The following is a 57,671-nucleotide window of genomic DNA, read 5'->3' on the forward strand; positions in this document are numbered from 1 at the left end:
AGGGCCGAAAAATGAATCATTCTTGCTTTGGGGTTTAATTTGCGCAGGAACAGGCAGATTTCCAGGAGTTCTTCACGGTTGTTTATAAGTTCAACTTTATTGATGCCCAGGATATCGGCCTCGCCTATCTGATTTTTCATGAAATTATGCAGCTCTCCTGTCTCCTTACTCAGGCGGGCAGCGTCCACAAGATTCACTATCGGGGCAAAAGTTATTCCCGGGATTCCCATATTTTCAATATTTCTTTTTATTTGTCCAGGGGGAGTTATTCCTGCGGGTTCTATTATAATAGTGTCCGGATTGTAAGATTCAATGATATTTCTCAAGGTGTATTCCATGCTGGTTTTCAGGGGACAGTAGACACAGTCACTTGTAATTTCCCTGGTTTCAACTTCCCCTTCCGAGATCGTATCTCCATCGATCCCTATTTCTCCGATCTCGTTAACGATAACTGCCACTTTCTGTCCCTGTTTTCCCAAATGTTCAACAAGTTTTCTTATCAGTGTGGTTTTCCCGCTTCCCGAGAATCCTCCGATTAACATACATTTCATGCCTTTACACCTTCCATAAGTTAAGCAAGAGTCCGAATAACTCTCTGGGTAGTGATAATGTCTCTATAGGGTGGCGAAAGTGGGGAGACATTGCCACAAGTGTTTAAGAACGTTTTTTCGGGGTTATCTCCAGAGAGTGTTATTCTTTTTGACTCTATAATTAAAGATTCTCTCAATTGTATATAGCTTAACCGACACTGTTTTTTATTGAGGTCCAATATTTTCTCCTTTTAAAAATAAGCTTTTCCTCAAATTTCATACTTGCCTGAATTTTCCAACACATTGTATTTTCGATATTCCAGGGGGATAACAAAATTCCGCAGGCTAGAAAAAAAGAAGTCATCAAATATTGAAGGGTATTGAAAATTTGAAGGCTTGACTTGCATATTTAATATATACAATCCAGAGTCTTGAGTATCTAGATTCCTGAGTATCCAGATTCCTGAGTATCCAGATTCCTGAGTATCCAGAATCCTGAGTATCCAGAATCCTGAATATCCAGAGTTTTGAAGAACTTGACCCTGCTTACAGTTCAATGGCATTTATAATATTCTATGATCAAGGTTTTTCGTTGTTTTGTGTAGATATCCTCATAATGTCTTTATAAAAACCAATGCGGTCTCGAATTGAAAGGTATTTTCTCCACAGGGAATGACAAAGAGCCCAAATCAATAAAAGAGCTCTCTTTTCAATATACTTTAAATATGATCTCCACAATATACATTATATATTATCAGAAATTAAATATAATCCTCACAATATTTATTTAGTTCTGGTTGAAAATTATTCCACGTTTTTAAGACGAGAGAGTTCTATCAATTGATACACGGATATATGTCTCTGAGCAGGACCCGAATAAGCAAGAATAAAATCTTAATTGCTTTTAATATTGATTAACGTGATATGTATCGTTGATATGAAACGCTTTTTATTTCATCATCTCTTGACTAAAGGCTGAAACTATGCTGCCTCCATGATCGTGGTGGTTTTTAGGGCAAATTCTGGCGAATTTGTTCCGGTTTAGACAATATATGAGTAATTGGAAGCTGATAAACATGAGTTCACTTATAGACCTGATTTTTTTCTCTGAAAAAAGAAAAAATCTTCTTGTTCAGTTAGCTAATGGGCCGATGGATATTAACGAGATAAAAGAAGTTCTTAATGTAAACTCCTGTGCTCTAATGCCTCAAATTAAAAAACTGAAAGATATGGATATGATAGTGCAGAAGGGAAGTATCTACCAACTTTCGGATATAGGAACAGTAATTGTTGAGAGAATGCTCCCTCTTAAGGCTGTTCTTGACGTTTTTGACGGAAACAAGGACTACTGGTCAAAGCATGACAGGTCTCCTATTCCCGAACACCTGATTAAGAAAATTGATATGCTGAAAAAATGTAACCTGGACGAGCCTGATCTTGACCACCTTTTCGAGTTTCCAGGGTATTTGCGTGACAAGCTAAATGATTCAAAAACTATAAAATCCTTTTACTCTTATTTCTGTCCTGATTGCCCGTCGATCCATGCTGCCTGTGCGGAAAATGGGGCCGAAGTACACCTTATGCTCGATGAAAAAGTGTATAACAGATTCAAAAATGACTTTACAGAAGAATTTAATGTATTGCTTGAAAATAAAGTATCGCTTTATATATACTCCGGCAAAATAAGGCCCTCTTCCTTCATGGTTACTGATAATTTCTTTATGCTGAAACTCTTCGGAAAAGAAGGAGAATTCGATCACCGGAAGATCACGAGTTTTACTCCAGGTGCCCTGGAGTGGGGTAATGAACTGGCCCAGTATTATATAGACCGTTCCACGAAGATCAATTAAAAAATTAAGGCTAATTCAAAGATCAGTTAAAACTGGAGATCAATTAAAACCGGAGATCAATTAAACCGGAGATCAATTAAAAAATGTGAGGAAAAATTCTTTACTCACGAATTTCTTCTTCCTTATCACCATGCTTATGTTTTTCATGGTTTTCATGTTCATGATGTTCATGTTCATGGTTTTCATGTTCATGGTTTTCATGTTCATGGTGCTCATGTTCATGGTTTTCATGTTCGTGGTTATGTTCATGCTCGATTTTGTTTACTTTTATTTGTTTTCTCTCAAAGACCTCATGTACCGAATTTTTTACAGCAGCTTTAACAGCTTCCTTGTCAACGTTTGAGACCGCGGAAAGTATCTTGAGGGTAGGGGTGGCTCCTTCCTTTGATTTGATCACATCTTCCTGGGGCTCTTCATAATATACTGTAACGCTCTGTTTCACGGTTTCTGACCCATTGTCCAGGAAAAGCTTAATGTGCCCTATAAATTCGGGATTTAGTTGCAGCACCTTCGCTTTTATCGTGTTCATCAGTTCGGTTGTTAATTCCCTGGCAGCCTCAGTACTTAGACTTCCGTTTTCAACTGCAAATTCTGCAGAATAACTGCCTACTTTTGAGGCTTCAATTGAACTTTCGGTCTCCTCCGGTGCGGAAGGTTCAGCTTTAGAAGGTTTTTCTTCTTCTGTTATCTCAGCTCCAGGCGCTTCTCTGGATAGTTCTTCAAGATCCGGAAGCACTAACCGCATAAAATTCTCAAAGCTCTCGCCCGTGTCTTTTCCCGAAAGCAGGACTATTTTGGATTTCGGGTTCAGTTGCTGGACCGAGGCTTCAAGTATTGGAATCCGAATAGGTTCTATCAGGTCTATCTTATTTATCCCGAGAATTTCCGCATCAATAATCTGCCTCATGGCAAATTCTTTTACTTCTTTCATCAGGTGCTTGAAACGGCTGCCGTCAATCAGGGTCACAAGAGGAGCGATTTTTACCTGCTCGCCAAGGTTCATGAGTTCGATTTCTTTCTTTATTATATTCGGGAAAGCTATACCTGTGGGTTCGATCATGAGGATGTCAGGCTTGTATTCATTTGCAAGATAAGTAACTGTTACCCTTAACCCTACTTTCAGAGAACAGCAGATGCACCCACTCGTGATTTCCTTCGTATCGAACCCGAACTTTTTTATCACATCCCCGTCAATTCCGACTTCCCCTATCTCGTTCACTATAATGGCAACTTTTTTTCCTTTCTCTGCAAGGTATTTGCCCATATTGATAATAGTGGTGGTTTTCCCGCTTCCCAGAAATCCCCCCACTACAATGACCTGCACGTTTTTTCCTCCCTTCGTACCTTCTTGCCTATTGCTCATCGCCTATTGATTATTTTTCCTTTATTTGTTTTTAATCTCAATAAGCTTACCCGTTTTACTTTCCTGTGACTGTTAGATTTTCCCATTTAAATCTATCATCAGGGCAGGCGTGCAGACAGCGCTGGCAATTTGCGCCATCACAGAGGTCAGTCCTTATTTTTACGGTTCCGTTTTCTTCCATTCTCAGGGCTCCGTTAGGGCAGACCTTTACGCACTTATGGCAGCCTTCACATCCCTCGATTACCATAGTAAGGTAAGTCCCGACTTTTTCCAGTACTTCAAGCCCTTCTTCTCCAAGTTCAGGAATATCCCTTTCAACCTGGCGGTCAATTTTGAGAATAGAAGAAGGTTCACCAATGATGGGCAGTTTTTTCTTTTTCAGGAATTTCTGAAGCATCTTAAAGGCCATGCCCTCGTTCCAGTAAGCAAGCTCCAGCATATAAGCTTCCTTAAAAGCATCGGAGGTTGCAAACATTACATGGGTGCCCACTATTTCCTTTGCAATTGTCTGCAGTTCCCAGAGCCTGTCTTCAGAAAGCAGGATTTCCCTGGCAACGGTTAGGGAGGTATTTCCTATCTGGGAAACATAATTCGCATTGTAAGGGATCATTCCCACCTTATGGGCTTTTGCAGCGTCCATATAAGTACCCGCAGCGCCTGACATGTGAGCGGTCTGAAGTTCTTCCATGTCTATGCCTGCAGATGCACAGAGTGTAATATGTCCTGCCCTGATTGCACCTATTGCTCTTCCTGCTTCAATAAGGTCCTTATTCGTGAATTTTATTCCGTCTTGAAGGTGGAGAACGCCATCTGGAGTTTGAATCTTTGGCAGCACAATTAATTTGTTTCTCATGCCTGCTTCTATAAGGGCAATAACTCCGGTACCAGTGATGCCTTTTGCAGTAAGTTCTCCCTTTTCTATGATTTCTCCTGTTTTTGGATTTACAAGGTCACCCCTGGTGGCTGTCATATCCCTGTCAAGTACGTAACACCGCAGATTTTCTCCTTCAAATTCCACATCAGAAATTGTATGAGGGGAAGCAATAGATCCGTATTCTATCTCCTGTCCCTCAAGAGCTGGGCCTGCAGCGGCTGAACCGGTATATATAACACCGTTTGCTTTAAGAGCCATTTCGGCATTTGTGCCGTAGTCCGTCGCAATAGCGATCTCATTACTCTCAATCATGCCAGCCTTTACAATAAGAGCAAGAGCATCGGCTCCAACTTCGTGTTTAATTGCCGGGGGCACAAATAGTTTGCAATTTGCAGCTTCTTCAAATCCCTCTATTTCAGCCAGGGGTATTATGCGAGCATCCCTGTTTTGCTCTTCTATGTGGTATTTTTGCTTTTTACGCTCTCCTGCGTATGCCAGGTCTTCGATTGGAATACCCTGAAAGATGGAAAGCTGAATTGGATTTCCGCAAATCGAAAATTTTTCCATTTCTGCCAGGTCCACTCCAAGTTCAGCAAGAATATTTTTTACCGCGGTTGCCGAGAGCCCGTGGGCCTTGTCAAGCCCGTAATGGATTGCAAAATCAAGATGGTCCATTACGTTTGCTCCGGGCAGGGGATTTCTCAGTGTTATAACGGTTTTCTTAATTTCACCGGTCTCCAGGTCAATTTTCTGGGCCCTAAAACCGCTGGTTCCGAGGTCAATTGCAACTCCTATTCTCATATCTTAACCTCCTCCAAAAAAAGTTTAAGATTTATTAGCCAGTACGTTTTAGACATATTCTGAGTTTAATATATTTAGATATGTATTATGTTGAATTAGATCTAAAGCTATTTAACTGAATTGTTTATTCTAAACGACTCTCTTCAGTTCACAACCTGTCAGAGTCTGGCTCTAGAGTTTTCACTCCACCTGCTAAAACTAAAAAAATATGAAGTAGGACATAATTCCAGGTATTTTAAAATTCTTAGAGCTATGGAATGTGTCCTTAAAAAAATAAATAAATTTTTGTGCCTTTTCAGGCGTAGTACTCGTCTCTTGCTGCAACCATTGCTTTGATGTTTTCGAGAGGGGTCATGGGTGCAATCCCACAGCCAGGTGCGAGTACATCGATGCCGCCTTCCAGAGCTGCTTTTGCTTCAGCTTTTATCTTGTCAATAGGCCCGGGCAGCAGGGTAAAAGGACTGGAAACGTTTCCTACTAATCTTGCTCTGTCTCCAATGGCTTTCTTTCCTTCCGCTGCATTACCGATCTTTTCTTCTACGCTGAGGCCTTCAAAACCGCAGTCTGCCATGTCACTGAGGATCGCGTTAACCTTACCACAGATGTGGAGTACGGTCACTGAGTTAACGCTGGCGGAGAACTTCTGTAACCTTGCCTGGAGGAACTGTCTGAAACTGTCAGGGCTCATGAGGTCAGGGGAAGCAACAGGGTCTGCAATGGCGATAACATCTGCACCGGCTTCAACCATTGCATTTGCGTAAGCGATTGCAGCTTCTGTGGCGATATCAAGGGCCTGTTCAAAGAGGTCAGTCTTTTTAATGGACCATTTCATGAAGGATTTTACACTTACCAGGTCAGAAGCGACTGTAATAGGGCCTTCCATACCTCCAATAATTGGAACATCAGGACCTACTTTCTCCCTGACAATCTTAATGGCTTCGAGTACGGCTGGGATTCTACCCTTCTGCAGAAGGTCTGCGGGGACGGCTGCGCCATCGAGGCTTTTGGGGTAGGGGTGTTCTATGACAGAAGGCTGTCTGTTCTTGGTACCCATATTGATTTGACAGCCCATTGCTTCAACAAGCACGGTAAGACAGTAGGGAAGCCTTACAGCTTCAAGTCCGCTAAGTTCATAGTTGGCGATTGCTAGCTTTGCCATAAGCTCGGGATTGGTGTGAGCTTCAGGCCAGGCAGCTCCAACTTCATCCATAAGTTCTACAATCCCGGTCTGGGTTACGGAGCAGACAGGTACTTTGTCAACGGGCTTGCCTTCAAGGGCAGCTAAGAGTCTCGTTTTAAGTGTAAATTCGCTCATAGTCATACCTTTTTAAGTTATCTCAATTTATTTTTATTAGGATTTTATTGCCTATTTGACAATATTATTGTTTAGACCTTTTATATCCAAAAGGTTTCACGCCCCGGAATAAAAAATCCAGAGTTTTGAAACACAGTTAAAATCTCAGGTTTTGCCTGGGAACTCAAAAATAAATTCGAATCTCCCTTTCCACCTCACCCGAGTGGAGATGAAAACAAGGGTACTAAAAATAATTCTCAGGCTCCTTTGATTACATTAGAGTACGGGCATTTTTTTAGTTGACAACTTATAAAAGCTATTTGTCAAGAATATTTTTTTACCATATTTCTAATAAATAGGGTCATAAATTTCGACCTCGTTGTTCAGCTTTCTACGGTATCTGAGTTCTCCATTTTACGGTATCTGGGTTCTCTATTTTACGGTATCTAGGTTCTCTATTTTACGGTATCTAGGTTCTCTATTTTACGGTATCTAGGTTCTCTATTTTACGGTATCTGGGTTCTCTATTTTTCACTTTACTTTGTTAATGGATCAAGCCTGATCTGATAACGAATCAGATGTAATTTTTCCCTGCCTTATTTTCTCTTTTACTTTGCTGCCTCTCTTACTTTGGATTTCGAGATGTTTTCGGAATCTATGTTAAGCTTCTTATTCTTGTATCACATTAAATCACAATGGGGATTCGATGGGGAAGAATCTGACTGGCGATAACAGCAAGATTTGTTCGCCCCAGGGGAACGAGCACAGTATTCCACTTTCGGTTTTTCTTCAAAAACTAGGGGTTGACGAAAACGGACTCCGCGATCAGGAGGCTGCCAGTCGGCTCAAAGAATGCGGAGCGAATATTCTTGAGGAAACAGGAAAAGAGAGCATAATTAAAAAGTATCTCAGGCAGTTTCGGAATTTATTCTCGATCCTGTTAACTGTGGGATTTATTCTGTCTTTCATTGGAGAATACCTTGATCCAGGGAAGGGAAACCTGTATATAGGAATTGCTCTTGCAGGCGTTGTAGTCATCAATGGGACCTTTACATTCATACAGGAGTACCAGGCTGAAAAAACAATGGAAAGCTTTCGTCAGCTTCTTCCGCCTCATGCCAGGACCCTGAGGGAAGGAAAGGTAAAGGATATTCTGGCATCGGAGCTTGTGGTAGGAGACGTCATCCTTCTTGAGGAAGGAGATAAGGTTCCTGCCGATGGGCGTTTGATTGAAATTAATACTCTGAAAGTGGATAACTCGGCTATTACTGGCGAATCCGAGCCTCAGCTTCGGTCCCTTGAATGCACTCATCCAAATATGCTGGAGTGCAGAAACATGGTTTTCTCAGGGACTCTGATACAGAGCGGGAATGGAAAAGCTGTTATCTTTGCCACTGGACAAAATACTCAGATCGGAAGCCTTGCAACACTCACACAACAGACTTCGGGCGTGGATACCCCCATTCGAAGAGAAATAAATTACTTCATAAAAGTCATATCCACAATTGCGATTTCCCTTGGAATAGTCTTCTTTATACTTGCTTTTCTTCTTCAGGATGTTTTTCTTGCAAGCCTTATCTTTGCGATTGGAATTATTGTCGCCAATGTGCCCGAAGGACTTTTGCCTACAGTCACTCTTGCCCTTAGCCTTGCGTCCAAGCGAATGGCTTCGCGGAATGCCCTTATAAAACAGCTTGAGTCCGTAGAAACTCTGGGCTCGACAACGGTTATCTGTACGGATAAGACCGGTACCCTGACTCAGAATAAGATGGCAGTAAACTCTATTATGATCGGTTTTGAATGTCTCGTTCTCGAAAACCCTGCCAGCACTAAAAAAACAATCACAGAACAGGACATCAGCGAAAGTACAAACAAAGTTGATGTGGAAAAATTTGCGGATTTAGGGGCAGAAGAATTCTGTGCCCTAAAAAAACCTGTATGGGACCCTGAAAAATTGCCCTCTGTTTTCATAAGAGTTTCAGGGCTATGTAATAATGCAAAACTTCGCGAGTCTGCCCCGGGATATACCGGTGACCCAACCGAAGGCGCACTTCTCGTTTTTGCAAATGGCCTGGAGGATATCGGAAAGCTTAAACATGATTATCCGAGGCTGGAAGAATTTCCTTTTGATTCGCTGACCAAAAGAATGGAAGTTATCTGCCGCACTCCGGAAGGAAAACTTGAAGTCTATCTCAAGGGCGCCCCGGAAGTAGTTGTGAAAATGTGCAGTTCATCCCTGGATTCAGGAGGGACCCGGAAGCTGGATGAAACTGAACAACAGGAGCTTCTTAACCGGCACCTGAACCTTGCAAAAAAAGGAGAAAGAATTATAGCCCTTGCGTACAGGCCGATAGAAGAACTAACGGAATATACAGGGGACTTCATCTTCCTGGGATTTGTAGGAATTGTAGATCCTCCACGTCCTGAAGCCAGAGAAGCTATAGCAAAGTGCCATACAGCCGGGATCAAGGTTGTCATGATCACAGGTGATCACCCTGTCACTGCAGAATCAATAGCAAAAGACGTGGGACTTGCAAACTCCGGAAACCTGGAGATTATTACCGGAAATGAACTGGCAACGCTATCACGCGCAGACCTTGCTTCAAGATTAAAAAATCCGAGCATTGTCTTTGCCCGCACTTCTCCTGTACAAAAACTGAAAATTGTAAAGCTCTTTCAGGCCGAAGGGGAGATAGTGACCATGACAGGAGACGGGGTAAATGATGCTCCTGCAATCAAGAATGCGGATATGGGCGTTGCTATGGGCAGCGGTACGGATGTGGCGCGCGAAGCTGCGGATATGGTACTCCTTGATGACAATTTCGCTACGATTGTGAATGCTGTAGAAGAAGGCAGGACGGTTTTTGATAATATTAAAAAATTCATCGTATACATCCTTGCCAGCAATATTCCTGAGATCCTGCCTTTCATAGCCTTCGTCCTCTTTGCCCTGCCCCTTCCCATGCCTGTACAGCTTATCCTGGCAATCGACCTGGGCACGGATATGCTGCCTGCGATTGCCCTGGGAAAAGAAAAAGGGGAAGGAGATATTATGAAAAGACCTCCCAGAGCGAAAGAAGAAAAGCTTTTGACTCCTCCTCTGCTTTTTACAGCTTACGCAATAAAGGGTCCTGTAGAAGCTATTGCAGGCTTTTTCTGTTATTTTGCCGTACTTTTTGAGGGGGGCTGGAGTTTTGGAGAGCAGCTTGCAAATAACAATCCCCTTTATATGCAGTCAATAACCGCTTTCTTTTCAGCAGTGATTATATGCCAGATTGCTAATGTTTTTGCTTCCCGAACACGTTATCAATCAGTCTTCTCAATGGGTTTATTCAGCAACCGTACTGTCCTGGTAGGAATTGCAAGTGAACTCTTGATTCTGGCATTTATTATCTGGAATCCGTCGGCAAATCTTATTTTCAATACTTCTCCTCTTGACCTCAGATATTTGCTAATTGCTGTTCCTTTTGCGATATTATTGCTCGGAATCGATGAATTAAGAAAATATTTGTTGAGAAAGAATGTAATCTGGGTGACCAGATACCTTAAGTGGTAAATCAAAGTTACAAAAAGCGGGATTTGCAATGAAAATTGCAATGCTGGTCAAGGTAGCAAACATAAGTGAGTCCCGGTTTTTTCTTCATTTTTCAGATTACTTAATATATCATTCTTAATATATATTATCGAGTATATAATGTATGAGCTCCGTAATCAGTATCATTTTGCTAGTATTAAAGCGCCAAAATTAGTATTATTTTGTTAATGATTACTGTTTAAGCCTTTTTTTCCGTAAAAAACTCTAATATCTGCTTATAATTGATATCGTGAATTTTGTTGACCTTTAATTTTTGATTTTAGAAAGATATTTTGTTATGAATGAATGTAGAAAACTTTTATATAGATTCCAATTTAATTTCATCTGTCAATTATTTTATTACATTATAAAGTTCTCTGCAGACCCACCCCGTATCTCACCTCCGGTTTAGTTAACCCGAAGCCCCCTCACCGAGCTTAAAATATGAACGTTAGTAGAAAGATCCTTGCTATTATCTATATCATCTTTGCTCTTCTCATTTCAGTTGTTATTTTTGCGTCTCAGAGCATTCTCGGTTCCACTTTTTCCGACTTGCAGGAAAAAGAGGCAGCTGACAACGTAGAAAATATAAAGAATATGATTAATCTTCAGGTCCTACAGCTTGAAAAGATTAATTCTGCTCTCTCTTCAAGAGATGATGTCAGGAATTTAATACTTAATCAGGACCCTCAAAATCTCAGCGGTGGGACTTCACTCGGTGACATCTTTTCCGTCAGTGGATGTGATTTTATTTTTCTGGTAAATAATTCAGGGTATATTGTATATTCTGAAATTTCGGGTCCTGAACTCTCTACTCTTAATGCTTCTACTCTTAATGCTTCTACTCTTGATGCTTCTACTCTTGATGCTTCTTCTCTTAATGCTTCTTCTCTTAGTGCTTCTACTCTTAGTGCTTCTACTCTTAATGCTTCTACTCTTGATGCTTCCGCTCTTCTCAAAGTCCGTCAAAGAATTAATGATGGCAGTTTACTCTGTACGGGGGCTGAAACTTCTTTAAAAGGTATACTACTGTTTGAAAATGGTCTTGCAGTAATCTCCGGCCAGCCTGTGCTCACTTCGCCAGAAAATAAAGAAATCTCAGGGACAATCATTCTTGGAAAATATCTTGATTCGAGCTTTATCGAATCCGTTCAGGAAAGTACAGGAAGTAAATTTACAATTTCCAGTTTCAACAATGCGTCTTCGGATCTTATGCAGGCTTTTTTTGCAAACCCTGGTCCGAACTTCACATACGCGGTAACTGGAGAAAACGTTACCTGTTATTCTGTGCTTGAGGATTTTTCTGGAAGCCCAGCTATTGTAATCCAGGCTGGCGCAGACAGCAGTATCTATGCCAGGGGTCAGAAGGCTCTCAGATACATAGTGTTTTTCCTTCTGTTCGCAGGCCTCATGATTGGGGCAAGTTGCAAGATTCTTCTTGATAGGGAGGTGGTATCCCGAATAGTTGCAATTGATAATTTCGTGGAGAAAGTAAGACTGAATGAAAATTTCTCCGAGCGATTTTCTACGTATGGGAATGATGAGCTTTCAAGGCTGTCCGAGGGAATAAACCAGACCCTTGACCGCCTGAGAACGACTTCTGATGAATTTAAAGCCCAGGAACACGAAAAAAAGCTAATTCTTGATTCTCTCAGTGAACTGGTAGTCTTTATGGACTCCGACTTGAAGATAATCTGGCTAAATAAAGCAGCTCTTGATCACATGGGCATGAAAATGGGTGACGTTATCGGGCGTCGTTATCAAGATATGTATATTTTATATAAAGAAAACCCGAGTAAGTCACCGGTACTGAAAGTACTGGAGTCCGGGAACGAAGAATTCGGGGAAGTAGTTACGCAGGATGGAAAAGTCTGGACAGTCACTGCGATTCCCATAAAAAACGAAGATGGCAGGATTACCGGAGTCCTGAAAACAGGGCTTGATATTACTGCACACAGGCGTTCGGAAGAAAAACTAATTCAAGCAAAACTGGAAGCTGAAGAAGCAAACAATTTCAAGAGCGAATTTCTTGCAAATGTAAGCCATGAGTTGCGGACACCTTTGAATTCCATTATAGGTTTTTCAGATATTCTTATTGACAAAGTTTTTGGAGAACTTAACGAAAAGCAGTTCCGATACGTAAACAATATCTCAACCAGTGGGAAACATTTGCTGGTACTTATAAATGATATCCTCGATCTCTCAAAAGTAGAAGCCGGGAAAATGGAACTTCACTACAGTGAATTTTCGATTGATTGCGTTTTTGAAGAAGTTAAAGCCGTTCTCTCCCCTCTTATACAGGTAAAATCTCTTGAAGCAACTTTTAATGTAGAATCCGACTGTACAACGCTTGAAGCCGACAGAGGCCGCATAATTCAGATTCTTTACAACCTCGTAAGTAATGCAATAAAATTTACCCCGAATGGTGGGAAAGTCTCAGTATATTGCAAAGAAAGTGGAAACCGGGCGCTTATTTCAGTCATAGATACCGGTATAGGCATTTCTGCTGAAGACCAGGTAAAGCTTTTCAAGCCCTTTACCCAGCTCGATGCATCAACAACAAGGCAGTATTGCGGCACAGGACTTGGGCTTGCTCTTGTGAAGAAAATCGTGAACTTGCACCAGGGAGATATCTGGGTTGAGAGCGATCCTGGGAAAGGTAGTAACTTTACCTTTTCACTTCCTCTCAGGAAACCGCTGGAGCTCAGAAAAGCTGGGATTGAAGATGTAATCATAGAATTCGAAATGAATAAAGCAGAAGCCCTTTCAGTAAAAGAAAACGTTGAGGATTTGCAGGAAGAAGTAGAGCTGCCCGAAATCTGTTTCTCTGAAAAGGGAGATGGTAAGCAGGAACTTATTCTGGTAGTTGATGATGACAAAAGTTCCAGTGAACTTCTCTCCATTATCCTTAAGGACGCAGGATATAGTGTGGCTCTCCTTTATAATGGAAAAAGAGTTTTAAAGGTTGCAAAGATCCTGAAACCCGATATTATCACCCTGGATGTTTTCCTGCCAGATACTAATGGCTGGCTTGTCCTGAGGCAGCTAAAGAATGACCCCTGTACGGCTTCTATACCTGTACTTATTATCTCCATGACCAATAATAATGAGCTTGGAATTACCCTTGGAGCAACCTACTCTTTTGCAAAGCCGGTAAAAAGAGTTGAACTGGTAAATTCTCTCCAGGAAATTACCGGAAAGTTCCGGTTTGAATATCCTAAAGTTCTTATAGTAGATGACGATGAAAATACTGTAGAACTGTTGAGTTCGATGATTGAGCCTGAGGGCTTTGAGGCTATAAAAGCTTACAGCGGGAGAGAAGGTCTTCAGAAGCTTTTCTCAGAGCAGCGTCCCGATATTCTGATTCTTGACCTCATGATGCCGGAGATTAGCGGATTTGATGTTATATCCAGCATGAGGGCCGATGTACGCACGAAAGATATACCTCTTATTGTATGCACTTCTGGCGAGCTTACTGAGAAGAATCTCGAAGAACTGAACAGTGAGCTAAAAGGACATCTTATTTCTATTCTGAAGAAAGGCACTTTTGGAAGAAAAGAGTTAATTAATATCATAAAACAATTAGCTATGCTGAAGAGGCGTAATGATGAAAAAAATCCTGATTGTCGAAGATAATCCCATGAACATGGAACTGATCCTGGACCTTCTGGAATTCTACGGACATAACATAACTAAAGCCGAGGATGGAGTAAAGGCCCTTGAACGCCTTGCTGAAACAAAATTCGATATTATCCTGCTGGATATGCAACTTCCGAAGATGGACGGACTTGAGGTTCTCGACCGAATTAAGAAAAATCCTGCGACTGCAGACATCCCTGTGATAGCTGTTACTGCCCATGCTATGAAAGGCAGTGAAGAACATTTCATAGAAATGGGCTGCGTGGACTATGTCTCCAAACCTATAGATATTCACAAATTCAGGGCTCTGATAGATAAGTATCTGGGAGAGAACTAATCTTAACTTCAGAAGGGCAGTACTTCAGAAGAGCAGTTATAGTTTCTCCAGTTGTGTGGACCTGTCCTTATAGTATAAAAAGAGTTCTTCGCACCATTTCAGTGCACTCTCGTCAAAACTCATCAGGCGTTGATGGTCAAACTTTCCCTTCTTGTCGAAAAGCACAAGCGAGCAGAAACGCTCTGTTACTACGTCTTTCAGGGTTACGCTTTTTTCACAGATGTAAATCTCAACATTTTTTGATTCCAGAAGAAATTTCAGATCCGTATAATAATCTTTTTTCATCCTATCAAAAACGGGTTCTGTCAGAATAAGATCTATTTCAGCCTCTTTTCTTACAAGTTCCAGGTACATTTCAACGTGAAGAGGGTTGAAATATGAGAGAAACATCTTGACGTGTTTTGATTCCAGAAGGTTGCTTCTGAAATCTTCAGGAATTTCAAAAAGCCGGTTAAGGTCGGGTTCAAGCATGAAATAGTTCCCTAATTCATCAATCCTGTTAAGGAGAGCCTCGGGAATTGCGGTAAAGTCATGGTTTGTCCAGTAATCGTAATTTTCTTCAAAAACCCTTACGGTATTTAGCAAAGGTTCCATCTTTTCAACTACTATCTCTCCTATCTCCGAGAGTTTGTAGGTGTTTCTATCGTCCTGTATTATCAGGCGTCCTTCTTTTAGTTTTTTGATCTGGGGCATTATCGATGTCGAGTTGACGTTGAGGGCTGTTTTTATTTCGTCTCCGGTCTTTGGCCCTTCTTCTAGCAGGAGTAATACATCTTTCCTTTTTTCTGAAAGAAACGCCAGATCAATAAGTGATGTTTTCATTTTGTTCCATCTCCCCGGGAAAGTTTTATATTTAGAAGAGATATTTCCCCTTTATTTCTTTTCAGAAAGCAGTCTGAGTTAGTAAAAAATTCTTTCTTCCTCCAGAAGAACTTTGAAGGAACTTCTTGCAACATTATTGCGCTACTTTTCAATTGATCCTTTATATTTTTTTCCAAAAAACCTTATTTTTTTCCCGTAGCCAATACATAACCCACATATTTTGAGGTTAATTTCTTTCGGAATAAAATTTTTTTACTTTTTTCCAGTCTTTTGAACCTGTATCTGATCTTTTTGCTTAAGAAGTAGTACTTAGCCATTTTCGAGATCGTGTCTATAAGGTACTTTATAAAGCTCCAGGTGCCTCCCATCGCTTCTGCCATGTATTTTGTTTCCTGAAGGTACCGGATAGGTTTGCACATTCTTACATTAACATCTTTCAGACCTGCTCTTTCAAGTTCTTCTTTCCATTCTTCAGGCGACAGCAGGGAAAATGGAAGCCCTGTTATTTCTCTAATTATTTTTTCGGCTTGAGCGATTTCTTTGGCGGCTTTGGCAGGAATTTCCTTTTCTCTATACATTTCGTTAATCCCCACATAAGCCCCAAACCTCAGAACCCTTGCGAATTCTTTGAAAGCTGTTTCCCTATCTAAAAACTGGGACACAAACTCTGTTATCACGGCATCGAAAGCCCCTGCTTCAAAGGGCAGGGCGTGAGCATCCCCTACTATGAATTTTGCTTTGTCCGAAACTCCCTGGTTTTTTGCCCTTTCTTTTGCTTCCTCAATCGAAAGTTTTGAAATATCAATTCCTACTACCTCACAGCCGATTTCTCTGGCAAGGTAACAGGCAGAAAAACTGCTTCCACATCCAACCATCAGGACTTTTTTTGTAGAGTCAATCCTGCATAATTCAGCAAGTTTTCTGGTAGAGGTAAGGCCGCCTAAATGATAATAAGGTACTCCCAGATAACTCATGAAGTCATAATATCCCAGAGCTTCGGCTTGTTTAACTGAAAGTTTTTGTTCTCTGTGTGGAATGTTTCTCTCTGCCTGCATATCAAATCTGCCAGTTTCTCAAATAATTTAGCATTCCAAATGATCAGTTCTCATTTTCCTTATTTTTTACCAGGGCAAAGATCCCGCGCAGGATTTCTTTCGGAGAGGGAGGGTTTCCAGGAATTTTTATATCCACAGGCAGGATTTTATCGACTCCGCCAAGTACGGCATAAGAGCCCTTATAAATCCCTCCGTCACAGGCATCATCTCCGACTGCGACCACGAATTTAGGAAAGGGCATGGCTTCATAGGTTTTTAGAACGGCTTCGGCCATATTCAGAGTGACTGCGCCTGTAACCAGCAGGACATCAGCATGCCTTGGGGAAGCCACAAAAGATATACCGAATCTCTCAACATCATAATGCGGGGTTCCGAGGTTTGAAACCTCAATTTCTGTTGAATTGTCGCTGCCTGAATCCAGTTCGCGGATTGCAAGGCTGTGCCCGAAAACCCTGTTAACTTTAGTTCTCAGTTTGGAGCCTAGAGTTTCAAGTTCACTATCGGAAAACTCAAATTTTTCCGTTACTTTCGGACGGAAGACGTATGTAAGTGGGTTTACCATCCATTTCACCTCAGAGATCAGTTCCAGCATAGGAAAGGTTAAAGCTCTTATTTATCAGAGGAAAGTCAGGAACGATATTCCCGAGCACTGCATGTTCTATGGCCTGCCAGTTGCAGAAGGAGGCTGTTCTCACCTTATAGCGGTCGATTAGCCCGCTTCTGACATAAACCCAGTGAAGGTTCTGTCCCCGTGCAGCTTCAACCATTGAAAGGGCATATCCATCTGGAATATTTGAAATTGAAAATTCGGTTGTCTCGGCAATGATTGCACCTTCCGGGATTGACGCTATAAGCTTTTTTATCAGGGAAGCTGAATTAAGAACTTCGGCAGCTTTAACCTCAAACCGAGAAAGGACATCGCCTGCCATTTTAATTGTTCTTCCCGGAGGCATATCTTTGTATATGCCGTAGGGATGGTCAAGTCTGACATCATATGTAGCTCCGGCCGCCCGAGCAATAGGGCCTGTAAGATTAAGCGGAGCGATCAATTTCTTCTTTAAAACTCCGGTTGTTGAGAATCTGTCAATAAGTGATGAGGACGTATAAACAGCGGTAATCGCGGATTCAAATTGTGGTACAAATGTTTTCAAATAAAGGTCGAGTTTTAAAAGAGCCTCGCCTGAAATCTCCTTTTTTACTCCTCCTATATCTATAGTGCCTCTCATAAATCGGGAACCTGTGAGAAACTCGTTTTGCCTGAAAATATTTTCACGGAGGATAAGAAAAGGCGTTGTCATTCTCGGGAATCCTATATCGGTAATCATGCCCGAGAGATCTCCCATATGCGAGTAAATGCGCTCGAGTTCCAGGAAAATAGCCCTTAAGTAGTTCGCTCTTTCCGGAATTTCAATTCCCGCAATTTTTTCTACAGCCGTACAGAAGGCAACGGCATTGGCAACGGTTTCATCCCCACTTATCGCCTCCGCAATAGGAATACAGGCAGAGGGTCTTTTTCCCTCGGCAAGCTTTTCGATTCCCCGGTGTTTATAAAAGAGCCGGATTTCTAGATTGAAGATTGGTTCTCCGATGACACTGAACCTGAAATGTCCAGGCTCAATAATTCCTGCATGTACAGGCCCGACAGGGATCTGGTAAACGCCGTCTCCCTCTAGCTGTTTAAAAGGATATGCTTCCTCCGGGCTTTCAACAGTCTGGATTTTCCTGTTTTTAAAGGATTTAAGGAGAGGATGAAAGCCTTCAGGATAGGCCTCATGTAAAAAGAGTCTTCTTTTGTCAAAAGCATCTGTAAATTCTATACCAAATCCGTCCCGAATTTCCCGTTCATACCAGCATGCCGAAGGAAAAACCGTGGCAATAGATGTAGTTTCCTTTCTGACATGCCGCATAAACGCAAATACATCAGTAGAACTGTTCATTCTGAAGATATAAAAGAGAGTAAAACCAGGTTTTCCTTCAAAATCCTGAACGCAGAACAGACTTATCAGGATAAAACCCTTCTCGGAAAGCGCAGGTACGGTTTTTAAAAACTCCTCTTCTGCCAGGGGGATATAGAATTCATTATTTTTTCCCTTTTCGATCTGCGGCTCTTTACCTGCAATGTCAATCATTAAATCTGTAGCGTGCCGGGTCGCCAGAACCGAAGGAGTCTCCAAAACTGCAGAATTACCTGAAATCTGGTAATTCCCTCTTAATTTCGGGCCTGCCGGCATCAGGGAACTTACTGTGTCTTTGTTTGAACTCATTTTCTTTTTGCCTCCCATTCACAGGTATCCAAGTTCGTACACGATTATGTTCAACAGTTTTTCCAGAGGTTCCGGAAAGACAACTCCAAGGGCCAGAATCATAAAAAGAATGGACAATATTGGAAATTTCATGCCTCCTCGGACTGTATAGGGGATAATCGGAGTTTCCGTGCCTTCGGTTCCAGCATCTTTCGAGCTCTGGGTAAAGGCTTCGATTAAAAATCTTGCAAATGCAGCCGACGCTATGACCAGGAGGAGGAGAACTGCAAAGACAAGCGGTTTCGAAAATCCGAAAGCTTCCAGCAGGATAAAAAATTTGGCCGAAAAAATCGGGAAAGGAGGCATGCCTATGATTGCAAAGCTACCAATAACAAAGCCCCAGCCTGCAACGGGCTGAAGTGAAAAAACATCTTTTATGTCCTTAATCAGGTTACTTTCGTATTGCCTGTGTAGAATGCCTGCCGAAAAAAAGAGTGAGGCTTTGGTCAGTGAGTGGGCAAGGATGTAAAAAAGTGTCCAGAAGAGAGCAAGAGGCGTTCCAATCCCTATTCCAAGGAGGAGAATGCCCATGTGTTCCACACTTGAAAATGCAATCAGCATCTTCAGGTTTTTCTGCAAAAGCATATTCAGGACCGCAACTGTGATGGTAAGCAGGCCAAAACCCAGAAGGAACTGAGATATCATAGTCTCGGCCTGAGTCTGCCTGACAATTGCGTACATCCGCAGAATTCCGTACATGCCTATATTCAACAGGACTCCGGATAAGATGGCGCTTACTGCTGAAGGGGCTTTTGAGTGGGCATCTGGAAGCCAGGTATGGAAGGGGAAAATCCCAGATTTTGCTGCAAACCCGATAAAAAGAAACACAAAACTTGCAGTCAACATTTTAGGTGACAGGAGGGCTGCATTTTTAGCCAGTATTGTCCAGTTCAGAGTCCCGCTGCCCAGTACTTCCCCGGAAAGTGTGTATAAAAAGATCAGTCCTATGAACGAAAAGAGCATGGCTCCCGAGGCTATGAAGATGTATTTGATGGCTGCGTCGATGTTTTCTTTGGCAGACAGGATTGCTACGAGTGCGGCTGAAAAAACTGTTGTCAGCTCGGCAAAGATCCAGAACAGAGCAAGGTTGTCCGAAAAGAAAGCCAGGGTCACTGTCGTAAGCAGGAGGCTGAAAACCATATAGAAGATTTTCAGGTTATTCCTGTGCAGTTCCTGGGCCTGCATCAGGCTCTCCACGTAACCATTTGCATAGACCGAAGCCAGGAAGAACAGCAAGGCCGCAATCAGAACTTCATAGAGACTGAGATGGTCCACATAAAAGTATTCACTTCCGGTTTCCAAAATCGGGAATGGGGCAGTGAGCAACACATAAACCCCGATTGCAAGAGACACAAGGGTGTGTAGAATGAAGAAGGCATTCATTGCCCTGTGAGACTTTGAAAGCGTGATAAGGGCAAGAGCTATGGCTCCCACAGCCAGATAACTGAGTATTATCATTAATCTTCCCTCACTGACCAGATTCTAAGTGTCTGGAGGCGCTGGTGATATTCTTCAATTGTAGAATCTATACCAATTGCCAGGATAGTTGTTAACAGTACAAGGATCATCAGGTCTATTACGATCAGGATTTCTATAATAAAAGGGAGATCCGCAACAAAAATCCCGAAAAGAAGAACTCCGTTTTCCATTGTCAGATAACCGATGGCTTTTGTAATCACCTTCCTCCGGCTGAATATCACAAGCATACCCATGAGAGTCAGCGATAAGCCTATAACAGCCCCCATGAAAAACAACTTTCCCAGAATAAATTCACTGAAAAAGCCCGAGAGAAATACATAGGCAAGCAGGATCAGGCCCATGCTAACAATGAGGGACGCTGTTGGTTCCAGGTAATTAAACTTCAGGTCTCTGCTAATCTTGATTTTTTCCCCGATATGGTTTATAAAAAGGGGAATTAGCAGTACCTTGCTTACAAGTGTAAGAACTGCTATCGCAAGCAGTGTTTGGCTGCCCTCGATCAGGTAGAGGAATAAAGCGATCAGGACCAGTAGTAAGGACTGGGCAGCGTATACGTTCAGCAGAGAGGCAATGTTCCTTGTGGAAAGGGTAAAAGCTGCAGTGATCAATACAAAGACAAAGAAAATCCTGATTATGTCTTCTAGAAATGCTGGATCTGCCAGTAAAGGATATATCATGCAAATACCTCCAGCAGGATGGTAAGTGCGGAAAAGAAAAGCGCCATCATATAGAAGCTGGGCAACCTGAAAAGCCGCATTTTTGCAATGGAAGACTCAAAAAGGCCTATTAATCCTGCAAGCAAGCTGGCTTTTACAAGGAAATAGAGGCATGAGACTGAAAGGCTTGAAAAGGTAAGCTCGGTTGCAAGCCCCCAGGGAGCCAGGATATTTATCAGGACTGCCATCAGGATCGTCTGTTTAACGGCATGGGTAAGCTCTATTAAAGCCAGGTTTTTCCCGGACTGTTCCAGAATCATGGCTTCGTTCATCATGGTAAGTTCAAGATGCGTTGCAGGGTTGTCCACAGGGATCCTTCCTGTCTCCACTATGATTATAATAAAAAGGGAAATCGAAATAAGGGTAAGGGTCGGGCTTTCCGGAATCGTTGACCCGGCAGTTATTGCAAACATCTCATGAAGATTTACGGTTCTTAAGACATATGCAAGTGCAGCAAAGGCTATGACCATCGTAGGTTCAATGACTGCCGAGAGGCTCATTAAGCGGGAGCTTCCCATGCCCCCGAAAGTGCTTCCAGCATCAAGCCCGCAGAGTGCCGTAAAAAAACGTTCTATTGCGAGCAGGTAGAGGAAAACTATTATGTTTCCGATTCCTGCAGGGGTATCAGGGATAAAGACTATGGGGACAAAGAGTGAGGCCAGAAGGAGAACTGCCAGGTTGAGGTAGGGAGTAATTCTCATGATTCCGGAAGAGTTGGGTGAGTACACAACCTCTTTTTGCATAAGCTTGCGTAAATCTAAATAGTTCTGCAGGAGACCTGGACCTTTTCTTCCCTGAGCGGATGCCTTGACTTTTTTAATCAGGCTCATAAAAAGTGGGGAAACCAGCAGGATAAAGCCCGTATTTAGCAGGGCGAATAAAAGGAATGAAGCATTCATGCGAAATACCTCGTAAATGTCATCAGTGTTAGTACCGCAATGAAAACGTAGAGTACATAGGTGTCCAGCTTCCCATTCTGCATTCTGGAAACCTGGGAAGAGATAAGGCTGACTGCATAGGCTACGGGAATATACAGGCGCTCTTCAAAGAATTTAATCAGGTGGATTCTCGCAGTTCCATTCTTAAAAATACTTCCTTTAGTATCTGAATATGTTCTTGTACTGGATATTTCAGTCCTGTAAATTTTTTTGAAAATGACTACAAGAGGCTCTGAAAAGCCTGTAGAGGTGTATTCCATTGTCGGGTGCTGGGCCAGGATTCCGCATCCCCAGGTTTCTTTGCTTATCCTTGTTTTTGAAGGGCCGGAATTGCGGACCATAATCCATACAAGCCCGCATGCTCCGACAAGAATCAACCCGATAAGCAGCATGTCCGGGATCCCAAGGTCAAAGCCGAGCAGAGCCAGAATCCTGGATGAAAACAGCCCTGAAAGGATACAGAAAGCTGCAGGCACAGCTTCTCCGAACAGCATGGGTTTCGGGACTTCGGTGGCTCCCTGTGCACATTTTGTCCTCGGAAGGGCAAGGAAGGTAATTCCGAAAAGCTTTACAAAAAGAGCTGCTGCAAGCGCACTGGTGAGGGCAAATACCGAGAGGGTAATAATTAAAAGCACCTTTATTAGAGGGTCTGGAAGCTCAGAGGAATAAAAGTAAGCTTGAAAAAGCATCATCTCACTTACAAAGCCGCTTGTTGGAGGAAGGCCAGCAATTGAGACCGAACCTATCAGAAAAAGAGCGGCGGTTTGAGGCATTCGTTTTACAAGGCCTCCGAAGGCTTCGATGTTCCGTGTGCCAGTAGCATGGACCACTGAGCCTGCACCGAGAAATAGCAAACTTTTGAAAAGGGCGTGGTTGAAAGCGTGGAAGCAGGCTCCTGCAAGGCTTAAGAGTGCAAGGCTTTCAACTCCTTCCAGTTTAAATATCAGATACAGGCCAATTCCTGTGAAAATGATACCGATATTTTCTATGCTGCTGTAAGCAAGCAGCCTTTTTATATCGCTTTCTTTAACAGCGTAAATAACTCCCAGTACGGCTGAGAGAGTCCCTGCTATAAGGATCAATGTACCCCACCAGAGTTCTGGGGTGGAGACCGAGAGCAAAAACCGCAGGAAACCGTAGATTGCAACCTTCAGCATAACTCCTGACATCAGAGCCGAAATGCTAGACGGGGCTGCAGGATGAGCATAGGGCAGCCATTTGTGGAAAGGAACAAGCCCTGCTTTGATTCCGAAACCTGTAAAGAGGCAGAGGAAAGGCAAAGTCAGGTCGCTTGCCGGGTAATCCAGTGGTCCGAACTCGGCAGAGCCTGTCAGCCTGAACAGACTTATAAAACCCATAAAAAGAAAAGCTGTACTCAGACTTGTCATTATAAAGTAGAAAAGCCCTGCTTTTTTGTTTTCTTCCGAGGTATAATCGTGGAGTACCAGCATTAAGGAAGACAGAGACATTATTTCCCAGAAAACCAGGAAACCTATCATATTTCCTGCAAGTACGACCATCAACATGGCAAGGATAAAGAGGTTTGTGAGGGATGCCTGAAGATCTTTTCTTGCTTCACTTTTAGCGTGCTCCACATATTCAACGGAATAGATTGAAACCCCTGACGTAACGGCTGCAATCAGCAGAATAAAACCTGCCGAAAGCTTGTCTGCGGTCAGGGTGAAATCCAGCCCTGGAAGAAATCCGATGGCTGGAAAAGCAGGCTCTTTTCCGGTGTACAGGATGATGCCTGCAAAAGCCAGAAGCAAGATCGAAGAAAGAAATGATAGGCCAAAAGAAGCTTTTCTTGCGTTTTTACTGCGGCACAGGAGAGGCAAGACAACTCCAGCTATAAGGGCTATAATAGCGCTGTAAATAAAAGCTTCTAGCAAACTCTTTCACTCCTTAAGCTGGCTAACCAAGTGTTCAGCCTTTTCAGCCTGTGTTTACTTAAGGCAAGATTACTTAAAGCAAGATTTTTGGAACTGTCTCCCCTATTATAAATTATGAAAACAATATCGTGGTTCGTATTTACACTCCACCCAAAATTTCGATTTCAAAAATTTTATCTCGAATATTTTTCGCCTAAATCTTCCTAACATTACACAGATTTACATTATAAACTTTTTTGTAAACGGTGCTACTTTTTCATTTTTGACACTTGCTTTCTAAAAATAGGGTGTATAGAGCTTCTCAACATTTAATAAAAAAGATTTTTTTCCTGCTTTAAGAGGAAAAATCTTCATTTTTCACACCACCTCTTACTATATATATTAAAAATGTTCATGCTCTTTAAGTGGCCATTGCCTTAGAATGGCATTGATCAGAGAGAAAAAAAGCCATTAAAAGAGAAAAGCTATTAAAAGAGAAAATTTTGTATTAAAAGAGAATAGTTTGTATTAAAAGAGAAAATTTTGTATCAAAAGATCGGATTTCATATTAATAAAAAAATTTTGTATTAAAAGAGAAAAGCTATTAAAAGAGAAAAGTTTGTATTAAAAAATATGTTTTTAACTTTTTTATTCTTTCAAAACCCGATATACCAGATGTACACATTGCTTTTCCACGATTTCATTTCTTAAAAGTTCAAGCCGAATACCGCTTTTTCCCAGTGTCCTGAAAAGATTTGTTCCATTCTTCCCTACAATTTCGGGAGTGAGAATAAGGCTGATTTCGTCGACAAGTCCATGTTCGAGTAATATACTGTTCAGAACTCCCCCGCTATCTGAAACTACAAGTTCAAAACCATATCTTTCATTTGCAATTTCCAGTGCCTGTCTTATGTTTACACGGTCTGAGCCTGTCCGGATGAAATCATAATTTCTTTCTTTGAGGTAATTGATGTAAGCTTCAGGAGTCTTTTGCGAGACCAGAACGATTGCGTCTTTGCTGAACTCGGAACGCCTGAACACATGCATTAACCCTTCAAGGATTCCCTTTGAGTCCGCAATCAGCCAGTATGCCCTGGGGTCGTCAGGATGAATTTCAGGTTTCTTGAAATCCGCTTCCTCTTCAGGTGGAATTTTTTCGCAGAAGAACTGGGTTCCGGTTTTCGCAGTGTTCGAGCCTACTATCATGGCATCGGGCAGATAACTGCTCAGGATTTTGTAGTGAACTCCAATATTTGCTTCGAAGCCCGTAGTAGAGCCGTCTAGACTTATACTGTTGTGAATAATTACTTTTGGTATCATACTATCCCCTGAATTTTCCTTACTTATCCGATTGAACTCCCATTAACCCTTTTAATACTGAAAAATTACTTTTAAAAGTCAAATCAGCTTTTAATTCCTTTAAAGTTTCTATAATATATCGAAGAAGTTATCTGTATTGGAATGTATTTAATTTTAATGCATACTATAGAATTTGAAAGCGTATCAAAGTCTTTTTCAGAAAAGACTATTCTCGAGGATATATCGTTTTCAGTGAATCAGGGCGAGATCTTCGGGCTTCTCGGGCCAAACGGGGCGGGAAAAACCACGCTTATAAGGCTTCTTCTTGATATTCTCAGGCCAGACTCCGGGGAAATACGTGTCTTTGGGGATTTTCTGAGCCCGGATGCAAAAAACAGAATAGGATACCTTCCCGAAGAACGGGGATTGTATAAGAAAACAAGACTTCTTGATATGCTGGTTTATCTTGCACAGCTTAAAGGCGTACCAGAAAAACAGGCCCATTTAAAAGCTGAATCCCTTCTCAAATCCCTGGAATTAGATCAACATAAAAACAAAAAAGTTGAAGAACTTTCCAAGGGAATGCAGCAGAAAATCCAGTTCCTTTCCGCAATTATCCATGAACCTGAACTCTTAATCCTTGATGAACCCTTTTCCGGGCTTGACCCTGTAAATACGAAGACAGTTATGGACAGAATCCTGGGACTCAGGGCAGCAGGAAAAACAATAATCCTCTCCACACATATGATGGAACAGGCCCAGGCACTTTGTGACAGGATCCTTATGCTTAATAAAGGCAGGAGAGTACTTTACGGCTCTGTAGATGATATCCGGAGAGAGCATGGAAAAAACTCTCTGATTGTAGAATTTGCAGAAAAAGGAGATTTGAACGCAATTCGGGAAATTTCTGGCATAAAGAAAGTAATAGAACATGGAAAATCGGTTGAAATTTTCCCTGAAGAAGAAATAAGCGTCCAGGTCCTTCTTGAGGAGCTTGTCCAGAAAGCAAACCTCATACGTTTTGAAAAAAAGCTTCCTTCTCTTAATGAGATCTTTATTCAAACTCTGGAGAGTGCTTCCAATGAATAGTTTTTCCAAAAAAACCTTTATTGTTGCAAGGCATGAGTTCCTGAAAACAATAAAGCGTAAAGAATTTCTTTTTATGACCCTCTTCTTTCCCGTCCTGTTTGCAGGAATCAGTGTTGTTCCTGCAATGATTTCAGGTATGAGCCCAACTGAAGACCAGAGAGTAGGTTATATTGATATGACTGGCTCTTTCGAATTTCCAGAATCAATACAGAGCGAAGGCTTTTCTCTAGAGCCCTCAGAGACAAAAACCTCAGTTGTAGAATTTGTAATGTACAGGGACATTTCCGATGCAAGTCAAGCCTTACAGGCAGGACAGATTTCTTCCTACCTTGTTATTCCTGAAGACTTTCTTAAAACCGGAACAATAGAACTGTATAGCCTTGAAAAAGAATCATCTATGCAAAATATGGGGCTGTCCTCCGGACTCTCGAATATCGTTATTACTTCCCTCCTTAAGGACAAAGTGGACGAGCTAACTCTCAACAGGGTCCAGGATCCGGTTAACATCAAGTTTTATAATGTGGGAGAGACCGGAGAGTCTTCTGAGCAGGGTATTAATGATATCTTTGCCAGTTTTGGTCTTCCTTTTCTTACAGCTTTTTTCCTCTTCTTCAGCATTTTTTCATCATCCGGCTTTCTGCTTCGTGGAGTTGCCGAAGAAAAAGAAAACAGGATTATAGAAATTTTGTTGTCTTCGGCAACTCCTTTTGAAATCCTTACAGGCAAGATCTTTGGCCTTGGCGCAGTCGGCCTTCTGCAGGTTGTAATCTGGCTTGCGGTAATATCGCTCAGTAGCGGGTATGCCCTTACTGTAAAAATCGAGCCTGTTACTCTCTTCCTTGCTGTCATTTATTTCATATTTGGTTTCCTATTTTTTGCCAGTGTGATGGCAGGAATCGGGGCTATCACCAGTTCCCTTCAGGAAAGCCAGCAAATTGCAGGAATTTTTACGTTTGTAGCTGCATTTCCCCTCATATTCATGCAAATGATCGTTACAAGCCCGAACAGCTTATTTTCAGTCTTTCTTTCTCTCTTTCCCATTAGTGCGCCTGTAGCCATGCTTGCCAGGATGGGAACTACATCTGTGCCTCTTTACCAGATCCTTGCCAGCATCTTCATCTTGTTGATTTCGGTTTATGTTGTGATCCTGCTTTCCAGCCGGATTTTCAGGACTTATCTACTCATGTACGGGAAAAGACCGAAAGTAAAGGAAATATGGAAGAATATATGGACGGAATCCAGATCAATGAACAAAGGAACCTAATGCCACACATAATAATTGGTCAAATAATAATTGGTCAAATAATAATTGGTCAAATAATAACTGGTCAAATAATAACTGGTCAAATAAACTAGAGTTTTATCAACAGGATTTTATAATATTGAGTACATAGTATAAATTGGTTCATAGGGGAGTAGCTGTGAAATGGAGGGAAATACCGGACAGCTTCAAAACTGATCCAGTAATAAACTTCATTGACATAGAATAAACCTTGTGAACCACCTAACTGATTTTAATTCAACTTTTGTTCAATGCCTAAATTTTGCGAATTCTGTATCTACGAATCCTGAATCTACGAATCCTGTATCTATGAATCCTATATCTATGAATCCTGAATCTACGAATCCTGTATCTACGAATCCTGTATCTACGAATCCTATATCTATGAATCCTGTATCTGCGAATCTTGTATCTACGAATCCTGTATCTACGAATAAATCCTTTTTTCAGCCTTCCTTTTCTATCCTCTACTGTTTTGTCCACTATTTTTTACTTCTGCGGTGAGTACAGCAGTCTCTCGGTTTCTACAGCAATTTTATTCTTTGCCCCAGATTTTTTTCTTTGCCCTGGATAATCGTGAATATTCTCCGTAATAATGCAGGTGCTGTATTTTACATGGGAACACGTAGCTTTACATAGGAAAAAGTGGCTTTATATGAGAAAACATGGTTTTGCATGAGAAACTGTAGCACCGATTGCCATCAACAGAAAAAGCATAACTATGAATCTGAAATAAGTAGGGTGTGATACTTTCAATTTACTTTCAATAGGATCCGCAATTGCAGGAATTGACATACTACTTATCAGAATAGAGAATATACCAGGGAGAATCTCACCTTGAAAGAGCAATGCCATTCCTACAAACAAAAAATAAGCACCAATGGCATATCGAATAATGTTTATCAAAATAAACATTTTGTATCTGTGTTCATCTATTCTATCACCCTCACAATGAGTCGCAATTTTCTAAAACTTGTGGCACCTCATATTGAATATGAAGTGAGGCTGGAGCACTGCAGTAGGGCTGCGATTGTGAATTAGATTCTTTCCCTTCGTTTTTGCTGCCCTCCTATTGCATATATAAACAAGCACATTAGACATTAACAGTAAAGGCACATTTTGGGCAGTTGAATATGTAATTCTATTGAGTTTTCATTTCAACCACGTAAGTCTCACTTTTCACAGGTTGCAGCAAGCCAATGGCAGCAAGTATTTTCCATATTTTTTACTTTTATCTACACGACTATTTATGCTTTCTAGCAGGCCCTTTATGAGGTCTCCTAAAATTTCGAGACTTATGAAAGTTCTGCTTGAATACAGACTGGAGCGATATAGTTTACCACCTGGAGAGCAATGCTCTCAATGAAGTTTCGGATACTCCAGGGAATCTTATCAAGGGTATGGGAGGCGAAGTTCAGGCTGCCCACAATCTCTCCTCTATAGTTAAGAGGAATTATGGCAACAGATTTTATTCCTTCCCTCTTTACTGCGTCAACCGTTGTATCGGAGTAGAACTCCAGTGAGTATATGGGCTTTCCAATCAAAATTTGCCTTGCCTCCAGGGAATCCGCCTTATATCTGGAAACTGTTTCTCTAAACTCGAGGGAAATTCCCCTATATGAAACCAGGTTTAGCTGGTCCAGGAGTTCGTCCTTGAGGTATATAACCCCTACATCGAGTCCGTTTATTTGGAGGCAGGAATCAAGAACCAGGTTGAGTATTGTCTGGAGGTTCCAGGTAGTACTCAGTTCCTTTCCGAGTTCTCGCTGGATCTCAAGCATTTTATGGGCTTCTTTCCTTTCTGTAATATCAACTACAAGGCCCTGGAAATGAGTTACTTTTCCTTCCTCATCTCTCTGGATAAAGGTCTTCTCTTCTACCCAGAGCATTTTTCCATCCCCCGTAAAAATTCTATATTCAACGTCGAAGTAATCCTGTTTCTCTGCAATGTTGCGTTTGAGGGTTTCAATAACTGGGCCTATATCATCTTTGTGAATAATGCTATTGTAAGGGATTTTTCCTGAAGTAAAATCTTCTACTCTATACCCGAACTTAGTTATGTTTTCTGAAACGTACACCGTTGGCAGGTTTTCTTTGTTTTCCCACAAAAAAGCCACTGCCTGGCTGTTATTTATTATAGTTCTCAAGAGTTTCTGAGTCTCCAAAGACTTTCGGAGAGCTTCTTCGCTCTCTTTTCTCTCAGTTACGTCCAGCACAAGCCCTTGAAAGTGAGTCACTTTTCCGTCAGGACTTCGCTGAATAAATGCCCTTTCATTTACCCAGTGGAGATCGCCAACTTTTGTAAAGATTCTGTACTCTATATTGAAGTCAACTTCCCCTCTCCGGATACGCTCTTTAAGCGAATCCTCCACTCTCTTCAGGTCATCAGGGTGGATAATATCTCCATACAGGACCCTGCCTGAAATAAAGTCCTCCACTGTGTACCCAAACTGGACCACATTTTCAGAGACAAACTCAGAAGGCCATTTTTCTTCATTTTTCCAGAGAAATACCACTGCAGGACTGTTATTTACAACTGTCCTGATTATTTCCTGCATCTTAAGGACAGAAAGTAAATCCACAATTCCTATTGCTGCAATAACCTTCCCGTCCTCTGAGTAAATTGGAGAAACAACCACGTTCCTGCCAAGATACGTGCCTTCCTTGGGCACTCCACGTATGGTTTCGCCGGTCCTGAGCACCTCTTCGAGTACAGGGCCTGTATATTCTCTATCAAGGATTTGACCTTTCTCCAGGCGAAGTCCCTTTCGATTGAGGCTCCGGATAGTAGTTGGAAGCCCAACAAGAGAGTGTACTGCGACCGCTATAGGCTCAAGTTCATCAGATCCCGCATCTTCAGATATTAAATAAGTAATTCTTTCACCCCCAGAGATCCTGAAATTCTTAAACGTAAAAAGATCGAAGAATTTTCAGCAAGAAGAACTAAGATCTTAACCCTTTATATGTCTTTTTTTCCTTATTTTAAGACATTTTTAGTGGTAATACATTTTTAGTGGTAATATATTTTTAGTGGTTATATATTAATCTTAATTTATATAATTTTGATTTTTCTCAAATTTCCAGATTCCAAGTTCCTTTGAGACTATTTTTTCTGGTTTCTATCCGGTTCTTGATCACGGTTTCTTGGCAGGTAGTTTTCTAGCCTGCGCGGAAACGTAACAGTTACAGGAATTTTGGTGTCCGTGAAGAGGATACAAATCATCAGTTACTTTTAATAACTACTTTCACGTTTCACGCACGGAGTTTTGTATTTACTTCCACACTGTAATGGTGCGGATGTTATTTCCAATTTATAATCATCAACCTATTCCCGATCACCAATGTTATACGCTTTTGAACTTTCTGGAGAACATGAAGAACTGCCCGTTGCCGAAGTATTTGCCTGTCTCAAAATTGAAGGACTTGATTTTCGGGCCCATACTATTATTGACCAGTGCCTGGTAGTGGAAATAACTGGCAAAGAAGAGGATGTGGAAAAAATCCTTCGAGGCCCGATAACTGAAAGGCTGGCAATGACCCACCATATCCTGAAGGTCGTTGGGATTACCGAAAATACTCCGGATGCAATCCTGAAACTTGCAGAAGCCTTTGATTTATCAGGCTACATAAAGGAAGGGCAAAGTTTTGTGGTCAGAGCAAAGCGAATAAAACATCATGTGGATTTTCCGGGCGAGTTTCTGGAACGGAAAGTCGGAGGATGTATTTACAGGAAAGGCTTCAGGGCAAACCTGAAAACCCCTGACGTGGAATTCCGAGTGATCCTGAGTGAAAAAGCTGTATTAGGAATTCTCCTGTCCTCTATCGACAGAAGTGCATATGAAGCCAGAACTCCCCAGAATAAACCTTTTTTCCATCCCGGTGTCCTTATGCCGAGAGTTGCACGCGCCCTTGCAAATCTCTCTGGAATAAAGCCAGGAGAACTCTTTCTGGACCTCTTTTGCGGCACGGCAGGAATTCTTGTTGAAGCCGGGCTTATGGGAGCAAGGGTTATAGGAATTGATGCCCAGGAAAAACTTGTTACGGGTGCCCATATGAACCTTGAAGCCTTTAAACTGGATTATGCCCTGATGGAAGGAGATGCCTGCAGGGTTCCGTTAAAGGAAGAAACAATAAACGCAGTCGTTACTGACCCACCCTACGGCAGATCGGCAGCAATTCTCGGCGGGTCCCTGGAAGAACTTTATTCCTGTGCTCTTAGTGAGATTGAGCGTGTCCTTAAGCCTGGAGGCATCGCAGTTGTAGTTTCGGATAAAGCTGCAGCGGAATACGGAGAAAAGGCAGGGCTTAAGGTTCTTAAGATTTACTCCCAGAGAGTACATCGAAGCCTTACCCGGACAATAACTGTTTTTCAGAAAGAATTGAAGAATGAGAATGGCAAACGGGAATGAGAAATGAGAATAGTAAACTGGAATGAAGAATGAGAATAGTAAACAGGAATGAAGAATGAGAATGGCAAACGGGAATGAAGAATCAAACCTGTATTCAGTAGGTAATCTGTAACCTGTTTTTTGCGATAGTTTTATTGATCTCGTTTTTGTTGGAAAACACATTATCCATGACGCGAAATATTATTGCAAGCAGCATCTTTGTTTATTAATGGGGCAAAATTGCAAAAAACTATAAAAAGTTGCAAAACTGGAAAGAATTACAAAAACTGGTAATCTTTTCTACCTGCAAGTTGTATAAATATTACGAGGAAGTAATTGACCTGAAAAGAGTGATCCTATGGCATTGCCCCCGTTAAAAGACCGAAGCCGTGGTTATGAATTTGCGGCAAGCGAATATAATCTTATTTTTAGAATGGAAAATACGGGTTATGTCAGGTACAAAGACAAGGAAAAAGGAATCTTCTATCTTGATCCTTCACCTTATTATAATGACCCTAAAAGCCAGATTTACGCAGTAAAAAGCGGGGAATTTCCACCAAAGGACAGATTAATAGAAGTTACTGTGACGGAAACTGAAACATTTTATGAACTTAAAGGGCAGGAACTTGATCCAGTTTTAGTTAAATATACAATTGGCTGGAAATACATAAATCCAAATAAAATTCGGGGTAAAGACTTAGCAAGTACTGAAGAGTTTTTGGAGTTTTTATCAACTCCTGTGAAAAACCCCAATTTTTACAACATTGAGGATTTTCGATATTGTTTGGGTATGTGTGCAATCTCAGCCCCTCAAATAACAGACCTTGAGAAGGGCGGAGTAAATACCGTAGCCCTGGACACTCATCGGGATCGGCAGAAATGGGCTGCGTTTAAGCGGATATTAGGAATTGTTCCTCAAGAATTTCGGCAGCCTTCCTCCAAGAACTTTTATAAGTTTATTGAAAACAGCGAGGAAATTTATCCTCTTAACAGCCGTGAAGTTAATTTATCCTATTTTAATGTGACCGACGTGCCTATTCACCTTCCAATTCCTTTGAACATGGCATTTAAAACACACGGAGAATATAAACAGAGTTTTGAAGAATACCTGCCTGTAGCAAGGGCATACATGATTAATTCTCTTCTATTTCAGCCATATGTTCCTGAAAAAATAGAAAAAAGAATGGAAAATGCAATGTATTTCATTTTGGAGGAAATATCTTCAAGGGAAGATATGCCATATTATCAGGATATAGGATCGGTTATTCCGAAATTAGCTACTTCCTTTGCCAGACTTAATTTTAAATCCTGGGTAACACTTAATGATTTGAAATCAAGTACAGGACTCTGGTCATATGTAATGGACGGGTCAAGACATAACACAAGTGAACTTAATAAAATATCAACAGACTATCTGTATAGATTGTCTCCTGAAGCAGAAATCCTGCTTAAAGAAATAACAGAACTGGACGACGCAGGAGTGCCTCTTTTATTAAGTACTGTTAAGAGTTATACAAAGCTGTTTGATTTTACTTTTGATAATGCTTTAAGAAAGCTGAAGGTAAACGGGTCCATATATTTCCCAAGCGGTGAAAAGATAGGGCTTGTTCATTATTAATTTTCATCTTACTCTATCGATGTTTATTGATTTTAACAATTATTCAGCTTAGGTTAAAGTCAATTCCCCGCTAATGATTTCAACTTAGTTGAGATTCAAACACCAACCAGCGAAAATAGAAAAAGGGAACCAACAGCTAATAATTGCGGAAAATTAATTTAGAGGGATATGCTTATTGAATTTAATTAAAGAAGGGTATTTATATCGTTTTACTTACGATAAATACTAAGCAAGTATACTCGAAAAAAAGTAAAATCAAAATGAAATTCGAAACATTAAGAATCCCTGTAAAGGCACTTTTTACTCATGGGAGATCAGTTCTTCCAGCACTTCTGCCATAACCCTGTGTCTGAGGATACGTTTCTGGTTCTGCTCGCTTGCTCTCCTGATAGAATAACTGTCTTCAATCCATTCTATTTTCTCGTTATAATTAACTTTCAGAAGGGTCAATCCATATGCAGGAGCAGGCTCGATACCTTCTTCATAAATATCCGGATTCAGCATCTGGAGCAGCCAATCGGTATCACGCACCCCTTTGCCTATCATGGAAAGGGCGGTTACGATTTTCCGGACCATATTCCAGAGGAAACTATTTCCAACAACATCGATTTTTATAAGCTCTCCATCTATTCGGGCATCGATCCTTTCTATGGTTCGAACCGTACTTTTTTCTCCATTGGTTCGCGAAAGGTTTTCAAAATCGTGCGTCCCAAGCAGAAATTTTGAAGCTTCCCTGATTTTGGAGATGTCATACTCTCTTCCGCTCATTACATAGCGGTAGTGTCTGGAAATCGCATCTCTTCTGGCATCAAAGCTTAGGGGCACTTCCGCGTGAGCCCAGACCCAGATTCCCGAGGGAAGTTCGGAATTTATTACTCTTGGAATTGCCAGGTTCATTTTATCCGTGTCAAAAGCGAAAACCTGTCCAAGGGCATGAACCCCGGCATCGGTTCTGCCAGCGCAGATATAATTCGCAGACTTGGGGCTTTCTATAATCCCGAGATTCCGAAGAGCCTTGAAGAGTTCTCCCTCCACAGTCTCGACATTGGGCTGGATCTGGGAGCCGTGAAACTCGGTGCCTATGTATGCAAGTTTTAAAGCGACTCTCATAAGAATCTCTACTTGGCTTTATTCTTATAATAGACTTCTCTTACAATCAGTAAGACTACTATAAAAAGACACCCTAACAGGAACCAGAACCCGGGGTGAAGAGAAAGCATGTCATAAAGCCCGTGAATCCCGCTTGCATGAGCTAACCCTTCAGGCGGGATAGAAGAACACCCCTGTACAGAGTTTAAACCATCCGGTGTGGACATTGGGACTTCAGCAACTCCCTGAGTCGGGTCAGTTTCCACTCCATAGGACAGATTTCCTGCTCCGGATTCAGGAACTCCAGAGCTTGCATTCGAAACTCCCTCAGGCACCTGCTGGTCGAGAGCTATTTTTGGGCTTACGTTATTGCTCTCGTTTATTCCCAGGACCATTTGCTCTGGAGAAGAATTGTCAAATGTTTCCATAGTCTTCATTCTCAAAGGAGCAGTTGCATCAATAACCCTTTTTGCTTTCATGTAAGCTGAAAAATACTCTATACCCGCAGATGCAAAAAAGACAGCTACTATTACTCCGAGGTACTTTTGCAGCAGGCTTACGAGAGAGAGTTTGTCTATAGAACTTTTTGAAGGAACGAGGACAATAAGTTTTTCGGCTGACTCGTAGATTTTTACCTGCCGTCCTTTCTTGCTCCACTTTATTTGTTTGATTTTTATAAGATCGGATTCTATAAGGGAGTCAAGATTATACTTAACAGTAGTAAGGGGAAGTTCCAGCTCCTCTGCAATACTGGTTGCAGACATGCTTTTTTTCCCGAGCAACTCAAGAATCTTTATTGATGTTTCATTGGAAAGAATCTGAGTGATCTTTCTGGATTCTCCATTTACCGGAAGAACAAGCACCTTGCCGCCCTGCTCCATTTGCCCAGGCCCCGGCAGGGGGTCGCCGACTTCCGATAACTCATCTTGATCTTTAAGCCCGTCCATAATAACTTCCTGGATTAAAAACCTGTCTATTTTTAACTCAGAGTATAATCTTAGTTTGCGCGAATCAATATAAAGTTTTATTTTTATGACAGAATATTCGTTCACTACCACATCTAGATATAGAATCCAGACCTTAACCTTAAATAGAACATTGTATATACTAATCTAAATTTTCCGCTGGTACCAATCATGATCACAAAACAGCAGGTTCTTGAATTTCTGAAAAATTACGATTTAGAAAACATTACTATTGCAACAATTTGCTCCCACTCAAGCCTTCAAATTTTTGACGGAGCTCGGAAAGAAGGCTTCAGAACTCTGGGAATCTGCGTCGGCAAGCCCCCAAAATTTTATGAGGCTTTTCCCAAAGCAAAACCCGATGAGTACCTTGTCGTCGATAGCTATGCCGATATAATGAACAAGGCTGAGGAACTTAGAAAGAAAAACACCATCATTATCCCTCACGGCTCAGTAGTTGCTTACCTCGGCACGGAAAATTTTGCAGAGATGGCCGTACCCACTTTCGGAAACCGAGCTGTGCTCGAATGGGAATCGGACAGAGATAAAGAGCGTGAGTGGCTTCTTGGGGCAGGCATTCATATGCCCGGGAAAATCGATGATCCCCACGATATCAATGGGCCTGTAATGGTTAAGTACGACGGGGCAAAAGGAGGAAAAGGTTTCTTCGTCGCAAAGACTTACGAAGAATTCAATGAACTCATAGACCATACCCAGAAGTACACGATTCAGGAATTTATTACCGGAACCCGTTATTACCTTCATTACTTCTACTCCCCTATCCGAAACGAAGGATACACTTTAAGCCAGGGCAGCCTTGAACTTCTGAGCATGGACCGCAGGGTAGAATCCAATGCGGATGAGATCTTCAGGCTCGGTTCACCCAGAGAACTCGTAGAAGCAGGAATCCGCCCGACATATGTGGTCACAGGAAACGTTCCCCTGGTAGCAAGAGAATCACTCTTACCCCTTATCTTCTCTCTTGGAGAAAGGGTAGTTGAAGAATCTCTTGGCCTCTTTGGTGGGATGATAGGTTCTTTCTGCCTTGAGACCGTCTTTACGGATACGCTTGAGATTAAAGTCTTTGAGATTTCGGCCAGGATTGTTGCAGGGACAAACCTTTACATTTCAGGTTCTCCTTATGCCGACCTGATGGAAGAAAACCTCTCAACCGGAAGAAGAATAGCCCGGGAAATCAAAGTAGCAGCTCAGACAGGCCAGCTAGATAAAATAATATCTTGAGCAGGTAATAAACTTCAAGAAAATGAACTTTTAGAGTATATTGATAATTAAGTTTTCAAGCTCTAAAAATTAGATTTTTCAAAGTTGACTGCCTTTTTAACCTTTAATTTTTTGAGATTTCAAACAAGTTTTATCAGGACTGATCGGGAAATACATATCTACTGTTTCTCTCACTTCTTTTAACCAATCCAGTCGTTCTTCAAGCTTACTGGTAACTATAACCCCAAACATTTTTCTATGAAAGTTTTTTACTCCGCAGAAATCGAAAACGCAGTTTTTCCATAATATCTCAAGTGGGTCCCCAAATACTTGCAATTCCCGTTCTCTCGGCGTGTTTGATGTGTTGAATACTAAAGCAGTTTCTGCTTTCAATAGTCCTATTGGTATTCCTTCGCCATTATCTCCTTCTTTAAATTCATATGCTACTCCAGCACGTATTACTCTATCTACCCATCCTTTTAAAATCGCAGGTGGTTGCCCCCACCAGTTAGGATGAACTATAACGATCCCGTCAGCATTGCTGATTTCATTACAGTGTTCTTTAATTATTCTTTCTAACGAGGCGCCTTTGGGAATTTCCTGACCTGAGAGAATCGGATCAAATTTTTCCTCATAAAGATCGTGAAAAAAAACTTCATGCCCATTATTTGAAAGGGTTTCTATAACGGTATTTGCAATCGCATGATTAAAACTACCTTTATTTGGGTGTCCAAGAATTACCAGTATATTCATCGAACTTTGCCTTCCTATCCTGTGAATATATGCTTTAATGACGACGTCACATATCTATGCGAGCCTGATACTTTCATATCTACGTGAGCCTGATACTTTCCAGATATCATCCTCATATCGAAAAAAAGAGAATTCGAAAAGATCAAAGCGTGGATTTTTATTTTAATTTCTTATAACTAAATTATTTTAAATAGTTTTCAGTTCGATAATATCTAATGCAAAAAATCGAATGTAAAGAGTCCAAGCCTGTTTTTCGGGGAAAAAATACTGGGACGCTGCGTGTACTTGGAAGTGAAGAGAATCCCGGGAAGGGCCTTTTATCGATTGGAAATTACATGGCACTTGACCATTCACGGGGAGCAGCCGTTTATCTTGATGCCCTGAAGCCTCATGCTATTTTGATTTGCGGAAAAAGAGGATACGGAAAATCCTATACTATGGGCTGTTTGCTTGAAGAACTTGCCTTTCTTGAGCCGGCTATCAGGAAAAAGCTTGCATCCGTTGTTATTGATACTATGGGGATTTTCTGGACGATGAAGCATCCAAACTCTTTTGAAGCGCGGCGGCTTAAAAACTGGGAACTCACTCCATCCGGGCTCGATATTGAGATTTTCGTGCCTGTGGGCAAGGTAGAGGCTTACATAAAACGGAATATTGATGTGAAGCCATTTTCCATCCCGATAAGCGAACTTTCAGGAAGCCAGTGGTGCAGGATTTTTAGTATCGAAGAGGTTTCTCCTCCTGGAATTCTGCTGGTAAGGGCAATCGAATCCCTCAGGGAAAAGGGAGAAGCGTATTCTTTTGAGGAAATTCTCAGTGAAATTGCCGGAGACCCTCGCTCTGACGAGGTTTCGAAAGGAGCTGCAGAGAATTACTTTAGAGCAGTAAAGTCCTGGGGCCTTTTTTCAAAAGAAGGGACAAAACTGTCAGATCTCGTATCTGGAGGTAGAACAACTATCCTTGATGTGAGTACGCTTGAAAACGAAAACGTCTGCGCTGCAGCAGTATCAATTATTGCAGGCAAGCTTTATGAAGCAAGACTTGAGGCAAGACGAACCTACGAAAAAAAACTTATGGGGGAAAAGTTCGATGAAGAAGTATTTCCCATGGTCTGGCTCTTTATAGACGAGGCTCATATTTTCATACCTGCAAAGACTGAAGGCCTTGCCTCAAAAGTACTTATTAACCGCTGTCTCAGACAGGGTCGGCAGCCTGGCCTTTCCCTGGTCCTGGCAACCCAGAGGCCTGCAAGCCTTCATCCCGATGTTGTTTCCCAGAGTGACCTTCTTATCTGCCACCGCCTTACGGCAAGTGATGATATTCTTGCTCTGGAAACTTCGAGGCCTCTTTATATGCAGGAAAATCTCCAGGCATATATTAAGAAGATGGGAAGTGAAAGAGGGGCTGCCCTGATAGTGGACGACCATTCCGAGTCAGTCCATCTTGTGCGCATCCGTCCGAGGCTAAGCTGGCACGGAGGGGGGGAACCAAGTGCTTTTGAACCTCATACAAAAGAAAAAAGCAACTAAAATGCCTTTCAACTATAAAAGGAACTCATTTTGTAGATATTCTGGAGAAACTCAGGAGTAAGAGTAAGAATTGTTAACTAATTTTTGGTCCCTGTTAGAAAATAATATAAATATTACCTGTGATACTTCAACCCTGTGAATGCAGCTAAACTCAGGCTGTAAAAATTTTAATGTAATAGCATTTAATTGCAACAAAGACCGGTGATGTTATGAAAGGAAGAGCCTGGAAGTTCGGAGACGACGTAGATACGGATGCAGTGATTCCCGGAAGGTACCTGATTTACAATACCCCTGAAGAGCTTGCAAAGTACACGTTTGAAGGCGTGCGCCCCGAATTTGCAAAAAACGTTCACGAAAATGATATAGTGGTTGCGGGAAACAATTTTGGTTGCGGCTCCTCGCGTGAGCATGCGCCCCTTGCCCTGAAAGGAGCAAAGGTAGCCTGTGTAATTGCAAAATCTTTTGCAAGGATCTTTTTCAGGAACGCAATAAATATCGGAGTTCCTGTCCTGGAATGCCCTGACACTGACAGGATTGATGATGGAGACGAGCTTGAAGTAGACCTTGCTACAGGAACTATTGAAAACAAGACAAAAGATGAGACATACCAGGCAACCCCTCTCCCTGATTTCGTGCGTGAAATCGTGGATGAGGGAGGACTTATAGAATATGCCAGGAAACTGGTCTCTGAACGCTAAAAAACAGGAAATCTGTCCTGAGACAGTCCTGTCCGCGTTTGAGATCTCTCAATAAAAAAGGCAGTTTTGCCTGTAAATTCCAAAGGAGTATAAATATGACGCAGTATAAGATTCCGGTCCTCCCGGGAGACGGGATAGGCCCAGAAATTATCGCCGAAGGCAGAAAGGTAATAGATGCCGCTGGCGAAAAATTCGGTTTTGATGTAGAGTGGATTGAATACCCGCAGGGAGCAGATCATTATCTTGAGACGGGAGAACTGATTTCGGAAGATACATTAAAGGAGTTGTCCGGATACCCTGTCGTTTACCTTGGTTCCATCGGAGACCCAAGGATTGCCCCTGGCGTCCTTGAGAAGGGAATCTTATTAACTGCGCGCTTTTATTTTGACGAGTATGTTAACCTTCGCCCGATAAAACTTCTTGACGGAGTGTGGACCCCGCTCAAAGACAAAACCTCAAAAGACATCGACTTTGTGGTTGTCAGGGAAAACACCGAGGACTTCTACGTAGGTGTCGGCGGCAGGGCAAAAAAAGGAGTGAGTAAAGACCTTCTTGAAGTAAAAAGAACGCTCTACTCCGCAAAATTCGGTCTTGATATCGAGACTGACAGCGAAGAAATAGGATACCAGATAGGCTTGATCTCCAAAGAAGGCACAGACAGGGTTATCGAGTACGCCTTTGACCTTGCCGAAAACCGGAAAAAACACGTTTCTTCCGTTGACAAGGCAAATGTGCTTTCCGATATCTACGGCTTCTGGAGAGAAGAGTTCAATGCAATTTCTGCAAAACATCCCGGCGTTACTACAGACTTTAACTTCGTTGATGCCATCACTATGTGGTTTGTGAAAAACCCAGAATGGTTTGATGTGGTTGTAACCCCGAACATGTTCGGAGACATTATTACTGATCTCGGAGCTATGATACAGGGCGGTCTTGGCCTTGCTCCCGGCGGAAATATCAACCCGAACGGAACAAGCATGTTCGAGCCGATTCACGGTTCAGCCCCGAAGTATAAAGGACAGAACAAAGTCAACCCAATTGCCACAATCTGGGCAGGTGCAATGCTCATAGAACAGCTCGGAGAAAAGGAAGCCGCAGACACCATAGTCAATGCAATCCAGAAAAACATCCTGGACAGCAAAGTAAAAACCTACGACATGGGCGGCAAGAGCACAACCTCAGATGTCGGAGACGACATTACAAGGATAATAAAGGGAGAATAATTCAACTCTCCCTTCACTATATTTCTTTTTTCACCGTTTTTTCACCATTCTCTTTTCACCGTTTTTTACCATTCTCTTTTCTCCGTTCTTTTTTCCCTGTTCTTTTTTCACCATTCTCTTTTCCCCGTTCTCTTTTCCCCGTTTTTTCACCATTTTCTTTTCCCCGTTTTTTCACCATTCTCTTTTCACCGTTCTCTTTTCATTAATTTTCTCTAAATTTTCTCAATGTTTCAGTTCTAATATTTGTATGCGGTTGAGCACTACAAAGAATATATATTTAGTGTGTGATAATTAAGTAGGAAGGTATAGTTGAAAGGAAAAAACCCAATAATAGGGGGCATGTTTGTGATCTCAATTAGACCTTTCAGTGATAATGATAATCAAAACTTGATTGAAATAGAAAGACTGTGCCCGCAGGGCGATGAAAACTGTGCTCTGGGTGTAGATAAGACGGATATAATTGCCCGTTATAAAATGTATGATAACTGGAATATGCTTGTGGCAGAAGAAGAAGGAAAAGTTGCTGGCTGGATCGGTTTGACTGTGAAACCGGCTTTTGAAAGGAATGTGAAATATGCATACATTACTGAAGTGATGGTTCATCCGGCCTTCAGGAAGGCAGGAGTTGCCACACAGCTTATGAAGAAGGCAGAAGAAAAAGCCCTGGGAATGGGATCAAGTTATACCTATGCCTATGTGTACGAGTCGAATAATGCTTCCAAATCCTTATTCGGCAAGATGGGATATTCCAGCGTGAGATATATTAAAACGCCAGCACTTCCAACTTATAAAAAATCGGATATATCACCAGAGTATTCAATAAAACCCGTTGATAGAAAAGAGATTGGTGATGCAGTCAGCCTTATTAATGAGTATAATTCAGGATTTATACATTTCCTGCCGTTTACGGCTCAAACCTTTGAAGAGCGTTTGAAAGCCATTCCCTGGTATGGGCTGGAGAATTTCTGGGTGGTCAGAGACAAGAATAATAAAATCGTAGCCTGTGCCGGACTATGGAATAATTCCAAACTGGGAAATTTATATTATGCCAGAGAACCGGTAGTAATGAAGATGATGAGATCTATTTTTGGAGTCCTGAGTCATATTACAAAAGTACCGAAGATTACAGCCGAAAAAGAACATTTGAAATTGCTTTATATTGCTGATTATGCATTTGATAAACGACAACCTGAAGCTATGCTGGCGCTACTTAAATGGCTAAGTAACCTTTCAATTGATATGAAACAGGATTACCTTATGACTGCAACAGATCCGGATGATGATTTTCTTGCAATTATAAAAAAACTGAAACCTCAGATCGAAACCTGGAACATATTTGCAAAATCGTTCGAAGGAGACTTACCAACTTTCAGTCCATTTTATACAGATATAAAAGACATGATTCCCTGAGGAATTAAATTCCAATGGTCTATATGAAGTTAAAAAATACTGAAAACAATATTAAATGAGTTGACGCTTATACCTCCTGAGCTACCGACACAGGGGTTTTACGCTTCTTCATATAACATAAATTTCGGGGCATCTTCGTAAAATTTTTCAATACGCAGTCAAAATTGTTGTATGCGAAACACCATAACCTCAACTATGAAATAAATTTAAATATGTCAATCCCATATATTAGCATATGAAAATTTTTAACATAGTTTTTGGGAAAAAAAATTTGTTTGATATGAAATGTGAATACACATCGAAATGCACTGCATATAAAGATAATTCCTACACATGTACAGAAGCTCTGGATAAAAGCTACTGTGGAATTTATAAACTTTTCTTGCAAGAAGCCTGAAATTTTAGACACAGAATCATATTTCGGGTACTGAGAGTTCCCAGTTAAGCTGAAAAACTTCTGTTTTCTTGTTTTATTAATATAGTTTTGTAGTAAAACCTGTGCATAGACTTTGGAGTAAATTAAAATCAGACGAGAGAGCTCTGTACTGAAACAGGTCGTTAATACTATATAAAAAAATTAGGTTTGCGTTACAACCTCCAGGTCAGAGTCAGGTGGTTTTACGCTTCGTTATCAAAGGCTTCAGGATTAAACTCTGGGCATTCAGTTAAAGACCAGTTCAGTTTTTTAAAAATATTATCTTTTCTTTTATTAAATATTATCTTTTCTTTTATTAAATATTATTTATGTCTTTTAGATAAATGGTATCTTGACATAATCTGTCAATTAAATTTATGTCATGGCTTACGACCAGTACTCCAATATTAAGTTCTTCGACGATATTTAAAACAATATTCCAGATTTGAGCTTGAGTAATAGCGTCTACCATTGTAGTAATTTCATCAGCAATTAAAAACCTGGTTTTAGGGCTTAAAGCTCTTGCAAGGGCAAACCTCTGCAGTTCTCCTCCTGAAAGCTCATTAGGCCATCGGTTGAGCCAGTTACTTTTAATTCCAAATGCTTCATTAATATCCTGTGAAACAAGGTGTCCTTCGTTTAGAATATCTTTCATTCTCCATTTAGGGTTTACAGCTTTTTCCGGATGTTGAAATACAAGCTGTACCGGGTTATAGCCTTTTGACGGGATATCTTTTCCATCTATACTTACTTTCCCCTGATACTTATTTTCGTAGCCTGCTAAGATCTTACATAGAGTAGATTTTCCGCTTCCGCTATCCCCAATGAGGCCCAGTACCTCCCCGCTACCTAACGAAATATTAACATCCTTTAAAATCAAATTATTTCTTTTATACCCGAAGCTTATGTTCTCACTTTTAAGACGCATTATTGCACCTCACCACCCCACCGTTGATCTGTTTCAATTGTGGAGTTCCCTGAGAACAGATAGCTTTCTTTTTTGAACATCTTTCATAAAAGATACACCCGTCGATGACTTCATCCTGCATTGGTTGATGGCCTTTGATTGCCTGGAATTTATTCTGGGGAAGGGCACTCCAGAGTGCACGGGTATATGGGTGTCTCAGGTTCTCACCATTATTTTTAAAGTCTTCAACGTTAGCTACTTCCAGAACCGTACCTGCATAAAATACTGCGATTTTATGGGAGATTTTTAATGCAGCTTCAATATCATGAGTTATAAGTATCACTGCACACCCCTTATCTGCCATGTCTTTGAAGTAACTCAGGGTCTCGTTCAAAGTTTTTTCGTCTAACCCCGGGGTTGGTTCATCCGCAATTACGAGTTTTGAAGAGCTTATTACAGCAGTCGAAACCAGAACTCTTCGGGCCATCCCTCCTGATAGCTCATGAGGGAGCATTCTTTCGACCTCGGGTTTTAAATTGTATCTCTGAAAAATTTCTCTCTGAAGTTTCCTCATTAAGCCTTCGTTTTCCTTTTCAATGCATCCTATTACTTGATTTGAGACTTTCATTAAAGGATCAAGGTAGGTTATCGCTTGCGGAATCAGGGCTATTTCTTTGCCTCTCATTTCTTCTTTTCTTTCCTGAGTAAGTTCGTTGCCATCGTATTCTATCTTACCATCAAGTTTTGCGTTTAAAGGTAAAATTCCTAAAATAGCATGAGCCAGAAGACTTTTACCTGACCCGCTTGACCCTACAATAGCCAGAATTTCACCTTTATAAGCCTGGATGCTCAAATTAGAAATTACTTTCAGTTCAGTCTGCCTAAGGCCCGACGAATATTGAGTAAATGACAATGAAAGATCTTCTACGTTCAACAGAACTTCAGTTTTTTTCCGTCCTCCAGCAACTGTTTTATCTCTTTTTCCAACGACTGTTTCAAGTCCAGTGGCTAACTCTTTTTCAGGGTTTATTTCAGCTTTATTTCCCATAATTCACACTCTCCAGATGTAAATCTAACATATTTTTTATTCAGTACATTTTAGATCCAGCATACCTCTAATCTGGCACACTTCTAATCCAGCACACTTCTAATCCAGTACACTTCTAATCCAGCACACTTCTAATTCAGCACACTTCTAATTCAGTACACTTCTAATCCAGCACACTTCTAATTCAGCACACTTCTAATTCAGTAACAGATGAAATTTATTCATGAGCATTTTTCGGATTCATCAGCTTTCCTAAACCTTCTCCAATCATATCAAATGCCAGAACTACAATTAACAGCGATAATCCCGGGAAAAATGCAAGCCACCAGTATCCTGCTGAAAGATACCTCATAGATTCGGAAAGAATTATACCGATTGCCGGTTCATGCGGTGAAAGCCCAAACCCCAGGAATGTGACTGAAGCTTCGTGTAAAATCGCATGTGGAAACATTAAAATCGTGCCTAACAGTATCTGAGGAGCCAGATGAGGTAGAATGTGTTTTGTAGCTATCCACCATTTAGACCTGCCAAGATTCCTGGAGATCTGAATGTACTCCTGGGTTTTCAGCTGCTTGATTTCTGCTCTTACGACCCTTGTTAAGCTCGGCCAGTGCGTTAATGCAACTCCGATGATAACTCCTGTTGCTCCCCCTCCAATTCCTATGGAAATGAGAACTATTAAAAGCAGGTGCGGAATTGAAAGAAAGAGGTCTACCAGCCAGGACACAAAGGTGTCTGCAGTTTTTCCTGCACTTGAAAGTAATCCTAAAATTACGGTCAATAGAGTGCTGATTATGGAAGCAAGCCCTCCAACCAATATGCTTAAACCCAGTCCTTCCAGAGTTCTTATAAACATGTCTCTTCCCATCCAATCTGTCCCGAATGGGTGTTCCATAGAAGGAGCGAGGTTTTTAGAGCCGAAATTGGTCTGTAGAGGTTCCTCGCCTAAAAAAACGCTGGAAGCCACAATTACAAGTAATAAAAGTGAAGTGAAACCTATTATCAGAAGCGTTTTCTGCCTGAGATTTAATCCTCTAAATAGTCCCCTGTTGACTGTCACAACAGCAGTGCTCATATTAATGCCTCCTGTTGCTTTATCCTGGGGTCAACAAATTCATAGATAATATCAGCAATCAGGTTTCCGAAGAAAACAAAGAAAGTGCTGAAGATGACTATTCCCAAAAGCAGCGGTACATCGGATCTCAGTCCTGCTGCTACTGCAGCCTGTCCTATTCCGGGATATGAGAATACCTGTTCAACCAGGACTGTTCCCCCGAAAAGTTCACTAAATCCTAAAAACTGCAGGGTAATGGCCGGAAGTGCAACATTTCGAATTCCATGCCTCAATACAAGGTCCAGCCCATTTTCACCTCTTGCCTTTGCAAATAAGACGTAATCACTGGATAGAACTTCGATTAATTTTTCTCGAGTGAACATTGTAATTTTTGCAATGTCTAATAAACTCAAAGTTAGTGCAGGGAGAATTAAACGCTTAAACCATTCAAAAAACGTCACATTGTCGGCTGTAACTCCTATAGGGACACTTAATCCTATTGGGAACCAGCCCAGATATACTGAAAACACCATCAAAAGGATAAGTGCTAGCCAGAATGTTGGTGCAGCAGCCAGAGCGTAACAATAAATCTTTATCGCCTTATCGACCCACGTATCTTGCTTTGCACCAGCTATTATTCCTAAAACAAAACCCAGAATTCCTGAAAACAGCCATGAAATCCCCATCAGGGCGAGGGACGCTGCAAATCGTTCTTTAATGACGTCAATAACTGGAATTCTATAAATCAGTGAAGTTCCAAAGTCTCCTTTAAGAATATCTCCAGCCCAGTTCAGGAATTTTTCCTGCGGAGGAGTATTAACCCCCCAGTATGCTTCAAGTTTAGCTTTGTGCTCTGCAGTTACTGGCATTTCCCCAATATAGGCTCTAACGGGATCTATAGGCGAATACTGGATAAGCATGAAACTTGCAAGACAAACTATAATCAAAAGGCTTGTCAGTCGGAGGGCTTTTTTTCCGATGAAGCCCGCTATTTTTTCATTGTTTGACACGCTACTCCCTCATACGTAATTATTCTATAATGATGTCCATTTTAACGTGAATATCAGTCTGTGAACGGTGTCCAGGGGTTATTAGGAGTTTTTGCATTTTTTAAGTAGAATGGAGTTAAATCTGGTAAAATAGTCATTTTATTGCTTTTTCCAATCAGTCACACTAAACCCGGCTGTGGATAAAAAGAAAGGAAAAAGTGAGTAGTTGAGCCTGCAAGATCAGAATTAAAGGCTCAGTTATTCACTATACCGGATTTATTGCTCGTTAACTATGGAATTGATTACTTGCTAATTACGAGATTGATTACTCGCTAATTACGAGATTGATTACTCGCTAATTACGAGATTGATTACTCGCTAATTACGAGATTGATTACTCGCGAACTGCAGGATTAATCAACCATAGTTACAGGCTTAATTACCCACTTACAGGATTAATCTCCATACTTTCAGGATTAAGTCCTCATTTGGAAGTCGGGCTGTTTGTGTCTACTCTTTTCCATTCGTAGATATTTCCTAAAACATCTGCTCCTGCGTTTCTTTGTGGAGTACCCATATCCAGGGTTTCGTCTGCCATGTAGAGGTAATCAATCGTCACCAGCCATAACCATGTAGCATCTCCTGCTGGCCCAAAACCGGTATTTCCGTCATATGCAGCTAATTTCCAGTACTTTGTAGCCTGGTCCTGATCTGTAGACTTTAAAGCTGTTTCCAGATATCCGTCTACAACAGAGTTATTGTAAAGGCCGGGGTTTCTGTAGGTATCGTCGGCTTCTTTGCTGTGGTACTGCTGGTAGAGATTAAAGGTATCTATGCTGCTGTAAGCGTATAACACAGCGGAACTGTACTGGTTGGCATATATTTCGTCCCAGCTTGCTCCTACAAGATCTATTTTTATGCCTAATTCTTTGGCCTGTTCGCTTACAGCTACCGATAGAGCTTGCCTTGTCTGGTCCGAAGCAGAGTAGTATAGCTTAAATTCGGCTTTTGTTCCGTTCTTCTCCCGAATTCCATCGCCGTCAGGGTCTTTCCAGCCTGCGTTTTCCAGTATTTTTTTGGCTTCTTCGGGATTTGAATCATTAACTTTCGCTTCAGGGTTCCCAAAGTTCCGCTGGTCTACTCCGGTGTATTCTACGGCTCCTTTTCCGTATATAACTCCTTCAAGCAGGGCTTTTCTGTCTATACCGACGTTTAAGGCTTTTCTAATTGCTATGTCTGCTGTGACATTATTGCCTATTGGGTCTCCCTGAAGGCTTTTTTTGCCTGTGTTATTCTGCATAGGGAAAGATAGTCCCTGAGCTCTTGCTGCCGGAAGAGATACTAACTTGTACCCATCCACGGTCTGGTTTGCATGGCTAATCTCAATCTCAGCTATGTCCACATCCCCGGATTTTACTGCTGCAAGCGCAGTATCTTTATCCAAAAACAGCATGGTTATTTTTTTGAAGTACGGCTTTTTTCCATAGTAATTTTCGTTTAATTCTAAGATTGCCTGCTGGCCTTTATCCCATTCTACGAGTTTATATGGCCCAGATCCGATCGGATTGGACCCGTAAGTTTCTTTTTTGTATGCATGTTCTGGTACAATCCCAACGTATCTGAGTCTCCATATGAAACTGGACTGAGGTTCTTTCAGTTTGAATTCAACTGCAGTATTATTTATTGCAGTGGCTTTTTCGAGATTACTCATATCCAGTTCGGAGTTACTTCCAATTGCGGTATTAAACGTAAATGCCACATCTCCTGCAGTTAAGTTTTCACCGTCTGTAAACCTGACATCATCTCTTATATACACAGTCCAGTTTTTCCCATCCGAACTGACAGAATAATTCGTAGCAAGATCGTTTATTATGCTTCCATCATCAGCTGATTTAAAAAGAGTGCTCTGTATAAGTGGCTCAAAATTCACATGCCCGCACCCCCATCCCAGAAGGGGGTCAAATCCGGTTTCGGGTTCACCTGTATGTGAATTTACATTCACCACAAGTTCATCAGAGCTTTTAGAAGCCAGATCATCCGAGCCTCCGGAAACTGATTCCTCCGAATCCCCGGAAACCGATTCATCCGAATTCCCTGAAACCAATTCACCCGAGCTCCCGGAAACCGATTCATCAGAAACCTGGGATGACGAGCTAATAGGACCGCCAATCGATGTTAAAATAAAAATAATCGCTATAATTATGATTACTGTCCCTATCAGTAGATACTGTTGTTTTTTCTGAATCTGAATACCTCCTCTATTTTACCAGAGTCCTGAACATTTAAGCAAAAATTGAACTATCAAGTAACGATTTTTAAACTTGACCAGATGATCCGGAATTTTGTATTAAATGTTATTTTCTTGATGAAACTTGATAATAATATGTTACTTTTTTTAGTAAAGTTATGATATCTCAATTAAAACAATTTACTATAAATACATTCCGAAATATATGTGTTACAAATTCTTAGTTTTAAGTAATTTAGTAATACTAAATAGAAACTTTTGCGCGTTTTCTTGAATTTTCAAATAGTCGACGCGTTGAATACTGAAAAAAAGTATAGATTCTAGCGATCCTGAAAAAGAGCAAAGGCAAAATATAAATTTCAATCAAATTTGCCAAAAAAGAGTCACACTGAGGAGTTTTTCATCCCCAGTTTTACTAAGAACTTTAAGGAATAGTTCTCAATCTTTCTAAGAGACTTCCCTGAACGTTCCTTGAAAATCCAGATTTCAGTTTAATTTTCTGTACGTTTCCACTCAAGGATATTGCCAAAGATATCGGCACCGTGAGGCTGAATTTTGGGAGTTCCGAAATCTATATCCTTATCCATAATGTACATGTAATTGATAGTTGCAATCCAGAGCCAGGTAGCGTCTCCTTTTTCTGAAAATCCTGTTGTTCCATCCCAGGCAGCCAGTTGCCAGTTTTTATTGGCAGTATCCTCATCAGTGCTGGTTATGGCTGTCCTTAGATAGTTATCCACGACCGAATTGTTGTACAGTATTATATTGTTGTAGTTTGCAGGGTCATAGCTTTTGCTGTAGTATTTCAGGTATAAGTCAGTCGGGTCCAGTGTGCCGAAACCGAAAATTACTGGAGTTGAATGCGCCAGAGTGTCAATCTCATCCCAGCTCTTACCCTCGACTTTAATGTTTATTCCCAGTTTTTTAGCTTCCTCGCTCAATGCAACGGATAATGCTTGCCTTTCCTGGGCGCCTGAGTAATATAATAATGTAAATTCTGCTTTCGTCCCATTCTTTTCAAGGATACCATCACTGTCGGTATCTTCCCAGCCGGCGTCTGCTAATATTTTCTTTGCTTCGTCTACTTTTCCGTCTTCGAATATAGCTTCCTTATTACCCCAGGGCAGTTTGTCCACTCCAGTAAATTCCTCTTCACCCTGCCCGTTTAATGCGCCATCGATTAAGGTCTGTCTGTTTATTCCGATATTCAGGGCTTTTCTTATCGCAGGATCGGAGGTTACATTATTTCCGATTGAATAGCCATTTTCTGTTTTCTTTCCTGTGTCGGGCTGCATCGGGAAAGTTATGCCACGAGCATCAATGGAACTAAGAGACACTATTTTCATTCCATCTACTTTCTGATTAGCGTATGAGGATGGAATTTCAGCTACGTCGACCTGTCCTGATTTAGCTGCTGCGAAAGCTGTGTCGGACTGCATGAAGAGTAAAGTTAATTTTTTAAAGTACGGTTTCTGGCCATAGTAATCCGGGTTTGCTTCAAAGATTGCCTGCTGGCCTTTATCCCATTCTACGAATCGGTATGGGCCAGACCCGATTGGATGTTCTCCGTAAGTCTCATTGTAAGCATGTTCAGGCACAATCCCGACAGCTGCAAGCTTGTGAATGAAAGTCGTCTGCGGGTCGTTTAATGTGAATTCAACCGTGTAGTTATCGAGGGCTACAGCATTTTTCAAAACTGAGAGATCGACTCCACTCGAATTTGCCGCAGTGTTAAATGTGAATGCTACGTCCCTTGCCGTTAAAGGCACTCCATCATGGAATTTTACGTCATCTCTTATATTAACAGTCCAGGTAAACCCATCGTCACTAACAGAGTAATTTGTCGCTAAATCATTGATCAGAGACCCATTACTGTCCTTTTCAAAAAGAGTACTTTGAACCAGCGGCTCACGACTATAACCCCATCCTGTAATCGGGTTAAAACCTGTTTCCGGTTCTCCGCCATGTGTCCCTATGGCTGCCACCAGCTCGTCCGAGCCCTGGGAAGTTGATACATTCGAATCTCCGGAAGCTAACTCATTCGAACCTCCGGATACTGCTTCATCCGATACCCCTGAAGCCGGATTGTCGGTCTCATTTCCCGGAATGAAAGCAATAGCCGCTACAATAATTATGGCTATTAAACCTATCAAGAGATATTGCTGATTTTTCTGGATTAAAATTCCTCCTTTCTCGTAGTTATATTAAATTACTGCAATATTGTCGCCTATCAGTAGTGTTTTCAGTAATCTCAAATCAGTTAAATAACACGTTTCTGAGAAAACATAATTGTATAGTAATACTTTTTTGATAAAAATTAAGATGAATTAGACTAAACCTGTTTTGCTATAAATACATTCCTAAATATATGTAATACAAATTAGTAATTATATAAAATTAAATAATACAAAATAATATTTAATTCGTTTGTTAGTTTTGGATCAATTCGGGTTCTGGATGAAAAAATAGTTTAAATTTGGTGTTTTTAAAAAATAACTAAAGTATTGCTGGATTAGGTCAGTCTTTGAATCTATTTAAAACGACTTAATATACAAAAGTTAAATAGAAAGAAAGGCATATACCAGAATGTTTCCAAACTGCTAGAAAACCTGTTTTTCTTGTATTTATAAAGGGTTTGATAATTTTCCAGCAAGAATTTTAGCCCCCAAATTGGGCTCATTTCAGGCCTTTTCTAGCCAAATAACGGAAATTTTTGCCCTATTCGTGAGCAAGATCCACTAAAACAAGGATTGAAACTAAAATTAAGAATAGTTCCGTTTGTGTAATCAAAAAATTCGTGAGCAAGATCCACTAAAACAAGGATTGAAACTTACGTTGAGAACCGCTATCACACTACTTTTGGCCTATTCGTGAGCAAGATCCACTAAAACAAGGATTGAAACTAAAAATAGTCCGCAACGTAATATACATAAATAATATATTCGTGAGCAAGATCCACTAAAACAAGGATTGAAACATATAGTCAGGAAATTCATCATATACGGCATGTGGAATTCGTGAGCAAGATCCACTAAAACAAGGATTGAAACTCATGAACAACCTCTTTAAGGGTACTGTGTTAAACCTATTCGTGAGCAAGATCCACTAAAACAAGGATTGAAACTCAATCGCTATTCCCACATAGTAGGACCCGATGGTATTCGTGAGCAAGATCCACTAAAACAAGGATTGAAACCCTTTTGAAAAATATGTATAATAACTCCTATTATCATTCGTGAGCAAGATCCACTAAAACAAGGATTGAAACAAAGTTGAGTATTGATCCCGGCTTTTCCAAGAGTAGATTCGTGAGCAAGATCCACTAAAACAAGGATTGAAACATACCTCTCCAACTGATAGGGGTTTCTTCATTTTGAGAATTCGTGAGCAAGATCCACTAAAACAAGGATTGAAACACCACTTCGAGATACATCCCCGAATTTTCATTGAAACATGACCATTCGTGAGCAAGATCCACTAAAACAAGGATTGAAACTTTCATTTCTTTCTGTTGTTGATGCGAAAGGCATATATTCGTGAGCAAGATCCACTAAAACAAGGATTGAAACTTGATTTTGTTTCGTAGTCTAACAAGTAGTAGAGTCATTCGTGAGCAAGATCCACTAAAACAAGGATTGAAACTTGGGTCTCCGTTTTCGTCTACTTCCTTCCAGTATCCAATAATTCGTGAGCAAGATCCACTAAAACAAGGATTGAAACAAACAAAAAATGGTTTTGAAAATTATGTATACCGCTAATTCGTGAGCAAGATCCACTAAAACAAGGATTGAAACGAGTATCTTCATAAACATGATGATAAATGTTTTGTTATTCGTGAGCAAGATCCACTAAAACAAGGATTGAAACTAACTCTGATGTACACTAGGATAAGTTTTGTGTATGTATTCGTGAGCAAGATCCACTAAAACAAGGATTGAAACTGACAGACCCATCGGGCTGGACTTGATCAACACTTTATTCGTGAGCAAGATCCACTAAAACAAGGATTGAAACTCTTGAGTGGCAATCATTACAATCCCTCAAATACAAATTCGTGAGCAAGATCCACTAAAACAAGGATTGAAACCAGTAAGTTACTTATATGATACTGTAGTATATTGAAATTCGTGAGCAAGATCCACTAAAACAAGGATTGAAACCCTTGTATATCTGCCATAGTTGTTACCTGCAAAAAAGAATTCGTGAGCAAGATCCACTAAAACAAGGATTGAAACGATAATGGTCTCTTGTTTCTTCTGGTAACGTAGATATTCGTGAGCAAGATCCACTAAAACAAGGATTGAAACTTTCTGTAGCCCTGTCTAGAGGAGAGCCGGTGAATTATTCGTGAGCAAGATCCACTAAAACAAGGATTGAAACTTACATCATATCCATCTCTAATTGGTTCAAGTGCTCTTATTCGTGAGCAAGATCCACTAAAACAAGGATTGAAACGAAATCAGCGTCTTGCAAAAATGGAAAAGGAAGAATTCGTGAGCAAGATCCACTAAAACAAGGATTGAAACGAAATTTGCTTCCTGATTTGGAACCCGCCGACGAAATTCGTGAGCAAGATCCACTAAAACAAGGATTGAAACGACAAATGTTTGAATATCGTTGTACCATAGTGGGCTACATTCGTGAGCAAGATCCACTAAAACAAGGATTGAAACCTGTTTACATTTGCCGCACAATCTCTTTTTAAAAAAATTCGTGAGCAAGATCCACTAAAACAAGGATTGAAACTAAATCTCTGCACCGTTGGCAACAACATAAATAATATATTCGTGAGCAAGATCCACTAAAACAAGGATTGAAACCTTTCTTCTGGTATTCATCCGATGAAAATATATCATATTCGTGAGCAAGATCCACTAAAACAAGGATTGAAACTTGACAGTGTAAAACAGTATTGGTTTGATTTGAAGAAATTCGTTAGCAAGATCCACTAAAACAAGGATTGAAACCCTTCAAATACAAGACGCTGCAATCTCTGCTTACTCTTCAGCTTTTTATCGAATTTTGTTGGAAATTTACTGGATTTTATCGGAAGATAAATATCTATTAACAGGTACTGGAGAATATTAGAGGACGTTCATTCAGGTGGATAACTTATGAAAGATGATTTTAAAAATATATATCAGTTTAAGATTTCAATGAAAGGAATAGTTCCTCAGATCTGGCGGCGAATCCAGGTACCGGAAACTTATACTTTTCTGGAACTTCATAATGCTATTCAGGCTGCAATGAATTGGGAAGATTACCATTTGCACGAATTTGAAATGCAAAACCCAAAGACCGGGATGCTTGACAGAATCGGGACAAAAGTCAACGATTACGAAGTTTTCAGTGACGAATCTCTTGTGCCGGAAAAAAAGGCTAAAATCTCCAAATATTTTACGCTGGAGAATAAGAGTGCTCTTTACACCTACGATTTCGGGGACAACTGGGAGGTAAAAGTCCGGCTTGAGAAAATCCTTCCGAGAAAAGAAGGAGTGGAATATCCTGTATGTACTGCAGGAAAAAGAGCAGCTGTCCCTGAGGACATTGGAGGAATATGGGGCTATGAAAATATGCTAGAAATTCTGAAAGACCCCGAACATGAGGAATATGAAGATACAGTGGAATGGCTGGGCGAAGATTTTGACCCAGAATATTTCGATCCAAAAGACGTTTCTTTCTGAGCCGAAAAAGCTGGTGAACAAACTCCCGGAATGATCACAAAACAATATCAATACAGTTCAAGCAAAAAATAAATCGTTTAGTGTTGGTTTTTCGGTTTCAGGCTTGTACATTTGGATTGGAACGTCTAAATGAGGAAACTGAAAAATCAATAGTATTAAACCGTTAACTGCTTGAAATGTAGCTTTAATCCATAGTGTTTGATGTTTTTGATTTTGTATTTCAAATTCATAAATCCAGCAGGTTTGAAATTATCTGGGAATTTGCTGGAAATAAGGAAGCTCCATTTTTTGAAACAAGATTCGCATGCATGGAATATGCGAGAGATAGACTTTTTTCAACATTTTATTCATGAGACATACGGGAAGATGGTTTGAAATTTTTAGAAATTGATCTATAGATGACTGTTTGGAGACAATCAAGGTTTTTTTCCACTTTCAGTCATGAAAGAAATTCATTCACATGTTACCTGTTTTGTCCGCTTTAAGGTAATTATTGAAGAGCATTGAATATATTGAATACATTAGATACATTAGATACATTGGATACATTGGATACATTGGATACATTGGATAGTACTGGATATTATCAGTATTTGAAAACATTATCAACATCATAGTATATTGTTAAACATTAGCGAGTACTCTTAGATGCTATAAACTATTCTTAGATGCTATCGAATATTCTTAAACATTACAGGGTACGATAAGACATTGCTGAATATTATTGGGAATTAATAGCCGTTATTATATGTTAGAGGCCATATTGAATAGTATCTAAGATTAGCAAAAATTAATGAATATTGGCAGAAATTAATGAATATTGGCAGAAATTAATGAATATTAGCAGAAGTTAACGAACGTTAGCAGAAATCATCCAACGTTGACGGTCGTTTATTCTGGGGAATAACTATATGAAAGACACGTTTAAAAAGATATACCAATTAAAGCTTTCAATAAAAGGGATTAGCCCTAAGATCTGGCGGCGAATCCAGGTACCGGAATCTTATACTTTTCTGGATCTTCATAAAGCTATCCAGACTGCAATGAACTGGGAAGATTACCATTTGCATGAATTCGAAATGCAAAACCCAAAAACTGGGGAGCTTGACAAAATAGGGAAAACAGATGACGAGTGTGAAACTGTCTGTGAACCCCTTGTGCCGGAGAATAAGGTCAAGCTTTCCAAATACTTTTCTTCGGAAAATAAGGTTGCTCTGTACACCTATGATTTCGAGGACAACTGGAAGATAAAAGTCCGGCTTGAGGAAATCCTTCCGAAAAAACAAGGGGCGAAGTATCCAGTCTGCACTGCAGGAAAAAGAGCAGCTGCCCCTGAGGATATCGGAGGAATATGGGGTTATGAAGAGATGCTCGATATCTTGAAAGACCCTGAACATGAGGAATACGAGCATACAATGGCCTGGTTAGGGAAAGGGTTTGATCCCGAGCGCTTTAACCCAAAAGACGTTGCTTTCTGAGATTCAAAAACGACAGGGTTCTCACACCCAGACTTTAAATGTAAAAATACATCTGCAGAATTCAACTAATGTATGGGGAGTCCTGACTTCTCGGGGAGGGGTGTTAATATTTTTGAAACTTTCTCTAAAAACATTAGGGCTTGCGCAGTTGAACTGAAAAAACAATAGTATCAGGCCATTAACCGTCTAAAACATGATTTAAATCCACAGTCTTTGATGTGATTGATTTTGTTCCTCAAGTGCATAAGTCCTAAATATATAACTTAATACATACTAAAGAAATATGAAGTCATAATTCATATATCATTAATAGATATTAATTATTTATCTGTTGTATATTATATATTAATAATTTCTCTATTATAAATTCTATATTAATAATTTGTCTGTTAATAAATCAAGCTTCTCGTGGTTTTTTTCTGAATTTAAATATATTAGGGAATTGAAAAACAATCAGACACAAGAAATAATGTCGATTCTGAATTAATCCTCATAAAACAAAGGAAATAAGCAAAATGTCAAAGAAAATTGGTAGAAATGATCCGTGTCCGTGTGGTTCAGGAAAAAAATATAAACATTGTTGTTTAGGTCGTAGCAAAGTAGTTACTGGAAATCAAACTCCTATAAAACAAACTCCTATCATTCAAGCCTCTCCAAAATCCGAAAAATCAGACATTAGTATGCTGGCCATTATGAGATTTGAACAGAAGTTACAGGAAAAGCCCGAAGGATTGGAACAAATTAGCAAACAATTTGAAGAATACTCTGATCTCAAGGACATAAGCTTCAAAGATTTCATTCTAGAAAGCTGGAATTTTAATAAATTAAAAAAGATGAGCACTTCGGAAATAATTGAAAAATTGAAATCAATGAATGTCGATTTCGAAATAGAACGTTTCAAAGAACAGGCTCAAAATTATATCTCTGCAATCCAGTTGGCAGAAGACCATTATTACACACAGAATTTTCAGGCACAAGGCAAGGATGAAGATTTCATCTGGCTAGCAATAATTGAATTATGGAAACGGATAATCCCAGAAAAATACAATATGGAAATGATTGATGATCTTATTCAAGATGGCTATGACGACATTGAAAACCAGAATTACAAAGATGGAATGGAAAAGTGGGAAAAAGCGTGGAATATAATAGTAAGTATTGTTCCTTCTCATATAAAATCTGTTACCGATGCTGATAAATTCATTCCCGTTCTAACACAATGTATTTTTAATTGGTGTCAGGACTTTGAAATGGAGTTAGCGAACGCAGCATTGGAAGATGCCTCTTTCCATCAGAAAAGAATAAAATACTGCCAGGATTTCCGCCGGTTTTTCCCTTACTCTGATAAATCAATAATAAAAAATATGCTCAAAGCAGAAGCCGAATCACGTGCTGAGCTTGGGATACTAAAACAGTAAAAAATGAGTCGAGGGGTGAATTCCGTGGTTTCCGAATAATTTCTGTGGTTTTATTGACGCGGAGATGAGTAGTTTGAGCGTGAACTACTAACGGCTAAAGCATGTTTGCTTCTTGAATCGGTCCCAATTTTTCAGTTATTTCCGAGGTACTCATCTATCCCGCTTCCTTATGGAAATCAGTCATATAAGCCCTTTCCCGCGTCCCGCAGGTGTAAGAAAACAGTATGAAATTTATAAACGTAATGTACTTGAGATACTATTCCGCTTCCGGCTTTCTCGGCTTGACGTTCACAATCCATTTGGGTAAGCCATATCCTTTTTCTGACCAGCTTTCTTGGCTCTCAAATCGCATTGCAGTGACAGTATACTATTATTTTGTTGGTGGGAGACATATGAAGTCATCACAGAACAAACTATGCA

Annotated in this window: 42 protein-coding genes and 1 CRISPR repeat array (1 of these 43 cut by a window edge); of the genes, 16 read left to right on the forward strand and 26 right to left on the reverse strand. The window is 40.7% G+C overall.

The genetic code is table 11. From position 1 onward, the window contains the following. Positions 1-551, reverse strand: partial view of a GTP-binding protein gene (locus MSKOL_RS01150; RefSeq protein WP_052725296.1) — the 5' portion only. It extends 121 nt beyond the left edge of the window; the window shows 551 of its 672 coding nt (coding positions 1-551); its start codon is at positions 549-551; its stop codon lies off the left edge, out of view. Positions 552-1,582: 1,031 nt separating this feature from the next. On the opposite strand from MSKOL_RS01150, the gene MSKOL_RS01160 reads away from it, so the two are divergent. Further along, a complete protein-coding gene (locus tag MSKOL_RS01160) occupies positions 1,583-2,380 on the forward strand; it encodes a winged helix-turn-helix domain-containing protein (RefSeq protein WP_048153300.1) in 798 nt (265 codons plus the stop codon). Between the two features lie 100 nt (positions 2,381-2,480). Here the strand turns inward: MSKOL_RS01160 and MSKOL_RS01165 are convergent, their stop codons facing one another. The 3 genes from MSKOL_RS01165 to mtaA all read right to left on the reverse strand — a co-directional run bounded on the left by MSKOL_RS01165 (position 2,481) and on the right by mtaA (position 6,733). Then, positions 2,481-3,704, reverse strand: coding sequence for a GTP-binding protein (locus MSKOL_RS01165; RefSeq protein WP_082091204.1), 1,224 nt, complete (start codon positions 3,702-3,704; stop codon positions 2,481-2,483). 94 nt (positions 3,705-3,798) lie between these two features. Continuing rightward, positions 3,799-5,418: a methylamine methyltransferase corrinoid protein reductive activase gene (locus tag MSKOL_RS01170; protein ID WP_048153302.1), complete on the reverse strand. Its 1,620-nt coding sequence runs from the start codon at positions 5,416-5,418 to the stop codon at positions 3,799-3,801. 295 nt (positions 5,419-5,713) lie between these two features. Next, positions 5,714-6,733, reverse strand: coding sequence for a methylcobamide:CoM methyltransferase MtaA (gene mtaA / locus MSKOL_RS01175; protein WP_197078800.1), 1,020 nt, complete (start codon positions 6,731-6,733; stop codon positions 5,714-5,716). Between the two features lie 685 nt (positions 6,734-7,418). Between mtaA and MSKOL_RS01180 the strand changes: the two genes are divergently transcribed. From MSKOL_RS01180 to MSKOL_RS01190, 3 genes are all read left to right on the forward strand, one after another. Continuing rightward, complete coding sequence (locus MSKOL_RS01180; RefSeq protein ID WP_048153303.1) at positions 7,419-10,268, forward strand: cation-transporting P-type ATPase; 2,850 nt, start codon at positions 7,419-7,421, stop codon at positions 10,266-10,268. 462 nt (positions 10,269-10,730) lie between these two features. After that, positions 10,731-13,922 (forward strand): response regulator, encoded by a 3,192-nt coding sequence (locus MSKOL_RS01185; RefSeq protein ID WP_048153304.1) that lies wholly within the window; start codon positions 10,731-10,733, stop codon positions 13,920-13,922. After that, positions 13,894-14,262 carry a response regulator gene (locus tag MSKOL_RS01190; RefSeq protein ID WP_048117011.1) on the forward strand — a complete coding sequence of 123 codons (369 nt, stop codon included), beginning with the start codon at positions 13,894-13,896 and terminating at the stop codon, positions 14,260-14,262. The genes MSKOL_RS01185 and MSKOL_RS01190 overlap by 29 nt, the downstream gene beginning before the upstream one ends. 36 nt (positions 14,263-14,298) lie before the next feature. Here the strand turns inward: MSKOL_RS01190 and MSKOL_RS01195 are convergent, their stop codons facing one another. From MSKOL_RS01195 to MSKOL_RS01235, 10 genes are all read right to left on the reverse strand, one after another. Beyond that, positions 14,299-15,084: a winged helix-turn-helix domain-containing protein gene (locus tag MSKOL_RS01195; protein WP_048153305.1), complete on the reverse strand. Its 786-nt coding sequence runs from the start codon at positions 15,082-15,084 to the stop codon at positions 14,299-14,301. Next, the gene (locus tag MSKOL_RS19665; protein ID WP_156150927.1) at positions 15,081-15,260 is read right to left on the reverse strand and encodes a hypothetical protein; all 180 of its coding nucleotides are present in this window, start codon (positions 15,258-15,260) and stop codon (positions 15,081-15,083) included. The genes MSKOL_RS01195 and MSKOL_RS19665 overlap by 4 nt, the downstream gene beginning before the upstream one ends. Positions 15,261-15,266: 6 nt before the next feature. Continuing rightward, positions 15,267-16,139 (reverse strand): class I SAM-dependent methyltransferase, encoded by an 873-nt coding sequence (locus tag MSKOL_RS01200; protein ID WP_052725297.1) that lies wholly within the window; start codon positions 16,137-16,139, stop codon positions 15,267-15,269. Between the two features lie 43 nt (positions 16,140-16,182). Beyond that, a complete protein-coding gene (locus tag MSKOL_RS01205; protein WP_048153306.1) occupies positions 16,183-16,701 on the reverse strand; it encodes an NADH-quinone oxidoreductase subunit B family protein in 519 nt (172 codons plus the stop codon). Positions 16,702-16,711: 10 nt separating this feature from the next. Further along, positions 16,712-18,403 carry an NADH-quinone oxidoreductase subunit C gene (locus MSKOL_RS01210; protein WP_231592336.1) on the reverse strand — a complete coding sequence of 564 codons (1,692 nt, stop codon included), beginning with the start codon at positions 18,401-18,403 and terminating at the stop codon, positions 16,712-16,714. A gap of 18 nt (positions 18,404-18,421) precedes the next feature. Then, the gene (locus MSKOL_RS01215; protein WP_231592340.1) at positions 18,422-19,900 is read right to left on the reverse strand and encodes a proton-conducting transporter membrane subunit; all 1,479 of its coding nucleotides are present in this window, start codon (positions 19,898-19,900) and stop codon (positions 18,422-18,424) included. Further along, positions 19,900-20,598 carry a hydrogenase subunit gene (locus MSKOL_RS01220; RefSeq protein WP_231592343.1) on the reverse strand — a complete coding sequence of 233 codons (699 nt, stop codon included), beginning with the start codon at positions 20,596-20,598 and terminating at the stop codon, positions 19,900-19,902. Before MSKOL_RS01220 ends, MSKOL_RS01215 begins: the two co-directional genes overlap by 1 nt. Next, entirely contained in the window at positions 20,595-21,536 is a 942-nt protein-coding gene (locus MSKOL_RS01225) for a respiratory chain complex I subunit 1 family protein (RefSeq protein WP_048153307.1), read from the reverse strand. Before MSKOL_RS01225 ends, MSKOL_RS01220 begins: the two co-directional genes overlap by 4 nt. Further along, on the reverse strand, positions 21,533-23,467 hold the full coding sequence (locus MSKOL_RS01230) for a proton-conducting transporter membrane subunit (protein ID WP_048153308.1): 1,935 nt from the start codon (positions 23,465-23,467) through the stop codon (positions 21,533-21,535). Before MSKOL_RS01230 ends, MSKOL_RS01225 begins: the two co-directional genes overlap by 4 nt. 627 nt (positions 23,468-24,094) lie before the next feature. Beyond that, positions 24,095-24,766: a dihydrofolate reductase family protein gene (locus MSKOL_RS01235; protein WP_048117037.1), complete on the reverse strand. Its 672-nt coding sequence runs from the start codon at positions 24,764-24,766 to the stop codon at positions 24,095-24,097. Between the two features lie 156 nt (positions 24,767-24,922). Here MSKOL_RS01235 and MSKOL_RS01240 point away from each other — a divergent pair, with 156 nt between their 5' ends. Together MSKOL_RS01240 and MSKOL_RS01245 are read left to right on the forward strand one after the other, a co-directional pair. Then, on the forward strand, positions 24,923-25,834 hold the full coding sequence (locus MSKOL_RS01240; RefSeq protein WP_048153309.1) for an ABC transporter ATP-binding protein: 912 nt from the start codon (positions 24,923-24,925) through the stop codon (positions 25,832-25,834). Then, positions 25,827-27,098 carry an ABC transporter permease gene (locus MSKOL_RS01245; RefSeq protein ID WP_231592345.1) on the forward strand — a complete coding sequence of 424 codons (1,272 nt, stop codon included), beginning with the start codon at positions 25,827-25,829 and terminating at the stop codon, positions 27,096-27,098. Before MSKOL_RS01240 ends, MSKOL_RS01245 begins: the two co-directional genes overlap by 8 nt. A gap of 266 nt (positions 27,099-27,364) precedes the next feature. Here the strand turns inward: MSKOL_RS01245 and MSKOL_RS21510 are convergent, their stop codons facing one another. Both MSKOL_RS21510 and MSKOL_RS01255 read right to left on the reverse strand, forming a co-directional pair. After that, positions 27,365-27,502: a hypothetical protein gene (locus MSKOL_RS21510; RefSeq protein ID WP_197078869.1), complete on the reverse strand. Its 138-nt coding sequence runs from the start codon at positions 27,500-27,502 to the stop codon at positions 27,365-27,367. A 909-nt stretch (positions 27,503-28,411) separates the two neighbouring features. Next, positions 28,412-29,992, reverse strand: a complete 1,581-nt coding sequence (locus MSKOL_RS01255) for a PAS domain-containing protein (RefSeq protein ID WP_048153311.1) — start codon at positions 29,990-29,992, stop codon at positions 28,412-28,414. 465 nt (positions 29,993-30,457) lie between these two features. Between MSKOL_RS01255 and MSKOL_RS01260 the strand changes: the two genes are divergently transcribed. Next, positions 30,458-31,525: a TRM11 family methyltransferase gene (locus tag MSKOL_RS01260; protein WP_048153312.1), complete on the forward strand. Its 1,068-nt coding sequence runs from the start codon at positions 30,458-30,460 to the stop codon at positions 31,523-31,525. A 337-nt stretch (positions 31,526-31,862) separates the two neighbouring features. Then, complete coding sequence (locus MSKOL_RS01265; RefSeq protein ID WP_048153313.1) at positions 31,863-33,122, forward strand: hypothetical protein; 1,260 nt, start codon at positions 31,863-31,865, stop codon at positions 33,120-33,122. A 300-nt stretch (positions 33,123-33,422) separates the two neighbouring features. Here MSKOL_RS01265 and truA read toward each other — a convergent pair whose 3' ends face one another. Together truA and MSKOL_RS01275 are read right to left on the reverse strand one after the other, a co-directional pair. Beyond that, positions 33,423-34,232, reverse strand: a complete 810-nt coding sequence (gene truA, locus MSKOL_RS01270) for a tRNA pseudouridine(38-40) synthase TruA (RefSeq protein ID WP_048153314.1) — start codon at positions 34,230-34,232, stop codon at positions 33,423-33,425. Between the two features lie 8 nt (positions 34,233-34,240). Further along, the gene (locus tag MSKOL_RS01275; protein WP_048117065.1) at positions 34,241-35,158 is read right to left on the reverse strand and encodes a transcriptional regulator; all 918 of its coding nucleotides are present in this window, start codon (positions 35,156-35,158) and stop codon (positions 34,241-34,243) included. 189 nt (positions 35,159-35,347) lie between these two features. Between MSKOL_RS01275 and MSKOL_RS01280 the strand changes: the two genes are divergently transcribed. After that, positions 35,348-36,418, forward strand: coding sequence for a formate--phosphoribosylaminoimidazolecarboxamide ligase (locus MSKOL_RS01280; RefSeq protein ID WP_048117067.1), 1,071 nt, complete (start codon positions 35,348-35,350; stop codon positions 36,416-36,418). Positions 36,419-36,514: 96 nt separating this feature from the next. Here the strand turns inward: MSKOL_RS01280 and MSKOL_RS01285 are convergent, their stop codons facing one another. After that, the gene (locus MSKOL_RS01285; RefSeq protein ID WP_048117068.1) at positions 36,515-37,150 is read right to left on the reverse strand and encodes an NAD(P)H-dependent oxidoreductase; all 636 of its coding nucleotides are present in this window, start codon (positions 37,148-37,150) and stop codon (positions 36,515-36,517) included. Between the two features lie 215 nt (positions 37,151-37,365). On the opposite strand from MSKOL_RS01285, the gene MSKOL_RS01290 reads away from it, so the two are divergent. The 3 genes from MSKOL_RS01290 to MSKOL_RS01300 all read left to right on the forward strand — a co-directional run bounded on the left by MSKOL_RS01290 (position 37,366) and on the right by MSKOL_RS01300 (position 40,600). Further along, positions 37,366-38,679 (forward strand): ATP-binding protein, encoded by a 1,314-nt coding sequence (locus MSKOL_RS01290; protein ID WP_048153315.1) that lies wholly within the window; start codon positions 37,366-37,368, stop codon positions 38,677-38,679. 209 nt (positions 38,680-38,888) lie between these two features. Then, positions 38,889-39,377 carry a 3-isopropylmalate dehydratase small subunit gene (locus tag MSKOL_RS01295; protein WP_048117079.1) on the forward strand — a complete coding sequence of 163 codons (489 nt, stop codon included), beginning with the start codon at positions 38,889-38,891 and terminating at the stop codon, positions 39,375-39,377. A 95-nt stretch (positions 39,378-39,472) separates the two neighbouring features. Beyond that, entirely contained in the window at positions 39,473-40,600 is a 1,128-nt protein-coding gene (locus MSKOL_RS01300) for an isocitrate/isopropylmalate dehydrogenase family protein (protein ID WP_048153316.1), read from the forward strand. 30 nt (positions 40,601-40,630) lie between these two features. On the opposite strand, the gene MSKOL_RS21265 is transcribed toward MSKOL_RS01300, so the two are convergent. Next, entirely contained in the window at positions 40,631-40,753 is a 123-nt protein-coding gene (locus tag MSKOL_RS21265) for a hypothetical protein (protein WP_255351956.1), read from the reverse strand. A gap of 192 nt (positions 40,754-40,945) precedes the next feature. Here MSKOL_RS21265 and MSKOL_RS01305 point away from each other — a divergent pair, with 192 nt between their 5' ends. After that, positions 40,946-42,010 carry a GNAT family N-acetyltransferase gene (locus tag MSKOL_RS01305; protein ID WP_197078802.1) on the forward strand — a complete coding sequence of 355 codons (1,065 nt, stop codon included), beginning with the start codon at positions 40,946-40,948 and terminating at the stop codon, positions 42,008-42,010. Positions 42,011-42,741: 731 nt separating this feature from the next. Here MSKOL_RS01305 and MSKOL_RS01310 read toward each other — a convergent pair. The 6 genes from MSKOL_RS01310 to MSKOL_RS01335 all read right to left on the reverse strand — a co-directional run bounded on the left by MSKOL_RS01310 (position 42,742) and on the right by MSKOL_RS01335 (position 50,824). Further along, complete coding sequence (locus MSKOL_RS01310) at positions 42,742-43,353, reverse strand: ABC transporter ATP-binding protein (protein WP_048117090.1); 612 nt, start codon at positions 43,351-43,353, stop codon at positions 42,742-42,744. After that, complete coding sequence (locus MSKOL_RS01315) at positions 43,343-44,380, reverse strand: ABC transporter ATP-binding protein (RefSeq protein ID WP_231592347.1); 1,038 nt, start codon at positions 44,378-44,380, stop codon at positions 43,343-43,345. Before MSKOL_RS01315 ends, MSKOL_RS01310 begins: the two co-directional genes overlap by 11 nt. A 217-nt stretch (positions 44,381-44,597) precedes the next feature. Beyond that, entirely contained in the window at positions 44,598-45,455 is an 858-nt protein-coding gene (locus MSKOL_RS01320) for an ABC transporter permease (RefSeq protein ID WP_048117092.1), read from the reverse strand. Further along, a complete protein-coding gene (locus tag MSKOL_RS01325; protein WP_048117094.1) occupies positions 45,452-46,444 on the reverse strand; it encodes an ABC transporter permease in 993 nt (330 codons plus the stop codon). Before MSKOL_RS01325 ends, MSKOL_RS01320 begins: the two co-directional genes overlap by 4 nt. A 463-nt stretch (positions 46,445-46,907) precedes the next feature. Beyond that, entirely contained in the window at positions 46,908-48,527 is a 1,620-nt protein-coding gene (locus MSKOL_RS01330; protein ID WP_231592349.1) for an ABC transporter substrate-binding protein, read from the reverse strand. Positions 48,528-49,162: 635 nt separating this feature from the next. After that, positions 49,163-50,824, reverse strand: coding sequence for an ABC transporter substrate-binding protein (locus tag MSKOL_RS01335; protein ID WP_231592351.1), 1,662 nt, complete (start codon positions 50,822-50,824; stop codon positions 49,163-49,165). A gap of 567 nt (positions 50,825-51,391) precedes the next feature. Next, positions 51,392-53,638: a CRISPR direct-repeat array (repeat unit 37 nt; unit sequence ATTCGTGAGCAAGATCCACTAAAACAAGGATTGAAAC). Positions 53,639-53,785: 147 nt separating this feature from the next. On the opposite strand from MSKOL_RS01335, the gene MSKOL_RS01340 reads away from it, so the two are divergent. From MSKOL_RS01340 to MSKOL_RS01350, 3 genes are all read left to right on the forward strand, one after another. Then, a complete protein-coding gene (locus MSKOL_RS01340) occupies positions 53,786-54,355 on the forward strand; it encodes a plasmid pRiA4b ORF-3 family protein (RefSeq protein WP_048153319.1) in 570 nt (189 codons plus the stop codon). Between the two features lie 911 nt (positions 54,356-55,266). Then, complete coding sequence (locus MSKOL_RS01345; RefSeq protein ID WP_048117097.1) at positions 55,267-55,833, forward strand: plasmid pRiA4b ORF-3 family protein; 567 nt, start codon at positions 55,267-55,269, stop codon at positions 55,831-55,833. Between the two features lie 515 nt (positions 55,834-56,348). Continuing rightward, on the forward strand, positions 56,349-57,251 hold the full coding sequence (locus MSKOL_RS01350) for a YecA family protein (protein WP_082091004.1): 903 nt from the start codon (positions 56,349-56,351) through the stop codon (positions 57,249-57,251). Positions 57,252-57,671: the final 420 nt, after the last annotated feature.

The sequence above is a fragment of the Methanosarcina sp. Kolksee genome (genome assembly GCF_000969945.1).
GTDB classification, from domain to species: domain Archaea; phylum Halobacteriota; class Methanosarcinia; order Methanosarcinales; family Methanosarcinaceae; genus Methanosarcina; species Methanosarcina vacuolata.

Coding starts and splice junctions, on each gene's coding strand:
- MSKOL_RS01280 (WP_048117067.1), top strand. CDS start 35,348: ATGATCACAAAACAGCAGGTTCTTGAATTTCTGAAAAATTACGATTTA.
- MSKOL_RS01185 (WP_048153304.1), top strand. CDS start 10,731: ATGAACGTTAGTAGAAAGATCCTTGCTATTATCTATATCATCTTTGCT.
- MSKOL_RS01200 (WP_052725297.1), bottom strand. CDS start 16,139: ATGCAGGCAGAGAGAAACATTCCACACAGAGAACAAAAACTTTCAGTT.
- mtaA (WP_197078800.1), bottom strand. CDS start 6,733: ATGAGCGAATTTACACTTAAAACGAGACTCTTAGCTGCCCTTGAAGGC.
- MSKOL_RS01310 (WP_048117090.1), bottom strand. CDS start 43,353: ATGCGTCTTAAAAGTGAGAACATAAGCTTCGGGTATAAAAGAAATAAT.
- MSKOL_RS01170 (WP_048153302.1), bottom strand. CDS start 5,418: ATGAGAATAGGAGTTGCAATTGACCTCGGAACCAGCGGTTTTAGGGCC.
- MSKOL_RS01285 (WP_048117068.1), bottom strand. CDS start 37,150: ATGAATATACTGGTAATTCTTGGACACCCAAATAAAGGTAGTTTTAAT.
- MSKOL_RS01260 (WP_048153312.1), top strand. CDS start 30,458: ATGTTATACGCTTTTGAACTTTCTGGAGAACATGAAGAACTGCCCGTT.
- MSKOL_RS01275 (WP_048117065.1), bottom strand. CDS start 35,158: ATGGACGGGCTTAAAGATCAAGATGAGTTATCGGAAGTCGGCGACCCC.
- MSKOL_RS01220 (WP_231592343.1), bottom strand. CDS start 20,598: ATGATATATCCTTTACTGGCAGATCCAGCATTTCTAGAAGACATAATC.
- MSKOL_RS01345 (WP_048117097.1), top strand. CDS start 55,267: ATGAAAGACACGTTTAAAAAGATATACCAATTAAAGCTTTCAATAAAA.
- MSKOL_RS01245 (WP_231592345.1), top strand. CDS start 25,827: ATGAATAGTTTTTCCAAAAAAACCTTTATTGTTGCAAGGCATGAGTTC.
- MSKOL_RS01190 (WP_048117011.1), top strand. CDS start 13,894: ATGAAAAAAATCCTGATTGTCGAAGATAATCCCATGAACATGGAACTG.
- MSKOL_RS01205 (WP_048153306.1), bottom strand. CDS start 16,701: ATGGTAAACCCACTTACATACGTCTTCCGTCCGAAAGTAACGGAAAAA.
- MSKOL_RS01180 (WP_048153303.1), top strand. CDS start 7,419: ATGGGGAAGAATCTGACTGGCGATAACAGCAAGATTTGTTCGCCCCAG.
- MSKOL_RS01290 (WP_048153315.1), top strand. CDS start 37,366: ATGCAAAAAATCGAATGTAAAGAGTCCAAGCCTGTTTTTCGGGGAAAA.
- MSKOL_RS01195 (WP_048153305.1), bottom strand. CDS start 15,084: ATGAAAACATCACTTATTGATCTGGCGTTTCTTTCAGAAAAAAGGAAA.
- MSKOL_RS21265 (WP_255351956.1), bottom strand. CDS start 40,753: ATGGTGAAAAAACGGGGAAAAGAGAACGGGGAAAAGAGAATGGTGAAA.
- MSKOL_RS01265 (WP_048153313.1), top strand. CDS start 31,863: ATGGCATTGCCCCCGTTAAAAGACCGAAGCCGTGGTTATGAATTTGCG.
- MSKOL_RS01350 (WP_082091004.1), top strand. CDS start 56,349: ATGTCAAAGAAAATTGGTAGAAATGATCCGTGTCCGTGTGGTTCAGGA.
- MSKOL_RS01225 (WP_048153307.1), bottom strand. CDS start 21,536: ATGAATGCTTCATTCCTTTTATTCGCCCTGCTAAATACGGGCTTTATC.
- truA (WP_048153314.1), bottom strand. CDS start 34,232: ATGAGAGTCGCTTTAAAACTTGCATACATAGGCACCGAGTTTCACGGC.
- MSKOL_RS01320 (WP_048117092.1), bottom strand. CDS start 45,455: ATGAGCACTGCTGTTGTGACAGTCAACAGGGGACTATTTAGAGGATTA.
- MSKOL_RS01295 (WP_048117079.1), top strand. CDS start 38,889: ATGAAAGGAAGAGCCTGGAAGTTCGGAGACGACGTAGATACGGATGCA.
- MSKOL_RS01160 (WP_048153300.1), top strand. CDS start 1,583: ATGAGTAATTGGAAGCTGATAAACATGAGTTCACTTATAGACCTGATT.
- MSKOL_RS01235 (WP_048117037.1), bottom strand. CDS start 24,766: ATGATACCAAAAGTAATTATTCACAACAGTATAAGTCTAGACGGCTCT.
- MSKOL_RS01240 (WP_048153309.1), top strand. CDS start 24,923: ATGCATACTATAGAATTTGAAAGCGTATCAAAGTCTTTTTCAGAAAAG.
- MSKOL_RS01215 (WP_231592340.1), bottom strand. CDS start 19,900: ATGATAATACTCAGTTATCTGGCTGTGGGAGCCATAGCTCTTGCCCTT.
- MSKOL_RS01300 (WP_048153316.1), top strand. CDS start 39,473: ATGACGCAGTATAAGATTCCGGTCCTCCCGGGAGACGGGATAGGCCCA.
- MSKOL_RS01340 (WP_048153319.1), top strand. CDS start 53,786: ATGAAAGATGATTTTAAAAATATATATCAGTTTAAGATTTCAATGAAA.
- MSKOL_RS01315 (WP_231592347.1), bottom strand. CDS start 44,380: ATGGGAAATAAAGCTGAAATAAACCCTGAAAAAGAGTTAGCCACTGGA.
- MSKOL_RS01210 (WP_231592336.1), bottom strand. CDS start 18,403: ATGAGTTCAAACAAAGACACAGTAAGTTCCCTGATGCCGGCAGGCCCG.